This window comes from Streptococcus sp. KHUD_013 (assembly GCF_052588545.1).
Genome location: NZ_CP186264.1, coordinates 1,206,915 through 1,264,585, shown reverse-complemented (window position 1 = coordinate 1,264,585; position 57,671 = coordinate 1,206,915). Strand labels below are relative to the sequence as shown.

General features: G+C 44.0%; 48 protein-coding genes and 1 pseudogene. 41 read left to right on the top strand and 8 right to left on the bottom strand.

All coding sequences use genetic code 11. The features are described from left to right. Positions 1 to 131: 131 nt before the first annotated feature. Positions 132 to 518 carry a lactoylglutathione lyase gene (gloA, locus tag ACOXXR_RS05935; RefSeq protein WP_023022851.1) on the top strand — a complete coding sequence of 129 codons (387 nt, stop codon included), beginning with the start codon at positions 132 to 134 and terminating at the stop codon, positions 516 to 518. A gap of 209 nt (positions 519 to 727) precedes the next feature. Next, a complete protein-coding gene (locus tag ACOXXR_RS05930) occupies positions 728 to 2,098 on the top strand; it encodes a polysaccharide deacetylase family protein (RefSeq protein ID WP_445278273.1) in 1,371 nt (456 codons plus the stop codon). A 472-nt stretch (positions 2,099 to 2,570) separates the two neighbouring features. On the opposite strand, the gene ACOXXR_RS05925 is transcribed toward ACOXXR_RS05930, so the two are convergent. Further along, positions 2,571 to 3,659, bottom strand: coding sequence for a DEAD/DEAH box helicase (locus tag ACOXXR_RS05925; protein ID WP_223355991.1), 1,089 nt, complete (start codon positions 3,657 to 3,659; stop codon positions 2,571 to 2,573). Between the two features lies 1 nt (position 3,660). Then, complete coding sequence (locus ACOXXR_RS05920) at positions 3,661 to 4,638, bottom strand: Gfo/Idh/MocA family protein (RefSeq protein WP_223355990.1); 978 nt, start codon at positions 4,636 to 4,638, stop codon at positions 3,661 to 3,663. A gap of 207 nt (positions 4,639 to 4,845) precedes the next feature. Between ACOXXR_RS05920 and udk the strand changes: the two genes are divergently transcribed. The 5 genes from udk (at position 4,846) to ACOXXR_RS05895 (ending at position 8,794) form a co-directional block, all read left to right on the top strand. Continuing rightward, positions 4,846 to 5,481 carry a uridine kinase gene (udk, locus tag ACOXXR_RS05915; RefSeq protein WP_445278272.1) on the top strand — a complete coding sequence of 212 codons (636 nt, stop codon included), beginning with the start codon at positions 4,846 to 4,848 and terminating at the stop codon, positions 5,479 to 5,481. Between the two features lie 66 nt (positions 5,482 to 5,547). Then, positions 5,548 to 6,219, top strand: a complete 672-nt coding sequence (locus ACOXXR_RS05910; RefSeq protein ID WP_445278271.1) for a YoaK family protein — start codon at positions 5,548 to 5,550, stop codon at positions 6,217 to 6,219. Between the two features lie 150 nt (positions 6,220 to 6,369). Next, positions 6,370 to 6,867 (top strand): GAF domain-containing protein, encoded by a 498-nt coding sequence (locus ACOXXR_RS05905; protein ID WP_445278270.1) that lies wholly within the window; start codon positions 6,370 to 6,372, stop codon positions 6,865 to 6,867. Next, positions 6,867 to 8,543, top strand: a complete 1,677-nt coding sequence (dnaX, locus tag ACOXXR_RS05900; protein WP_445278269.1) for a DNA polymerase III subunit gamma/tau — start codon at positions 6,867 to 6,869, stop codon at positions 8,541 to 8,543. Before ACOXXR_RS05905 ends, dnaX begins: the two co-directional genes overlap by 1 nt. Before the next feature lie 38 nt (positions 8,544 to 8,581). Then, positions 8,582 to 8,794: a DUF3272 family protein gene (locus ACOXXR_RS05895; RefSeq protein WP_048690913.1), complete on the top strand. Its 213-nt coding sequence runs from the start codon at positions 8,582 to 8,584 to the stop codon at positions 8,792 to 8,794. Positions 8,795 to 8,834: 40 nt separating this feature from the next. On the opposite strand, the gene birA is transcribed toward ACOXXR_RS05895, so the two are convergent. The 3 genes from birA to ACOXXR_RS05880 all read right to left on the bottom strand — a co-directional run bounded on the left by birA (position 8,835) and on the right by ACOXXR_RS05880 (position 11,688). Beyond that, positions 8,835 to 9,776 carry a bifunctional biotin--[acetyl-CoA-carboxylase] ligase/biotin operon repressor BirA gene (gene birA, locus ACOXXR_RS05890; protein WP_445278268.1) on the bottom strand — a complete coding sequence of 314 codons (942 nt, stop codon included), beginning with the start codon at positions 9,774 to 9,776 and terminating at the stop codon, positions 8,835 to 8,837. Between the two features lie 6 nt (positions 9,777 to 9,782). After that, complete coding sequence (locus tag ACOXXR_RS05885) at positions 9,783 to 10,787, bottom strand: LacI family DNA-binding transcriptional regulator (protein ID WP_445278267.1); 1,005 nt, start codon at positions 10,785 to 10,787, stop codon at positions 9,783 to 9,785. 67 nt (positions 10,788 to 10,854) lie between these two features. Beyond that, on the bottom strand, positions 10,855 to 11,688 hold the full coding sequence (locus tag ACOXXR_RS05880) for an AraC family transcriptional regulator (RefSeq protein ID WP_445278266.1): 834 nt from the start codon (positions 11,686 to 11,688) through the stop codon (positions 10,855 to 10,857). 163 nt (positions 11,689 to 11,851) lie between these two features. On the opposite strand from ACOXXR_RS05880, the gene ACOXXR_RS05875 reads away from it, so the two are divergent. From ACOXXR_RS05875 to ACOXXR_RS05760, 24 genes and pseudogenes are all read left to right on the top strand, one after another. Further along, the gene (locus ACOXXR_RS05875) at positions 11,852 to 14,014 is read left to right on the top strand and encodes an alpha-galactosidase (protein WP_445278265.1); all 2,163 of its coding nucleotides are present in this window, start codon (positions 11,852 to 11,854) and stop codon (positions 14,012 to 14,014) included. 14 nt (positions 14,015 to 14,028) lie between these two features. Further along, positions 14,029 to 15,288 carry an extracellular solute-binding protein gene (locus ACOXXR_RS05870; RefSeq protein ID WP_445278264.1) on the top strand — a complete coding sequence of 420 codons (1,260 nt, stop codon included), beginning with the start codon at positions 14,029 to 14,031 and terminating at the stop codon, positions 15,286 to 15,288. Positions 15,289 to 15,301: 13 nt separating this feature from the next. Next, positions 15,302 to 16,168, top strand: a complete 867-nt coding sequence (locus ACOXXR_RS05865) for a carbohydrate ABC transporter permease (protein WP_000757161.1) — start codon at positions 15,302 to 15,304, stop codon at positions 16,166 to 16,168. 13 nt (positions 16,169 to 16,181) lie between these two features. After that, the gene (locus ACOXXR_RS05860; protein ID WP_021153463.1) at positions 16,182 to 17,015 is read left to right on the top strand and encodes a carbohydrate ABC transporter permease; all 834 of its coding nucleotides are present in this window, start codon (positions 16,182 to 16,184) and stop codon (positions 17,013 to 17,015) included. A gap of 410 nt (positions 17,016 to 17,425) precedes the next feature. After that, complete coding sequence (gene gtfA, locus ACOXXR_RS05855; protein ID WP_445278263.1) at positions 17,426 to 18,868, top strand: sucrose phosphorylase; 1,443 nt, start codon at positions 17,426 to 17,428, stop codon at positions 18,866 to 18,868. A gap of 242 nt (positions 18,869 to 19,110) precedes the next feature. Beyond that, complete coding sequence (locus ACOXXR_RS05850) at positions 19,111 to 20,289, top strand: galactokinase (RefSeq protein ID WP_445278262.1); 1,179 nt, start codon at positions 19,111 to 19,113, stop codon at positions 20,287 to 20,289. 9 nt (positions 20,290 to 20,298) lie between these two features. Next, entirely contained in the window at positions 20,299 to 20,958 is a 660-nt protein-coding gene (locus ACOXXR_RS05845) for an HAD family hydrolase (RefSeq protein ID WP_445278261.1), read from the top strand. Further along, positions 20,955 to 22,427 (top strand): UDP-glucose--hexose-1-phosphate uridylyltransferase, encoded by a 1,473-nt coding sequence (gene galT / locus ACOXXR_RS05840; RefSeq protein ID WP_445278260.1) that lies wholly within the window; start codon positions 20,955 to 20,957, stop codon positions 22,425 to 22,427. Before ACOXXR_RS05845 ends, galT begins: the two co-directional genes overlap by 4 nt. A 64-nt stretch (positions 22,428 to 22,491) precedes the next feature. Then, complete coding sequence (galE, locus tag ACOXXR_RS05835) at positions 22,492 to 23,490, top strand: UDP-glucose 4-epimerase GalE (RefSeq protein ID WP_445278259.1); 999 nt, start codon at positions 22,492 to 22,494, stop codon at positions 23,488 to 23,490. A gap of 128 nt (positions 23,491 to 23,618) precedes the next feature. Next, positions 23,619 to 24,203 (top strand): DUF1307 domain-containing protein, encoded by a 585-nt coding sequence (locus tag ACOXXR_RS05830; protein ID WP_126404078.1) that lies wholly within the window; start codon positions 23,619 to 23,621, stop codon positions 24,201 to 24,203. A gap of 299 nt (positions 24,204 to 24,502) precedes the next feature. After that, positions 24,503 to 24,883, top strand: a pseudogene (locus ACOXXR_RS05825) (hypothetical protein); the annotation flags it as partial. A 57-nt stretch (positions 24,884 to 24,940) separates the two neighbouring features. Then, a complete protein-coding gene (locus ACOXXR_RS05820; RefSeq protein WP_445278872.1) occupies positions 24,941 to 25,324 on the top strand; it encodes a barstar family protein in 384 nt (127 codons plus the stop codon). 155 nt (positions 25,325 to 25,479) lie between these two features. Then, a complete protein-coding gene (locus ACOXXR_RS05815; RefSeq protein WP_445278258.1) occupies positions 25,480 to 25,974 on the top strand; it encodes a hypothetical protein in 495 nt (164 codons plus the stop codon). Between the two features lie 48 nt (positions 25,975 to 26,022). Then, positions 26,023 to 26,520 (top strand): hypothetical protein, encoded by a 498-nt coding sequence (locus ACOXXR_RS05810; protein ID WP_445278257.1) that lies wholly within the window; start codon positions 26,023 to 26,025, stop codon positions 26,518 to 26,520. A gap of 68 nt (positions 26,521 to 26,588) precedes the next feature. Beyond that, entirely contained in the window at positions 26,589 to 26,966 is a 378-nt protein-coding gene (locus tag ACOXXR_RS05805) for a hypothetical protein (protein WP_445278256.1), read from the top strand. 33 nt (positions 26,967 to 26,999) lie between these two features. Beyond that, complete coding sequence (locus tag ACOXXR_RS05800; RefSeq protein WP_445278255.1) at positions 27,000 to 27,644, top strand: hypothetical protein; 645 nt, start codon at positions 27,000 to 27,002, stop codon at positions 27,642 to 27,644. Continuing rightward, entirely contained in the window at positions 27,631 to 28,077 is a 447-nt protein-coding gene (locus tag ACOXXR_RS05795) for an NADAR family protein (protein WP_445278254.1), read from the top strand. Before ACOXXR_RS05800 ends, ACOXXR_RS05795 begins: the two co-directional genes overlap by 14 nt. 200 nt (positions 28,078 to 28,277) lie before the next feature. Continuing rightward, positions 28,278 to 29,570 carry a PTS transporter subunit EIIC gene (locus tag ACOXXR_RS05790; RefSeq protein ID WP_445278253.1) on the top strand — a complete coding sequence of 431 codons (1,293 nt, stop codon included), beginning with the start codon at positions 28,278 to 28,280 and terminating at the stop codon, positions 29,568 to 29,570. Beyond that, a complete protein-coding gene (locus ACOXXR_RS05785) occupies positions 29,557 to 30,417 on the top strand; it encodes an alpha/beta hydrolase (protein ID WP_445278252.1) in 861 nt (286 codons plus the stop codon). The genes ACOXXR_RS05790 and ACOXXR_RS05785 overlap by 14 nt, the downstream gene beginning before the upstream one ends. A 110-nt stretch (positions 30,418 to 30,527) precedes the next feature. Further along, positions 30,528 to 31,676 carry a DUF4767 domain-containing protein gene (locus tag ACOXXR_RS05780; RefSeq protein ID WP_445278251.1) on the top strand — a complete coding sequence of 383 codons (1,149 nt, stop codon included), beginning with the start codon at positions 30,528 to 30,530 and terminating at the stop codon, positions 31,674 to 31,676. 648 nt (positions 31,677 to 32,324) lie between these two features. Further along, on the top strand, positions 32,325 to 34,556 hold the full coding sequence (locus tag ACOXXR_RS05775) for a TIM-barrel domain-containing protein (RefSeq protein ID WP_445278250.1): 2,232 nt from the start codon (positions 32,325 to 32,327) through the stop codon (positions 34,554 to 34,556). Between the two features lie 68 nt (positions 34,557 to 34,624). Next, positions 34,625 to 36,232 carry an alpha-glucosidase gene (locus ACOXXR_RS05770; protein WP_445278249.1) on the top strand — a complete coding sequence of 536 codons (1,608 nt, stop codon included), beginning with the start codon at positions 34,625 to 34,627 and terminating at the stop codon, positions 36,230 to 36,232. Positions 36,233 to 36,556: 324 nt separating this feature from the next. Beyond that, the gene (locus ACOXXR_RS05765) at positions 36,557 to 37,285 is read left to right on the top strand and encodes an ABC transporter ATP-binding protein (RefSeq protein ID WP_445278248.1); all 729 of its coding nucleotides are present in this window, start codon (positions 36,557 to 36,559) and stop codon (positions 37,283 to 37,285) included. Beyond that, positions 37,278 to 38,798, top strand: coding sequence for an ABC transporter permease/substrate-binding protein (locus ACOXXR_RS05760; RefSeq protein WP_445278247.1), 1,521 nt, complete (start codon positions 37,278 to 37,280; stop codon positions 38,796 to 38,798). The genes ACOXXR_RS05765 and ACOXXR_RS05760 overlap by 8 nt, the downstream gene beginning before the upstream one ends. Before the next feature lie 65 nt (positions 38,799 to 38,863). Here ACOXXR_RS05760 and ACOXXR_RS05755 read toward each other — a convergent pair whose 3' ends face one another. Both ACOXXR_RS05755 and ACOXXR_RS05750 read right to left on the bottom strand, forming a co-directional pair. Continuing rightward, positions 38,864 to 39,196, bottom strand: coding sequence for a hypothetical protein (locus ACOXXR_RS05755; RefSeq protein ID WP_023026688.1), 333 nt, complete (start codon positions 39,194 to 39,196; stop codon positions 38,864 to 38,866). A gap of 35 nt (positions 39,197 to 39,231) precedes the next feature. Beyond that, positions 39,232 to 39,771: a TetR/AcrR family transcriptional regulator gene (locus tag ACOXXR_RS05750; RefSeq protein ID WP_042361396.1), complete on the bottom strand. Its 540-nt coding sequence runs from the start codon at positions 39,769 to 39,771 to the stop codon at positions 39,232 to 39,234. A 137-nt stretch (positions 39,772 to 39,908) separates the two neighbouring features. Here ACOXXR_RS05750 and ACOXXR_RS05745 point away from each other — a divergent pair, with 137 nt between their 5' ends. The 3 genes from ACOXXR_RS05745 to ACOXXR_RS05735 all read left to right on the top strand — a co-directional run bounded on the left by ACOXXR_RS05745 (position 39,909) and on the right by ACOXXR_RS05735 (position 43,151). Further along, positions 39,909 to 40,808 (top strand): cation diffusion facilitator family transporter, encoded by a 900-nt coding sequence (locus ACOXXR_RS05745; protein ID WP_445278246.1) that lies wholly within the window; start codon positions 39,909 to 39,911, stop codon positions 40,806 to 40,808. Positions 40,809 to 40,917: 109 nt separating this feature from the next. Continuing rightward, positions 40,918 to 42,012, top strand: coding sequence for a ferrochelatase (hemH, locus tag ACOXXR_RS05740; protein ID WP_023026691.1), 1,095 nt, complete (start codon positions 40,918 to 40,920; stop codon positions 42,010 to 42,012). Positions 42,013 to 42,113: 101 nt separating this feature from the next. Beyond that, positions 42,114 to 43,151: a zinc-binding dehydrogenase gene (locus tag ACOXXR_RS05735; RefSeq protein WP_023026692.1), complete on the top strand. Its 1,038-nt coding sequence runs from the start codon at positions 42,114 to 42,116 to the stop codon at positions 43,149 to 43,151. Between the two features lie 200 nt (positions 43,152 to 43,351). Here ACOXXR_RS05735 and ACOXXR_RS05730 read toward each other — a convergent pair whose 3' ends face one another. After that, positions 43,352 to 46,066 (bottom strand): DEAD/DEAH box helicase family protein, encoded by a 2,715-nt coding sequence (locus tag ACOXXR_RS05730; RefSeq protein WP_445278245.1) that lies wholly within the window; start codon positions 46,064 to 46,066, stop codon positions 43,352 to 43,354. Between the two features lie 157 nt (positions 46,067 to 46,223). Here ACOXXR_RS05730 and ACOXXR_RS05725 point away from each other — a divergent pair, with 157 nt between their 5' ends. From ACOXXR_RS05725 to ACOXXR_RS05695, 7 genes are all read left to right on the top strand, one after another. After that, positions 46,224 to 46,988: a nucleoside phosphorylase gene (locus ACOXXR_RS05725; protein ID WP_195348026.1), complete on the top strand. Its 765-nt coding sequence runs from the start codon at positions 46,224 to 46,226 to the stop codon at positions 46,986 to 46,988. A 31-nt stretch (positions 46,989 to 47,019) separates the two neighbouring features. Beyond that, a complete protein-coding gene (locus tag ACOXXR_RS05720; protein ID WP_006596532.1) occupies positions 47,020 to 48,402 on the top strand; it encodes a TrkH family potassium uptake protein in 1,383 nt (460 codons plus the stop codon). Between the two features lie 9 nt (positions 48,403 to 48,411). After that, the gene (locus ACOXXR_RS05715; RefSeq protein ID WP_445278244.1) at positions 48,412 to 49,086 is read left to right on the top strand and encodes a potassium channel family protein; all 675 of its coding nucleotides are present in this window, start codon (positions 48,412 to 48,414) and stop codon (positions 49,084 to 49,086) included. A 286-nt stretch (positions 49,087 to 49,372) separates the two neighbouring features. Beyond that, the gene (locus tag ACOXXR_RS05710; RefSeq protein WP_445278871.1) at positions 49,373 to 50,137 is read left to right on the top strand and encodes a CPBP family intramembrane glutamic endopeptidase; all 765 of its coding nucleotides are present in this window, start codon (positions 49,373 to 49,375) and stop codon (positions 50,135 to 50,137) included. A gap of 135 nt (positions 50,138 to 50,272) precedes the next feature. Then, positions 50,273 to 53,551: an ATP-dependent nuclease subunit B gene (gene rexB, locus ACOXXR_RS05705; protein ID WP_445278243.1), complete on the top strand. Its 3,279-nt coding sequence runs from the start codon at positions 50,273 to 50,275 to the stop codon at positions 53,549 to 53,551. After that, on the top strand, positions 53,548 to 57,225 hold the full coding sequence (gene addA / locus ACOXXR_RS05700; RefSeq protein ID WP_445278242.1) for a helicase-exonuclease AddAB subunit AddA: 3,678 nt from the start codon (positions 53,548 to 53,550) through the stop codon (positions 57,223 to 57,225). The genes rexB and addA overlap by 4 nt, the downstream gene beginning before the upstream one ends. 2 nt (positions 57,226 to 57,227) lie before the next feature. Then, the gene (locus ACOXXR_RS05695; protein ID WP_445278241.1) at positions 57,228 to 57,533 is read left to right on the top strand and encodes a DUF4298 domain-containing protein; all 306 of its coding nucleotides are present in this window, start codon (positions 57,228 to 57,230) and stop codon (positions 57,531 to 57,533) included. Positions 57,534 to 57,671: the final 138 nt, after the last annotated feature.

Genomic DNA, 57,671 nt, shown 5'->3' with positions numbered 1-57,671 from the left:
TGCGGAGGTGGGACGACGAAATCGAATTCTAACGAATTACCGATTTCTGTCCCACTCTCTTTTTATCTATTTCAAATAATCGCTATTTTTGCCTGACTAGTGTATAATAGAAAAAAAGAAAGAGGTGTCGTATGGCTTCAAAAATGTTACACACTTGTTTGCGAGTGGAGAATTTAGAAAAATCAATTGCCTTTTATGCAGATGCGTTTGGCTTTAAGGAATTGCGTCGCAAAGATTTTCCTGAATACAAATTTACGATTGTTTATCTTGGTTTAGAAGGGGATGACTATGAGTTGGAATTAACTTACAACTATGATCATGGTCCTTACGTCATTGGAGATGGCTTTGCCCATGTTGCCTTGAGTACGCCAGACCTTGAAGCCCTTCATGCGGAGCATAAGGAAAAAGGTTACCAAGTAACAGATCCTAAAGGCTTGCCAGGAACTCTTCCAAACTATTACTTTATTGTGGACCCAGATGGCTACAAAGTCGAAGTGATTCGTGAAAAGTCCTTATAATCAGCATCATATAACTTGTGATAAAGAGCAGGTGTGACCACATCTGTTCTTTTTTTCTGCTTGAAAGTTGCCGGTTCAAAGTGACAGGAGATAGGACTGAGCTACTTTAATTTCCCTATCATATTTTAGGTTTTATTTTTTAGATTCTAGAGTTTTCTACTGTTTTTTGGTGATAAAATTGCTATAATAAGAGTATGAAGAAATCCTACTTGAAAATACTTATTCTCATCCTCCTCAACCTCCTTTTCATCGGGGGGATTTATCTTGCTTATCAGAAGATTGAGGAAGCACGCGCTATCAAAAATTATAATCAACAGTTTTCCAAAGCAATCCAGGAAGAAGAAGCAGTTGAAAAAGACAAAGATACCATTCTTCAAAAAGGAATGGTCGGTCAATCTTATGTTGCTGCCTACTACCCGAAAAATAACGAAGAACCTATCGCAGTGGTCAAAGAGAGAATTTTGGCTGACGTAGGCTCTCTTCCCCAAGAAAAGAAGAAGAATCAGCAAGCAAAAGAGCTATTGTTCTATCATACCGAACGCTCAGAGGACCCATTTGTCGGGGTTCACCCTTATCAGGTGAAGAAGACCCAGTACAAGTGGAAAAACGGTAAGTTCATCAAAGATGGGATCGACAAACTTCCCCTCCTTTATCTAACGGATGAGGGGACGGTCTTCCAATTCTCCCAATTGTTTACGGATGCTGATCTAGCCAAAGAAACCCTCTTAACAGAGTTGCGCTCTCAGCTGGTCTTCTTACAGTTAGGGGAAGATCGAATTGAAGAGCTGATGCAAGCTGTCTCAGCAAGTGATATGGCAAGCTGGCAGTTCACCTACAATCAAGGGGTTCTTTCTATCACACTTCCAGTTACTATTGAGGGAATGGAAACCTTCGATATGCCCCTTTCGAAGCTCTATGATGTGATTGATTCTGCTCGCCTGAATCCTGGAGATTTTCAAGCTTATGAGGCCTACCAAACCCAACGTCACGCTAAGATGGTTGCCTTGACTTTTGATGATGGTCCAGATCCATCGACGACTCCTCAAGCCCTGGATATCCTCAACAAGTACCATGTTAAAGCGACTTTCTTTATGCTTGGGAAGAATGTCTCTGCCTATCCAGAAGTGGCTAAACGGGTCCGTCAGGAAGGACATGAAATCGGGATCCATACTTGGAACCACCCTGTCTTAACTAAGTTGCCTTTGGAGTCAGCTCAAAAAGAAATCATGGATACCAAAGAAGTGATTCAAAAGGTGACTGGAGTGCAAACGAAGATTACTCGTCCTCCTTATGGTTCGATTAATAGTGCCATTCAATATGCAGTGGATCAAGCCTTTATCATGTGGGATGTGGATACCTTGGATTGGAAGAGTCATAACACCGAAGCGATCTTAGCAGAGGTGAAAAAACAAGTCAAACCAGGATCAATTATCCTGATGCATGATATTCACCAAACTTCGATTAATGCTCTCCCAGCTGTGATCCAATACCTTCAATCGCAAGGCTACACTATCGTCACGGTTGATGAACTCTTAAACCACCAAGTGGAAAGTCATCGCCTCTATTACAATCGGAATTAAAAAAATCGTTCGTAGAAATACGAACGATTCAGATTGAAGATAAAGTAATTTTAAAAACTTTCCTTAGGTGAGTACGGACGTCAGCGAACTTCGTAGAAGTTCCATGACTAATTAAGATACAAAGGGCGTCTGCGGATAAAGTCAAAATAGGAAGTTTGACGCAGAATCTTTCGATTCTAGGAGAACTTATCTTTTTGACACAATCCGTAGCCCGTGTTCAATTAGTTTTGAGCCTCTTCGCTCTTTAATTTCTGGGCTCAGGCTAAAACAGTTCCCCAAACTGTTTTACTCTCAATAATTCCGAGTGTCTGAAACGATTGTGTTTCAGGCACTTTTCTCACGGCGGAAAGTTTTTTTCATATTCTTAAATGACTAAAAATATAAGTTGTTTTTTGAAAATCATCCAGCTGTTTTATGTAAAACAATAGTTTGTCTACATTAAAAATCGTTCGTAATACTACGAACGATTTTCTTATTCTTCCCCTATATAGAGTTGAGCTCCCTTAAGGATTAAAGGACGAACAGGGCTTAATTTTTTCAAACTTTTTAATTCTTCTGGATGGCTAATCAAGGTGATGACATAGCCTTCTTTGCCCATGCGCCCGGTACGCCCGGATCTGTGGATGTAGGTTTCGGCATCTCTTGGGACTTCATAGTTGACGACACATTCTAGTGAGTCGATATCGATTCCCCGCGCTACCAAATCTGTTGCCAGAAGGAGTGTCAGCTGATGATCCTTAAAGCGTTCCAGAATGACTTTCCGGAATTTGACGTTGACGTCACTAGCAAGTGAGACAGCGCTAACTCCTCGGTACTGGAGTTTTTCTTCAGCGCTCCCTAGGTCGGACAAGCTATTGAAGAAAACGAGGCCACGAAAGTCTTCGACATTGGATAGTTTTCTGAGGAGTTCGACCTTTTCTCGCTTGTCCACTTCCATATAGAAGTGCTGGATATTGTCCAAGTTTTGCCCTTCTACCTGAATGGTCAGGGTATTGGGCTCGATTTGCTCTGGATCAAACTTAGTCGTTGCACTCATATAGATAAATTGATGATCTCGTGGCGCGTAGTGGCAAATCTTGTCGACAAAGTGATACTGAGAGTCGCTGAAAAGTTGGTCAAATTCGTCCAGGATGATGGTATCGACATTCATCATCTTGATTTTCTTGAGCTTGATCAACTCAAAAATACGGCCTGGAGTTCCGATGAGAATTTCGGGTCCTTTTTTAAGACGTTCGATTTGCCGTTTTTGACTAGAGCCGGAAAGGAAAAGTTGAGCACTGAGTCCAAGAGGCTCTGCCCATTGTTTAGTGACATCAAAGATTTGTCCGGCCAATTCTGTATTGGGGGAGAGAATCAGCAATTGTTGCGCTTTTTTAGGTTTTAGCTTGAGAAGACTAGGGAAGAGATAGGCCAGAGTCTTCCCAGTTCCTGTCGGGCTGACTCCAAGCACATTCTCCCCTTGGGTGATCGGCTCAAAGAGGCGTTCTTGGATTTCAGTGAGTTGCTCAAAGCCGAGGGTTTTGAGTTGCTCTTGCCAGAGCGGTGGGAATGCTAGTGTCATATTAGTTTTCGTCCTTAAAGTGTATTCCAGCATCTTGGCGCATAGCATAGAGGGCTTGATGGACCATCTGTCCAGTTTGGAGCCAAGTCTGGTAAAGTATCTGGTCGCCTTCTGTCATCATACTAGCAAAGGCCTGGGCTTCTTCTAGCATGTTATGAGGGGCAGGAGTGATTAGAAGCTGGTAGCTGTTTCCAGAATGGTCTTGAAAAACAGCCTCGTTAACGGCTTCAATGCCACTCAGAAAGAGGGTGCCATCTGTTGTGTAGATTTCAGCAGGAAGATTGCTGGTCACATCTTTGCCGGCTTGAATGCCGATGACAAAGTCAGAATAAACCAAGCTACCATGTCCGTTCAAATCGATTGAATTAGGCAATTGTCGCGCTTGATAGGTTACTGATTCAGGTTGACCGAAGAGGCCGATTGCAAAGTAAAGGGGATAGACACCCAGATCCATAAGGGCTCCGCCAGCAAACTGGTCAGAGAAAATATTAGGTGTAGCCCCTTTCAGGAGTTCGGGCATTTTAGAGGAGTATTTGGCATAGGTCATGTGACCACCCAAGATGGTCTTGTCTTTGAGAAAGTCTTGGATGGTCGCAAAGGCTTTTTCATGATAGTTGCGAGCTGCTTCAAAGAGATAGACCTGGTGCTCCTTGGCCAATTTGACCAACTCTTCCCATTCCTTGGGAGTAGTGACGGCTGGTTTTTCAAGGATGACATGTTTCTTAGCTAGAAGGGCTAACTTTGCCTGAGGATAGTGGAGTGAATTGGGACTAGCAATGTAGATGACATCCAGGTCACTATCTAAAAAGGCAATCAGATCATCATAGAGGGCCACTTGTCCATAGGGTTGGGCGAAGCTATTAGCCTTCTCTAAGGTCCGCGAATAGACTGCCCTTAACTCATAGTGGCCTGTTTCTTTTGTTGCGGCCAGGAAGGAATGGGAGATGGCACTGGTGCCGATGATACCGAGTTTTAGCATGGCAGCTCCTTTCAATCAGGTATTTACTGGTTTCATTATATCATGTTTCACCCTAAAAAGATGGAATGGGCCTTTCGAACTGGGACGGAAGGGGAAAGGAGATCCTTCTTTGATTTTGGATGAAAGCCATAGAAAAATGGTTCAAGTCGTGGTCAAGTGACCGCTTTTGTGATAGAATAAATAGGATTATAGAAAATGGAGAAGAAGATGCGAAACAGACCAATTATTATCGGTGTAACAGGTGGTTCTGGTGGAGGAAAAACTAGTGTTTCTCGAGCTATTTTGTCCCACTTTCCAGATGAAAAGATTGCTATGATTGAGCACGATTCTTATTACAAGGATCAAAGCCATTTAACCTTTGAAGAGCGGATTCAGACCAACTATGACCATCCTTTTGCCTTTGATACAGACCTCATGATTGAGCAAATCAATGAGTTGTTGGGTGGACGTCCGGTTGATATTCCAACATATGACTATGCAGCGCATACGCGTAGTGCTAAGACTTATCGCCAGGAGCCTCAGGATGTCTTTATCGTTGAGGGGATTTTGGTCTTGGAGGACAAGCGTCTTCGTGACTTGATGGATATCAAGATTTTCGTTGATACCGATGATGATGTGCGGATCATTCGCCGGATCAAGCGAGATATGGAAGAGCGTGGTCGGAGTTTGGACAGCGTCATCGAGCAATACTTGGGAGTGGTGAAGCCGATGTACCATCAGTTTATCGAGCCAACCAAGCGCTATGCGGATGTCATCATTCCAGAAGGAGTGACCAATACCGTAGCCATTGATTTGATTACGACCAAGATTGAGAAGATTTTGAGCGAATCACGTGAAGGATAAGATAACAAGTGAGAGAGGTTAGGAAGTAATGTCCCAGCCTCTTTTCCATGACAAATAGGGAGAAATATGAAAAAGTTAAGAAGGGAGTTTCACTCCAGAAGTAAGGCCTTTGCCTGCCTGCTGACTATGTGTGCGGGTTTTTCAGATGCCTACACCTTTATTGAAAGAGGAGGGACCTTGGCGGCTGGCCAAACGGGAAACGTGGTCTTTCTATCCGTTGGGTTAATCGGCCATGAAATATCTGATGTGGAGGTCAAACTAGCCACCATGTTGGCCTTTATGATGGGGATTTTTTTGATGACCGTCTTTCAGCGCTTCTTTAGTCATTCGGTTTGGCGGCTTAGTACCTTAGTTCCTTTGGTCCTGACGACCTTGGTGGCAGGCTTTCTGCCAAAAGAAGTGCCCAATGTTCTGATCGTGCCTTTCTTTGGACTGAGCTTGGGGATTGTAGCCATTTCCTTTGGAGAAGTCGATGGCTATGCTTACAACCATTCCTTTATGACAGGGAATCTCAAGAAGACCATGGTCGCTTACGGGAATTTTGTGCGGGATCGCAAGATGGAGTTTTTCTGGGAATCCCTCTTTATGACCTCCTTGATTGGGAGTTTTGTCGGAGGGGCTATCCTATCCACCTTCCTCATCCAATATTATGGACTTCGGACCATTTGGTTTGTTTCCATTGTTCTGACCCTCTTTCTGACATATCGGGCGATCCAATATGTTCGGAGAGACGCTTAGATGAATTTTTACAAAGTCAGGGACCTTGCTCCCTGGCTTTTTTATTGAGAACATTTGCTTGGTACTTCTGATGTCTAGTCGGTTTTTTATCAAGGCTTGCTCCGTGGTAAATACTTAATTTTCTAGCCAAAGTTTGGTATAATAAAGGGTATGAATACGCAAGAAAAAGAATCACATTACAAACTCTTACTAACCCAGTTAGAAGCTCTTTTAGAAGGAGAGAACAATGCTTTGGCCAATTTAGCCAATGCCAGTGCTTTGCTTAATCAAGCTCTACCGCATTCCGTCTTTGCAGGCTTTTACCTCTATGATCAAAAAGAGTTGATTTTAGGCCCCTTTCAAGGACAGGTATCTTGTGTCCATATCGCTCTAGGAAAAGGTGTCTGTGGAGAAGCAGCGGAGAAAAGAGATACGCTGGTCATCGAGGATGTGACCCAGCATGCCAATTATATCTCTTGTGACAGTCGGGCCATGAGTGAGATTGTAGTCCCTATGGTCTTGAAGGACCAGTTGCTGGGTGTGTTGGATTTAGATTCGGATCGGGTGGGAGATTATGACGACCTGGATCGCCTTTATTTGGAACGTTTTGTAGCCATCTTGCTCGAAAAAACAAATTGGAATTTTAGGATGTTTGGAGTAGTAGACTAATGTATCAAGCCCTCTATCGTAAATATCGAAGCCAGACCTTTGGCCAGCTTGTAGGGCAGGAGGTTATTGCGACGACCCTACGACAAGCTGTCGAACAGGGAAAAATTAGCCATGCCTATCTCTTTTCTGGCCCTCGTGGGACGGGGAAGACCAGTGTGGCGAAAATCTTTGCCAAGGCCATGAACTGCCCCAATCAAAAAGGGGGAGAGCCTTGTAACGAATGTTATATCTGTGAAGCCATTACCAATGGTAGTTTAGAGGATGTTATTGAGATTGACGCTGCTTCTAATAATGGGGTGGATGAGATCCGTGATATCCGTGATAAATCGACTTATGCGCCTAGCCTGGCCCCTCATAAGGTCTATATCATTGACGAGGTCCACATGCTCTCGACGGGAGCCTTTAACGCCCTTCTCAAGACCTTGGAAGAACCGACAGAAAATGTGGTCTTTATTTTAGCAACAACGGAATTGCATAAGATTCCAGCAACCATCCTTTCGCGGGTTCAACGTTTTGAATTCAAATCAATCAAGACGCCAGCCATCCAAGACCATCTAAAAGCTGTTTTGGATAAAGAAGGCATTGATTACGAAGAAGAAGCTGTAGCCATTATTGCCCGTCGGGCAGAAGGTGGGATGCGGGATGCCTTGTCCATTTTGGACCAGGCCCTCAGTCTGACAGCTGGTGCCCAATTGACTACTGCGACGGCAGAAGAAATCACAGGCTCCATCAGTCAGGAAGCTTTGGATCTCTACGTGGCAGCCTTGGCAGCACAAGATGCAACAGCTGCCTTGGACCAGTTAAACCTCATCTTTGATAATGGGAAAAATATGGCCCGCTTTGTGACAGATCTCTTGCAGTATTTACGGGATCTCTTGATCGTTCAGACAGGTGGGGAAAATCTCCATGTCAGTGAACGATTTAACCAGAATCTAGCCATTCCGCAAGCCACCCTCTTTGCTTGGATTGATCTTGCGACAAGGAGCTTAGCAGATATCAAAAACAGCCTGCAGCCCAAGATCTATACAGAGATGATGACCATTCGCTTGGCAGAATACAAGGGTGAGGGCTCTTCAGCTAGTCAAACGGCTCTTCCAGCAGATTTCTTTGCACAAATGGACCAACTCAAAAGAGAAGTGGAGTTACTGAAAAGTCAATTAGCTCAAGTAGGGAGTGGGGCTCCTGTAGCCAAGTCGGCTCCAGCCCGTCCACAAAAATCCAGCATGGGCTATCGAGTGGATCGCAATAAGGTTCAAGCCATCTTACAAGAAGCGGTTGAAAATCCAGATTTAGCTCGTAACAATCTCATCCGCCTGCAAAATGCTTGGGGGGAAATTATTGAAAGCTTAGCAGGGGCAGATAAGGCCTTGCTAGCTGGTTCTCAACCAGTTGCGGCCAATGAACGCCATGCAATCCTAGCTTTTGAGTCTGCCTTTAATGCTGAGCAGACCATGAAGCGAGATAACCTCAATACCATGTTTGGCAATATTTTAAGCAATGCTGCCGGATTCTCACCTGAAATTTTGGCTATTTCCATGGAGGAGTGGACCCAGGTCCGGGCGGAATTCTCGAAGAAAGCGCGTGGTCACAAGGAAGAAGTCGAGGTAGCAGAAGAGTCTGTCATTCCGGAAGGTTTCGATTTCCTCTCTGACAAAATTACTGTTCAGGAAGACTAGGATGTGCTTTTTCCAGAAAATCGTGGTAGAATATCAATATGAATAAACGTCAATTTTGGACTATGGCTATCTTTACAGCCTTTGAGACCTATTTTTTCAATGATGCAGTGATGAGAGAAAGCTATCTGGCAGCTATCTTCTGGGCTCTCTTGATACTGAGAAATTTGCAAGTCAGCTATATCTTAGGGAAATTGGTCGAAAGTATCGATCAACAGCTCAATCAGAAAAAACGAGATAAGTATAAAAAATAAGCACCCGACGGTGCTTATTTTTTTGAGCTGTTGGTCTGTTTTACATGTCCCACTGTTTGAGGGAAATTTCGCCACTATTAAGCCAGCGTTCTTGGCCGTCCTCCAGTTGGACTAGTAGTTGTCCACTGTCTGAGATATCCTTGGCTAGGCCTTGGTAGCTGGTCTGATTTTGTTCGAAGCGGACTTCCTTACCTAGGACCAGTGAACGTTGTTTGTAGAGGTAGATCAGCTCCTCTTCTGGAGTGGTGAAAAATTCCTTCCAAATCTCAGCAATCATCTCATTGCGGCTAATGGGAGGCTGGGCACCAAAGAGGGACCCTGCCTTGTCCTTCAGTTCCTTTGGAAAATCGGTGATGGCAAAATTGAGACCCACACCAATGATAACATCTGTGATAAGGCCTGTTTCGATAGAGCTGATGGCTTCAGTCAGAATGCCTCCAACTTTTTTCCCCTTGTAGTAGATGTCATTGACCCACTTGATATCAACGTCCAGTAAGGCTAGATTTTTCAGAGCCTTGTAGATAGCAGCTGCGACCATGAGGGTATAGGCAGGTGCTTGATCGAAAGGGAGGTTGGGCTTGAGGTGGAGGGACATGTAGATCCCCCCTTGAGAAGGACAGAAGTAGTCGCGCCCAAAACGCCCCTTACCAGCTGTTTGAAAAGGAGCCAGATACAGAGTAGCAGATTGGCCACCCGCTTCCATGGCATTCTTAGCGTCTAACTGGGTGGATTGGCACTGGGGATTATAGGAGACAGTCAATGGACAAAGGTCTTCGATGACTTGGGGGATTAGGAGGTCTCCAGAAAGGATCTTGTAGCCTCGATTTTTAACAGACTCAATCTCGATACCTTCTTTTTCTAGACGCTGGATGGCCTTCCAGATAGAGGTGCGAGACAGGCCCATTTCCTGGGCTAGTTGCTCGCCGTTGACATAATCCTGGGATTGGGATAAGGTTTGGTATAAAATTTCGTGTGTTTTCATAAGTTCTTAACGCGTGCTTTCACGGATGGTGAGACGAGTGGCCAAAGTATGCATAGTTGGAATACCTGAATCTCCTCTTTTAAGGTCTTGTAACAGGCTGTGAATGGCTTGTTTCCCCATTTCTTCTGTGTAGACAGTAACGGCAGAAAGCGGAGGATAGACATGCTTAGCAATCGAGGTGTCATTAAAGGAGATGAGACTGACCCGATCTGGGACGGGAATGCTAGCTTCTTGGAGAGAACGAAGAGCACCAACTGCCAAGGCATCGCTGGCCATGAAAAAGGCTGAAGGAAGCCGGTCTCCTAATTCAGCAATCAGTTCTTTCATCATCTCGTAGCCGGATTCACTTGAAAAGTGCCCCACCCGGATAAAGTCTGGTTGATAAAGTTCTTTCTCTTCTAGGTAATGCTTAAAACTTATGTAACGGGGATCTGTTTGAAGAGGGAGATTATCGGCGGTCGTTTCTTGTCCAACAAGGAGACCAATTTGGTTGTGACCTGATTCTATCAGGTAAGCTAGCGCTTGGTAAACAGATGTTTCAAAATCTGTCATTACACAGGTATGTCCATATATTAAAGTATTAGAGTCTACAAAGACAAGTTTTTTCTGATAGCCCTCAAGTTGACTGATAACTTCGGGACTAAATTTACCTAGAGCGATAATTCCATCTGATTTTTCAAGAGGTCCCCAATCCTCTAAGTTAAAGACACGGAAGATTTCGTGTCCAAGTTCTTGGGCTTGTTTTTCAATTCCGACTCGGATGGAGTAGTAATAAAGATCCTCTAACTCTTCCTCTTCAGTCACCCATTCTAAGATAGCAATGCGATAGCGTTTGCTTTGAAGAGGGTTGTTTTTTCGATTTTTCTTTTGGTAATGGAGTTTCTCAGCTGTTTCGAATATTAGTTTCCGAGTTGCATCACTAACGGATAGGTTTTGATCCTGGTTGAGGACGCGAGAGACCGTTGCCTGTGAAACGCCTGCTTTTTCCGCAATGTCTTTAATCGTTGCCATAGTTCATCCTTTATTGCTTACTAGTTCCAGTATACTCTAAATACTAGTAAAAAGAAATAAAATTTTACTAAATTTTATGTTTGTTACGATATTGGCTAGGAGTCAGTTGGCTATAGGCCTTAAAGGCCTTTGAAAAATAGAGGGGGTCTGAAAAGCCAACTGAGTAAGCCACAATCTTGATGCTCTCGTCTGTGTTTGCCAGCAATTGCTGGGCCCGCTGCATGCGGACCGAGTGCAGGAATTCCTTAGGGGAAATCTGGTGAAACTCCTTAAAAACAGTTGTCAGGTAAGACCGATGGACATTGAGGTCATCAGCAATCTCTTGAATACTTAGATGCTCTTTATTGTAATGCGTCTCAATCACATGCCTGCAGGTCAGATAGAGCTGATAGGTGGGAGATGGATGGCTCCGATGGATATCGGGAGCCACTTCACTGATAAGAAATAGCAGTTCATAGATTTGAGAGAGAAGGTGGAGTTGGTAGTGTGAAGTCATCTTTGAAGCCTCTGCCTTATGAACCAGTTGCTCCATAAACAGCCCGATCCGCTCTGTGTCCACCTCATTCTTCTTTAAAAAGCCTTTTTCATGTAAGGTTGAAAAGCGCATGAAATCACTTACCTTGGTGCCACTGATGCCAATCCAGTAGTAGGACCAAGGCTCTTCTGAGTCTGCCTGGTAGTAGGTCACCTTATTTTTTGGAAGAAGAAAGAGATCCCCAGCTTCTAGGTGGATTTCTTTTTTTTCAAAGTGGAAGACCCCCTTTCCCTTGGTAACAAAATGCAATACAAAATTATCTCGGACGCTAGGACCAAATTCATAATTCTTCGGACAATCTTCGTAGCCATAAAAATCAAGGGCTAGATCAATAGTGTCGGTTTGGTATTCAGAAAAGACTGACATGGTTGAACCTCCTACCTAACATTTTACCATATATGTGCAACAAAATTCTATTTTCGGAAGCGTTTACACCAAGTAGAATAAAAACATGTTAAAAAAGAAAGATATTGGAACTAGAAATAAAAATACATAGTAATTGATTTTTAGGATCCAATGGGAGGAAGACATGGCAATTCGTATTGAACAAAATTTGTTCTATGTAGAAAGTAAGGGATTGAGCCTTATCCTTGAAAATCGCGATGGCTACCTGATGCTTAAGCATCTGGGACGTCCGATCCCGTCTTATCATTTTTCCAATACCGTGCATGAGAAGGACCATGCTTTCTCAGGAAATCTCACACCTGACAATCGTATCTTTAGCCTAGATACCCAGAGACAGGTCTTGGGCCAGCACGGACTAGGAGATTTTCGAAAACCGTCGATCCAGATCCAGCACGGCGCCACAGAGGTGACGGATTTCCTCTATGTCGGAGCCAATATCTACTCTGGTAGTGTCGAGGCGACCGGCCTTCCTAATCCTTACTCGGTAGATCAGGCTGAAACCTTGGCCTTGGTCTTTGAAGATGATCAAGCGGCTCTTCGTTTGACCATATACTACACAGCCTACGAGGACCGGGCAACCATCACTAGCTTTTCAAAGATTGAAAACTATAGTGATGAAACGGTTGTGATCCACAAGGCTCTTAGTGTGTTGGCAGATGTCCCAGCAGGTGACTATGATGTCATGACCCTTCAAGGGGCCTATGCGAGAGAAAAAACAGTCCGCCGCAAGCAAGTAGAGCAAGGAATCTTCTCCATCAGCTCCAATCGTGGTGCTTCTGGACACGCTCAGACTCCTGCCCTTATTCTTGCTGACCATGAAGTGACAGAAGATGCCGGTTCTGCTCTTGCTTTCCAACTGCTCTACAGTGGAAATTTTGAAGGATTTGTTCAAAAGAATCAACTCAATGAAGTTCGCGTTGGATTGGGAATCAATCCAGAAAATTTCTCCTGGAAGTTAGCGCCAAATCAGAGCTTTGATACGCCAGTAGCCATGATTAGCTATTCACATGAGGGCTTGACCGGTCTCAGTCAAGAGAGCCAAGCATTTGTCCAAAACCATATCATTCCTAGCCAGTTTGCCCATAAAGAACGCCCGATTCTTATCAACAACTGGGAAGCCACCTACTTTGACTTCAAGAGAGACAAATTATTGGAGCTGGCAGATGAGGCTCAAAAAGTGGGGATTGAACTCTTTGTTCTTGATGATGGCTGGTTTGGCAATCGTTATGATGACAATCGGGGCCTTGGTGACTGGACTGTCAATGAAGAAAAATTAGGAGGAAGTCTAGCAGAATTGATCCAGGGCATCCACGACAAGGGACTTCAATTTGGCCTTTGGGTGGAGCCGGAAATGATTTCTGTTGATAGCGACCTCTACCGGGCTCATCCGGACTGGGCTATTCAAGTCCCAGGCTATGAACACACCTATTCACGGAATCAACTAGTACTTGATTTCTCCAATAAAGAAGTAGTGGCTTATATTAAGCAGGTCTTGGATAACTTACTTGGAAATCATGAGATCGACTATATCAAATGGGACATGAACCGCAATATCACTAAGCTTGGGAATGGGCAAACCTACCTTGAAACCAAGATGCAATCCCATGCGTATATCTTAGGTCTCTATGAAGTGGTTTCTTACTTAACAGAGAAGTACGAGAATATCCTCTTTGAGTCCTGCTCCGGTGGCGGTGGCCGCAATGACCTTGGTATGATGCGGTACTTCCCGCAGGTCTGGGCAAGTGACAATACGGATGCCATTGCCAGACTTCCAATCCAGTATGGATCCAGTTATCTCTATCCAACTATTTCCATGGGGGCTCACGTATCAGCTGTTCCAAATCACCAGATGGGACGGATGACACCACTTGAAACGCGAGGTCATGTAGCCATGATGGGAAATCTAGGCTATGAATTGGATCTAACCAGTCTTCCGCAAGAAGAGTTGGATAGGATCGCAGCTCAAGTCGCTCATTACAAAACGATTCGACCAGTTGTTCAATTCGGAAAACACTACCGCTTGATCAATCCAAGCCAAGGTAGCAATCAAGCAGCCGTCCAGTTCACCTATCAAGACCGTACGGTTGTAACCTATGTACGAGTCTTATCAACGGTTGAAGAGATCGAGCCGACCCTGAAACTCAAGGGTTTGGAAGAAGATGCGCTCTATAGCTTAGAAGGGACAGATCAAGTCTATTCAGGAGCTGAGCTCATGTATGCCGGCTTAACCGTCGTTCTTCCTCAGGGAGATTTCCTCACTAAACAATATGTTTTTGTCAAAAAATAAAAGGAGATAGCCAAATGAAATGGTATAAAAAAATCGGACTTCTTGCGACAACAGGCTTAGCCTTGTTTGGGCTCGGTGCTTGCTCTAACGATGGAAAATCTGCGGATGGTACAGTGACCATCGAGTATTTCAACCAGAAAAAAGAAATGACCAAAACCTTGGAAGAAATCGCGCGTGATTTTGAAAAGGAAAACCCAAAGGTCAAGGTCAAAGTCGTCAATGTACCAAACGCAGGTGAAGTATTGAAAACACGTGTTCTCGCAGGAGATGTACCAGATGTAGTTAATATTTACCCACAGTCCATCGAATTGCAAGAATGGGCGAAAGCGGGTGTTTTCGAAGATTTAAGTAATAAAGACTATTTGAAACGCGTAAAAAACGGCTACGCTGAAAAATATGCTGTAAACGGAAAAGTCTACAACGTTCCTTTCACAGCCAATGCTTACGGAATCTACTACAACAAAGATAAATTTGAAGAGTTGGGCTTGAAGGTTCCTGAAACTTGGGATGAATTTGAACAGTTAGTCAAAGACATCGTTGCAAAAGGACAAACACCATTTGGAATTGCAGGTGCAGATGCTTGGACGCTCAATGGGTATAATCAATTAGCCTTTGCGACAGCAACAGGTGGAGGAAAAGAAGCAAATCAATACCTTCGTTATTCTCAACCAAATGCTATTAAATTGTCTGATCCGATTATGAAAGATGACATCAAGGTCATGGATATCCTTCGCATGGATGGTTCTAAACAAAAGAACTGGGAAGGTGCAGGTTATACAGACGTTATCGGAGCCTTTGCGCGTGGAGATGTCCTCATGACACCAAATGGGTCTTGGGCGATCACAGCGATCAATGAACAAAAACCGACATTCAAGGTTGGGACTTTCATGATTCCAGGGAAAGAAAAAGGACAAAGCTTAACCGTTGGTGCGGGAGACTTGGCATGGTCTATCTCAGCCACTACCAAACATCCAAAAGAAGCCAATGCCTTTGTGGAATACATGACCCGTCCAGAAGTCATGCAAAAGTACTATGATGTGGACGGATCGCCAACAGCGATCGAAGGGGTCAAACAAGCAGGAGAGGATTCACCGCTTGCTGGGATGACCAAATATGCCTTTACGGATCGTCACTTGGTGTGGTTGCAACAATACTGGACCAGTGAAGCAGACTTCCATACCTTGACGATGAACTATGTCTTGACAGGTGATAAACAAGGAATGGTCAATGATTTGAATGCCTTCTTTAACCCGATGAAAGCGGATGTGGATTAGGAGTAGAGAGACGATGAAAAAAGTATTACAAAAATATTGGGCATGGGCTTTTGTGGTCATTCCCCTCTTATTACAAGCAATTTTCTTCTATGTGCCAATGTTCCAAGGAGCCTTTTACAGTTTTACCAACTGGACAGGTTTGACCTATAACTACAAATTTGTTGGCTTAAACAACTTTAAGCTCCTCTTTATGGATCCAAAATTCATGAATGCCATTGGCTTTACTGCGATCATCACGATTGCCATGGTAGTTGGTGAGATTGCCCTTGGGATCTTCATTGCGCGTGTCTTGAACTCTAAAATCAAAGGGCAAACCTTCTTCCGTGCTTGGTTCTTCTTCCCAGCAGTTTTGTCCGGTTTGACAGTGGCTCTGATTTTCAAACAAGTCTTCAACTATGGTCTACCAGCGATTGGGAATGCACTTCATATCGAGTTTCTCCAAACCAGTCTTTTAGGGACTAAGTGGGGAGCAATCTTCGCAGCTGTCTTTGTCCTTCTTTGGCAAGGAGTGGCTATGCCCATCATTATATTCTTAGCTGGTCTGCAATCTATTCCAACTGAAATTACAGAAGCAGCAAGAATCGATGGTGCGACGAGCAAGCAAGTTTTCTGGAATATTGAATTGCCTTACTTGCTACCAAGTGTCTCTATGGTCTTTATCCTAGCCCTAAAAGGTGGGCTTACCGCCTTTGACCAAGTCTTTGCCATGACTGGTGGTGGTCCAAACAATGCCACAACCTCACTTGGGCTCTTGGTTTATAATTATGCCTTTAAAAACAACCAATTCGGTTATGCCAATGCCATTGCCGTAATCTTGTTCTTCTTGATTGTAGTGATTTCAATCATCCAATTGAGAGTATCTAAGAAATTTGAAATTTAAGAGGAGAAGCACGATGAAACAAGATGAAAGAAAAGCCTTGATTGGCAAATATATTCTATTGATTCTAGGATCGGTTCTGATTTTAGTGCCGCTCCTTGCCACCCTCTTTAGTTCCTTCAAACCCACCAAGGATATCGTAGACAATTTCTTTGGATTCCCGACAAATTTCACATGGGACAACTTTAGCCGTCTCTTGGCTGATGGGATCGGAGGCTATTATTGGAACTCTGTCGTCATCACTGTCTTGTCTTTACTTGCAGTAATGATTTTTATCCCCATGGCAGCCTACTCCATTGCACGTAATATGAGTAAGAGAAAAGCCTTTACTATCATGTACACCCTCTTGATCCTTGGGATTTTCGTACCTTTCCAAGTCATCATGATTCCGATAACGGTTATGATGAGTAAACTCGGTTTGGCTAACACCTTTGGTTTGATCTTGCTCTACTTGACCTATGCGATTCCACAGACCCTCTTTCTCTATGTAGGGTATATCAAAATCTCCATTCCAGAAAGTTTGGATGAAGCAGCAGAGATCGATGGGGCTAATAAATTCACAACCTATTTCCGCATCATCTTCCCAATGATGAAACCGATGCATGCGACAACGATGATTATCAATGCCCTTTGGTTCTGGAATGACTTCATGTTGCCACTCCTTGTCTTGAACCGCGATTCAAAAATGTGGACCTTGCCTTTGTTCCAATACAACTATGCAGGTCAATATTTCAACGACTACGGACCAAGCTTTGCCTCTTACGTGGTCGGTATTATCAGTATCACCATTGTCTATCTCTTCTTCCAACGCCATATCATCGCAGGAATGAGCAACGGCGCAGTGAAATAAGAAGATACAAAGCCCGTCAAAAGCTCACAGTGAAAATAGGGAATCTGAATAAGAAGCTTCAGCTTCTTGGAAGATTCATCTTTTTCACACAGAGCTTAGGGCGTGTTCAATTAAGATACAAAGGGACGATTCAGCTTGCTGAAAATTTCTGTAGTACCCTAGGGCATCCACATCCGTAAACTACTGAAGTAGTAACGGCTGAGGAAATATAGGAAATTGACGTAGTGTGCTTGCACACAAGGAGATTTATCTTTTTTCCTAAGAATAAGTCCCGTGTTCAATTAAGATACAAAGGGACGATTCAGCTTGCTGATTTCAATCGTATCCTAGAAAGCAATTCTAAAATAGAAAAACTCAAGAAAGCCAGGTCTCTTCAGACTTGGCTTTCAAATAAAGAAAAGGAAACCATTATGCCAATTCAAAATAAAACCATGTTAATTACTTACTCAGATAGCTTAGGAAATAACCTTAAGGATCTCTATGAAAATCTGGAGAAGCACTTTGGGGATGCAGTAGGTGGAGTACACCTCTTGCCATTTTTCCCATCAACTGGTGACCGAGGCTTTGCGCCTGTAGACTATGACCAAGTGGATCCAGCTTTTGGGGATTGGGAAGATGTCAAACGCTTGGGCGACAAGTACTATCTCATGTTTGACTTTATGATCAATCACATTTCCCGTCAGTCTAAGTATTATAAAGACTACCAAGAAAATCACGACCAAAGTGCCTACAAGGATCTCTTCCTCAACTGGGACAAGTTCTGGCCGGAGAATCGTCCGACTCAAGCAGATGTAGATTTGATTTATAAGCGGAAAGACCGAGCTCCTAAACAAGCTATCACTTTTGCGGATGGGACGACTGAGCATCTCTGGAATACCTTTGGGGAAGAGCAGATTGACCTAGACGTGACCAAGGAAGTGACCATGGACTTTATTCGCAAGACCATCGAACATCTGGCAAGCAATGGCTGTGACCTCATTCGTTTGGACGCCTTTGCCTATGCAGTCAAGAAATTGGACACCAATGATTTCTTCGTGGAGCCAGACATTTGGGACTTGCTGGATAAGGTGCGCGATATGGCAGCAGGCTACGGTGCTGAGCTTCTTCCAGAGATTCATGAGCACTATTCCATCCAATTTAAGATTGCTGATCACGACTATTATGTCTATGACTTCGCGCTACCCATGGTAACCCTCTATAGCCTCTATAGCTCAAAAGTGGAGCGCCTTGCCAAGTGGTTGAAGATGAGCCCCATGAAGCAGTTCACGACGCTGGATACCCATGACGGGATTGGCGTGGTCGATGTCAAGGATATCTTGACAGATGAAGAGATTGACTATGCTTCAAATGAACTCTATAAGGTGGGAGCAAATGTTAAACGCAAATATTCCACAGCAGAATACAACAACTTGGACATCTACCAAATCAATTCGACCTACTATTCAGCGCTCGGAGATGATGATCGCAAGTACTTCCTAGCCCGTTTGATTCAAGCCTTTGCACCAGGTATTCCACAAGTTTATTATGTTGGATTCTTAGCTGGGAAGAATGATTTGGAACTCTTAGAAAACACCAAAGAAGGCCGCAATATTAACCGTCATTATTACAGCAATGAAGAAATTGCTCAAGAAGTAGAGCGACCAGTCGTGCAATCCCTTCTCAAGCTCTTTAGTTTCCGGAACAACTCGCAAGCTTTTGACTTAGAAGGAAGCATTGAGGTGGAAACACCAGATGAACATACCATTGTCATTACGCGCCAAAATAAAGACCAGACTGTCACAGCAGTAGCCCGAATCGATCTTGCTGAGGGCACTTACCAAGTGACAGAAAATGGTCAAGAAATGGTGTTTTAGAACCTTTAAGAATCTCAATTGGGTAATCTCCCAATTGAGATTTTTTGGTAAACTTTTACTAAAATTAGCTCAAAAAAGCAAGATAGAAATAGAAGTTACGATCGGATGAAAAGGCTTTTTTTATAGCCTTTTTGGGCATGAAATGAAAAATGAATAAAATTTTACTAAAAATACTTGAAGTTTTACTTCTAATCAGATATAATACAAGTATAAAAACGTTTACAAAACTAAAGGAGTTTCTCATGACGACAACAATCACATCTCAAGATTTACAAGCAAAATTCCAGGCTGTCTTTGGGGAAAAGGCTGACCACACTTTCTTTTCACCAGGACGGATTAATCTGATCGGTGAACACACTGACTATAATGGTGGCCATGTCTTCCCAGCAGCTATCACACTTGGTACCTACGGAGCAGCAAGAAAGCGTGAGGATAAGGTCTTGCGTTTCTTCTCAGGAAACTTTGAAGACAAGGGAATCATTGAAGTTCCACTTGAAAATCTCCACTTTGAAAAAGAACACAACTGGACCAACTATCCAAAAGGTGTGCTCCATTTCTTGCAAGAAGCGGGTCATGTTATTGATAGCGGTATGGATGTCTATGTCTACGGCAATATTCCAAATGGATCCGGTCTTTCTTCTTCAGCATCGCTTGAGCTCTTGATTGGCGTCATCGCTGAGAAACTATATGATCTTCACTTAGATCGTCTAGATCTGGTCAAGATCGGTAAACAAACCGAAAATCACTTCATCGGAGTCAACTCTGGGATCATGGACCAATTTGCCATCGGTATGGGAGCTGATCAACGGGCTATTTACCTCGATACCAACACCCTAGAGTATGATTTGGTACCGCTGGACCTCAAAGACAATGTCGTGGTCATCATGAACACCAACAAACGCCGGGAATTAGCGGATTCAAAATACAATGAACGCCGTGCGGAATGTGAAACAGCCGTCTCTGAACTCCAAGAAAAACTGGATATCCAAACTTTAGGGGAATTGGATCTCTGGGCTTTTGATGCCTACAGCTACTTGATCAAGGATGAAAATCGCATCAAACGGGCTCGTCATGCTGTACTTGAAAACCAACGGACCCTCCAAGCTCGTAAGGCTCTTGAAGCAGGTGATTTGGAAGGCTTTGGCCGTCTCATGAATGCTTCCCACGTATCCTTGGAGCATGACTACGAAGTGACTGGTCTAGAATTAGATACCTTGGTGCATACAGCCTGGGAACAAGAAGGTGTCTTGGGCGCTCGTATGACAGGAGCAGGCTTTGGTGGTTGCGCCATCGCCCTTGTAAACAAAGATAAAGTTGAAGCATTTGAAGAAGCTGTCGGCAACCGCTATGAAGAAGTCGTTGGCTATGCGCCTAGCTTTTATATTGCAGAAGTTGCGGCAGGGACACGAGTTTTAGACTAGGTGATAATAATGGAAGCTGTAATATTTGATTTAGATGGCTTATTAGCCGATACTGAAATCATTTCTCTAAAAGTTTATCAAGAATTGCTTAGAGATTTTGGAATTCCTTTCACAGAAGAAACTTATTCTAGAGACTACAGTGGACATAGGGAAGAGGAGAATGTTCAACGATTTTTGGATACCTATGATTTACCATGGAACTTTGACCAAACCTTGGCTAAAGTCTATGAACTGGAAGCTAAAATCTTAGCCCAAGGTGTTCATTTAAAAAAAGGTGCTAAGAATTTACTTACTTTTTTGAAAACAGAGGGCATCCCAATCGCCCTAGCAACTTCAAGTGTTGAATCTCGGGCTAGAATGATCTTGGATAGCAATGGGATCCTGTCCTTATTTGACCATTTAGTTTTTGCAAAAGATGTCAAACGAAGTAAACCTTACCCAGATATATTTTTAAAGGCTTGTAGTGATTTGAATGCTTTACCAGAGAATTGCTTAGTGCTAGAGGATAGTGAAGCAGGGATTGAAGCAGCCTATCGGGCTGGAATCCCAGTCATATGTGTTCCAGATTTAAAAGTACCAGCACAGTCTTTCTTAACTAAAGCAGAACAAGTTTTCCAGGATTTAGATTGTGTCAGAGACTATTTAAAACGTAAGAAGGAGAATGAATGAATCAGGGAATTTTGGATGCATTTGTCACAGCCGTCATTAAGGCCAGTGACTACGAAGAGATGGATCGGATTTATCTAAAAAATCGCGTCATGAGTCGCGTTGGAGAAGAGGGGCTAGACGCCCCAGCCCAAAAAGAAGACTTGATTGCGCTCAAAGATCAGCTGGTGGAGATTGCGGTTGCAAATAATATGATTCAAGATAGCATGGCCGCCAAGGACAGCTTGGGTGCAGAGTTGATGGATTGGATTACACCTAGCCCTAGTCAGGTCAACCATCGTTTCTGGGAGACCTACCGTCAGTCTAAAGAAGATGCGATTGCTGATTTCTATGCCCTTTCTAAGCGCAATGATTACATCAAAGTCAAAGCGATTGCACAAAACATTGCCTTTGAGGCAGAAACTCCCTACGGTTCTCTTGAAATCACCATCAATCTGTCAAAACCTGAAAAAGATCCTAAAGACATTGCAGCGGCCAAGCTTGCCAAAGCCAGTCATTATCCAGCCTGCCAATTGTGCTTTGAAAATGAAGGCTATCAAGGTCGCCTAGACCATCCAGCCCGGGCCAATCATCGGATTATCCGTTTTGACATGGACGGTCATGACTGGGGCTTTCAGTATTCCCCTTATGCCTACTTCAATGAACACTGCATTTTCCTCGATAGCCAGCATGTTCCCATGGCCATTAGTCGCAAGACTTTTGAGCGACTCTTGACCATTGTCGAGACTTTTCCAGGCTATTTTGCAGGGTCCAATGCAGACCTGCCCATTGTAGGGGGATCTATCCTGACTCATGATCATTACCAAGGCGGACGCCACACCTTCCCTATGGAGCTAGCTCCTGTTGAGGAAAGTTTTACCATTGAGGGCTTTGAGGCTGTATCGCTAGGGATTGTCAACTGGCCCATGTCGGTTCTACGTTTGCAATCAGACGACAAGGCGCAATTGATTGCCCTGGCAGACCATATCCTAACAGCCTGGCGAGGCTACTCGGATCCAGCCGTTCAAGTTTTAGCGGTATCCGATGGTCAGCCTCACCATACCATTACCCCCATTGCACGGATTCGTGATGGGCATTATGAATTGGACTTGGTGCTCCGTGACAACCAAACCTCACCAGAGCATCCAGATGGCATTTATCATCCACATGCGGATGTGCAACACATCAAAAAAGAAAATATCGGCCTGATCGAAGTCATGGGCCTGGCCATTTTGCCACCTCGCCTCAAGGAAGAGCTCAAGCAGGTTCAAGACTATTTGCTTGGACGTGAGAGCACAGTGGCAACCTACCACCAGGCTTGGGCAGATGATTTGAAAGCTACTCACCCAGCCATCACAGATGGAGCAGAGGCAGAAACCCTTGTCTGTGAATCGGTTGGCCAGATCTTTGCGCGCGTGCTTGAAGATGCTGGTGTCTACAAGCGAACCGCAGAAGGTCAAGCGGCCTTTAGACGCTTTGTTGCGACACTTTAAGTGTGGAGAAGCGGCAGAAATTTGGTACAATAAGAGAGAAGACAAAGAAGCGAAAGGAAAACAAATGGCAATACTCGTACTCGGAGGAGCTGGCTATATCGGTTCCCATATGGTGGACCGCTTGGTCAATGAAGGACAGGAAAAAGTCGTCGTGGTGGATAGTCTGGTCACAGGCCACCGTGCAGCGGTGCATCCAGATGCCGTCTTTTACCAAGGAGACCTGGCGGACCAAGACTTTATGCGCACTGTGTTTAAAGAACACGAAGATATCGATGCGGTCATCCACTTTGCGGCCTACTCACTGGTCGCTGAGTCTATGGCAGATCCATTGAAATATTTTGACAACAATACAGCAGGCATGGTCAAACTCTTGGAAGTCATGCATGAATGTGGGGTGCACTACATCGTCTTTTCTTCGACTGCTGCCACCTACGGCATTCCAGAAGAAATTCCGATTCTTGAAACCACTCCGCAAAAACCAATCAACCCTTATGGCGAAAGCAAGCTCATGATGGAAACCATCATGCGTTGGGCTGATCAAGCCTACGGCATCAAGTATGTGCCCCTTCGTTACTTTAATGTAGCAGGTGCTAAGCCTGACGGATCTATCGGAGAAGACCATGGACCAGAGACCCATCTCTTGCCAATCGTCTTGCAAGTAGCCCAAGGCAAACGCGAGAAAATCTCTATTTTTGGAGATGACTACCAGACACCAGATGGCACCAATGTTCGGGACTATGTCCATCCATTTGACTTGGCGGATGCCCATCTTTTAGCGGTGGAGTATCTTCGAAATGGAAACCCATCGACTGCTTTTAACTTAGGATCTTCAACCGGATTCTCCAATCTTCAAATCGTTGAAGCAGCTCGCAAGGTGACCGGACATCCGATCCCACTTGAGCTGGCTGATCGTAGACCAGGAGATCCTGATACCTTGATCGCATCATCTGAGAAGGCGCGTGCCATCCTCGGCTGGCAACCAAAATTTGACAATATCGAAACCATCATCCAAACAGCCTGGGCTTGGCATTCCAGCCACCCAGATGGCTACAATGATCGATAAGGAGGGACTGCGAACATCATTTTTGAGGCTTTTCTAATAACATCTAAAACGACAGTTGATCTTGCTAAATGACTCGTTTCAGACATCAGTCATTTCCCTAACCATCATAAAAAAGTGAGGTATTCAAAATGAATAAAACCACAAAAATGTTAGCCGTCTTCTTGACAGCGGGTCTTCTTTTAGCTGGTTGCGCACAAAAAGAGAGTACAAAATCTACTAGTCCATCGTCCACTAAGGCGACTAGTAAAGCAACAAGCAAATCATCCGCTAAAGAGAAGACAAAAGAGTCATCAACGGATGAAAGCCAAAAAGAGGATGCACTAGCAGGTGCTCAAAAAACGGTTCTTGAATCGAGTGATGAAGCAGGTAAGTCCACTGTAACCTTGTATTACAAGGGAGATACCTTGTTAGTACAAGAAAAAGTTGATGATTACGACGTCTCAAAAGTTCCTGGTGAAAACCCTCTTGAATCCATGAAAGAAGCCGTTGCTAAGAGCCAAGAAATGTTCAAAGATTTGATGGGACAAGGATTTGAACTGACATCAGAATACAAAGATGGAATCTTTTATATCCGCAATACCATTGATTACACAAAAATCGATTTGAAAAAATTAAAAGAAATCGTACCAGGCTTTAATCCCCTAGATGACAAAACAGTTAGTTATTCAGTAACGAAAGACAGTCTTATCAAAGGCGGTATGGTCGAAAAATAAACTAAATGGAGAGTAGCTCAGTTTGCTGCTCTTTTTGTTTTGGTATGAATTCATGGGCATATTTTGGTAGAATAGGATTTAAGGAAAATAGTGAAATGGATGAACACGTCATTATGATAGCGGGAGTTGACGTAAGGAATGTTGATAAACATTCAGCAATTTCTCATTATGATTGGAAATTAGTTGATAAATTTTATCACGAAAATGGATGGTGAGGGAATATATTATTTCAAACAACTGGGAATAATTCAGTTAATTGTATTTTAAATTGAAAGAATGCAGAAGCCACAGAGGTAAAAATGATGAAAAGAACGTATTCCGTAGTTGTTTTTGGAAATGAGCAAACAGATCAGATGCTGATTTTGAAGTTTACTAATCCAAAATTTCAATCCCTGTCGAATTTTTTAAATTCGGAAGTTCATAATTTTTATCCGGATGTTCGCAAAGCTTTGGAGAATGTCATTTCTGGAAATATGGAAGAGTACGCTTTTGATGGTAATTTATTGGGGATCGAAGTTGGAAAAGAAATAACAGAAGTTTACTTCCAATTTGAGGAAGAACTTTTAGGAAATCCTTGCTTCATTTCAACCGAAGAACTGTATAAATTAGTGATTGAGTGGAAAGAAATGGAAGAAAGAATGAAAAGAGAGGAAGATATTTTTCCAGTGACCATAAATGAATTCGATGTCAATAAAAAACTACCATTCCGAGAAAGAGATGGTGAGAGCTTTGAAAGAATGAAAAATAAAATTCATAATATTACGAAACTTGAAATGCAAGATCGATTGCCTTTTAGTGGCTTTGTAGCAATTTTTGATGGGAAGCAGATCCAAAACAAAGAAGAGCTATTTCATTTTCTTGAAAAAATTGTCGGACTTCCCGATACGAATAATTGGTCGTCTATTACGGATTGGCTATCGGACCTCTCATGGATAAAAGCTGAAGAATACAGCTTTATCTTTGAAAATTATGATAGTTTCTTAAAAGATGACTTATCTTCTAAAGACTTATTTTTAGAAATTTTGGAAGAAGATGTTCTTCCTTGGTGGGAAAGTGATGTTGAAAAACATGTTGTTGGCGGTAAGATCAAGAGTTTTCAAGTTTACATAGTGGAAAATTGAAAAATGGTATAAATTTTTATGGAGCTGCTTTAAGGTAACATAATCTTTATCAAAAAGATAAATCTCGGGGCCCTGAACGAATAGTCATTGGTGATGATGGTTCAATTTGGTTTATTGAGGATCACTATCAAACATTTAATAGAATATGGTGGCCTATGATTAGCAAATATACAGATGGTGTCTTTACAAAAATTGAAGAAATTTATGGGGTGGTTTTGCCTCTTGAATTTAAGAAAGTATATCGTGATCTTGAACAACTCCCAATTGGATGGCATAACTGGGCAGATTTTTCAAGAGAAAATACTGACTATTTAAAGAAACAAATGAAAGAAGTGATGGGGGAGATTATGGATGAAATAGGTGATATTGAATGGAATGATAACTGGGGAGAATGTCCAAATACCATTCATGAGGTTCATCATTTTATAAAAAGTAAAATGAAATCTGCGCCAAACTTAATGCCGATAGTTGGCCATCGATATATTGCTTGTGCACCTACTGCGGTTTCACCAGTATTCTCAATTGTTAGATCAGAAATTATTTATTATTCAGCAAGTTTAACAGATTTTTTAAAAGGGAAAACAATAACACAGGAAACTGCACTAACAGATTTGACGCAGATTTCATTCTGGTCTGAGATAGCTCAGTAATTTTGCAATTCAAAATAAAGGATTCTTTATCCTCAAAAGGAATTTATTATGTTGAAATTAAGTCGCTTGATACAACATCCTTACAATGTCCAAGTAGACTACTATACTCCTCTTTCGATTGAAGTAACCAATATACCTCCTTATTCAGATAAGAATTATTTTCGTTTGGTAAAAAGCGAAAACTTGCTCGAAATTGGATTGGATGCAACCTCTTATCAATTAACCAATATTATTCTAGTTCAAGCATCAAACGTCAGCTTAGTTGAGAAACTATCTCTAAAAAACGTAGAAATGAAACAAGGATGCCCTATTTTTCTTGATGATATTTCGTTTAACAGTGCTCTACATGATCTAGACCAGTCATTTGAAGTATCATTGTCTAAAGATAAGTTAAAGATCCAGTTAATCGATCTAGAAGAAGTATTTTATTTGGTTAACGGGAGAGTCTGTTTAGGATTTTCTCAAGACGAAAGACTAGTAACTATCATGCTGCTGGATTTAAATGATGAGGAATATGAAGATTTGAAAGATAGTTTTAAACTTTAATAATTTAAAAACAGTTGATTCTAACTTTACCTAGCAGTAAATAAATAGAAGAATATAGGACGTAACAAATGTTAAAAAGAGAATATGGAATATTTAAATACCCTGACGGTGATATTAGATTATCAATAAAATTTTTGGATGAAAACTATCAAACTTTAGGTGATTTTATTATCATTGAGGTTCATAATTTTTACCCTCATATTTATAAAGAATTGGAAGCAGTTGTTACTGGTCAAAAAGAAGAATCAGACTTTGGCGGTAATATGCTCAATATTGATATAGGCAAAGAAGAAACAGAAGTATATTATCAAATAGATGATGAAAACCTTGGAGACCCTTGCTTCATTTCAACCGAAGAACTGTATAAATTAATGATTGAATGGAAAGAAATGGAAGAAAGAATGAAAAGAGGGGAAGATATTTTTCAAGTGACTTTAGAGGATTGATGTTGAAATAATTCCCCGAATAATGGAGAAGTGATGAACAATAAAGAAGTAAAAGATTTATTTTATAAAGTCCCTGAAGAGGTTGATTATGCAGATATATTGGAAGATGTTGATCTAGAGGATGTTCCTGAAGAAACGATTCAAAAGTTGACTTCATTATTGGACAGTGATGATGACTATTTACGCTATCAAGCCTCTAGATTATTGACCATTTGGGGAATTAGAGAAGGCTTTGATATCTTGACTCAGATGTTCAGTCGAGGGCAATTAGAGTGGATGATTTCGCATCGTCTGTATGGCTATGATGATACCAATCGGATCATATTGGATGCTCTTATTAGCTATTGGGCTACTCAGTCAGATAGTGGTAATGGCGATCAAGCGAGGAAAGATATATTTCCTTATGTCTGTCATATTATAGATCAGGCAGGTAACAGTTATTATCATATTTCATATTTTTACTATTTAGTTGAGGATAATGGTTTTTCTGAATACATCCCCTACCTGAAACACTTCCTTTCAACTATTATGGACAAACCTGAGGATAATTATTGGCGAATTCATGATACCTTGAAACTATTCCTCAAGGTAGAGCCTGATTATGTGACACAGTTATTAAAAGAAAAGCAAAAATCATTGGGAGTTTTTGGAATCGAGGATAAAGGTGAAAGACATTAAATTTTATAAAGTAAATGATGATTATGGTTTTATGTCCAATTTTGCTCCCTACCCTTTTTCAGATGGTAGCAAAATCTGGCCAACATCAGAGCATTATTTTCAAGCACAAAAGTTTTTAGTACCCCAAATTCAAGAGAAAATTCGTCAGATAGCATCTCCAATGGATGCTGCTTTGGAGGGACGCAATCGTAAAAATCCCTTGAGATCAGATTGGGAAGAGGTCAAAGATGAGGTAATGCTCCAGGCACTTCGGATGAAATTTAGCCAAAATCCAGAAATTGCAAGGGAATTGCTGGCGACAGGAGATGCCATCATCATCGAACATACGCAAAACGACGCTTACTGGGCTGATGGTGGAGATGGCTCTGGGAAGAACAAGCTAGGTCTTCTCTTAATGCAAGTGCGGGAAGAGTTGAAAAACCTCTCCCTATAACCCTCTCTCCTCTAGCTATTCCACTTAATACCCTGTACTTGGCATTGTAGCCATCCAGATGGCTACAATGATCGATAAGGAGGAAACTCAAGTCAGTTGGCTTGAGTTTTTGTGTGGGGGAATATGCTATAATGAAGAAAACAGAAGGGTGTGCACGAGTAATGTCACCTAACGGGTCAATAAGGATAGTAGGAGCAAGAATGATAAAATATTTGGTGCAAAAATTTCTCAGGTTTCGAGAGCGTGGATTTGTACAAATCACCCAGAAGACCTTGGTATCTCTCTTTCCATTTTTACTTTTCTCAGCAATTGTTCGCGTGATTTCCCAGTCCTTCTTTTCAGATAGAGGCTATATAAATATGCTCTTTTCTGTTTCGGACTGGTTCCCAGGGTTTCAGCTCACGGGTCAAGTCTTGTCCAATCTTTCTAATTTTACAAGTGGTTTGGCTGGACCTTTAGCAACCTATTTTGCAGGGAAATATACAGCTGGACATTATGGGAGAAGTACAGGAACGGCTGGTGTGACAGCTCTTATGGTCAGTTTTCTTGTTAGCTCACAGGGATTATTGATGGGGCCTCTTCGCGATGGGCAACTATCTCACATCAATCTACCTGCGACGACCAATATTTTCTTGGCGATTTTTTTAGGTTACCTAGTTGGCCAGATTTTTCGTCTTTCCAAAGCCAGTGACGACCAAATCGTCAATAAAGACTTTATTTATCAACCCAAGACTGTACGTCCGATTTTCTTGTCTCTGCTCTTAGGAGTCAGTTTAAATGGCCTCTTAGTCCTGGGCAATCAGTACCGTGTCTTTCAGACCATCGGTCAGTTTTTCAGTTCACTGACCGTGACCAGTCATCACCTCCTATCCACTTTTGTCATGGGACTCTTGAATGGCTTATCGGGTTGGGTAGGAAACAGTCAGGTTTTTGCCTTGAACTCGATAGCGGATGATAGTTTTGCCTTGGAAAATCTGACTTATGCCGTCACCAATCATACGACGACTGGCATTCCTTATCTCTACACCTTGACCAATTTGTACCGCAGTTATGGCATGGTGGCAGGAGTTGGTGCCGTCCTAGCGCTTTTGGTTGCAATCTTACTGGTTTCACGAAGTCAAAAGGACAAGAAAGTTAGTTTCCTTAGTATCTTTCCAAGCCTCTTTAACAATGGCGCTCCTTTTATGGTAGGAATCCCAGTCCTCCTCAACCTGTTATATGTGATTCCCTTCTTATTGATCCCCTTGGTCAATATGGGAATTGCAGCTCTGGCTTTGTGCTTCAAACTGATGCCAGCAGCTGTCTATCCAGTGCCAGATGGGACACCAAGCATCCTTTATGCTTTTATTGGGACGGGAGGAAGCCTGAGAGCTTTAGCTGTGAGTCTCCTCTGCTTTGCCCTAGACGTAGCCCTTTATATTCCCTTTGTCCGTATGGGCAACCAAGTTCGGAAAGATTTGCTAGAAGAAGGAGGAAGCCATGAAAATCTCTAAAAAAACAGCGCTGGTCTTCACCTTGGTCTGCCTTTTCTTGATTGGCTTGGCCGTGCCTTCTTATAGCTGGACTCGAACCAATGTTTCAAAAATCGAGAAATTTTATAATTCAAAATTGTCTCCCATCATCATGATCCCGGGAAGTTCCGCGACGGAAAATCGCTTTGATGGCTTGGTGACTAAGCTCAACCAAGACCGGCAAGGAACCAAACACAGCCTGCTCAAGGTCAAGGTCTGGAATGATGGTACCATTACTTATAGTGGGAGTATCGATGCCAAGGACAATGAACCGATTATCGTCCTTGGTTTTGAAAACAACAAGGATGGCTACAGCAATATCAAAAAGCAAGCCAAGATGGTTAACCAAGCCTTTGAAGCCTTGCAAGAAAAATATAACTTCAATAACTTTAAGGGACTGGCCCACTCCAATGGAGGCTTGATTTATACAGCCTTTATTGAAAATTATCTAGGGGATTATGACGTGGATCTCAAGACCCTCATGACCATTGGGACCCCTTATAACTTTACCGAGACCAACATCAAAAATAAATCAGAGATGTTGGCAGACTTTATAAAGAACAGAGAAGCTATTCCGACAACCCTTCATATGTATTCGGTAGCTGGTACCATTACCTATGACTCGGATGAGTTGGTTCCGGATGCTAGTGTGTCAGCTGGTAAGTATATCTATCAAAATCAAGCAGCCAGTTATACAGAGATTACGGTGACAGGAGAGGATGCTCAACACTCAGACCTTCCGACCAATGATGAAGTGGTCGCCTTGATCAAGCAACACATTGAAAATCAGGATCATCAAAATCAGCGGGAGCAAAAAAATCCGAATTAAATCAAAGATAATCAGAAGGTTTTACACAAATTATTAGGTGTAGCCTTCTTTTTTGGTATAATATAAAGAGAAAAGTACAGCTATCAAGGATGACACAAAAGGAGAAACTTATGAAACGAAAAGAGAAATTAGGAGCATTCATTCTTCTACTAGCAGGACTTATTACGGTTGGTTGTAGCAAACGGACTCCCCGACATTCTAGTCAGTTGAATAACAGCTTGGAAACATCGTCGATATCATCTTCCGGTAAAAAAGTTACTAAAAAAGAGGTGAAAAAGGATTACAAGAAGTTGTACCAGCCCATATTTGAGGATTATCAAAAGATTTTGACCTCTCCAAAGGATACAGCAAGTATTGCAAGTCTCTATCAAAGTTTACAAGCAACTGAGCGTCCAATCAATAGTTGGGCAATCGAGAATGCAGTTAACCAAGCAGATGAAATGCGCTATGCCTTTGCGGATTTGAATAATGATGGGATAGAGGAACTGTTGATTGCAGATCTAAATGTGAGTGGCAAATATTTCTTAACCGGTCTTTACTATTTGCAAGCTGGGAAACCTGTCCTTTTGGCAGAAGGGTTCGTGGCAGGTCATGGTGGAGCAAGAAATGCTGCGCTTGTCTATAAAGGAGGAGAAGTTCTAGAGCTTAGCTGGTCCTCGGGAACGGGGCAAGGTTATGGGACTCTTTATCGACTTAATGCCAAGCAAGAGCAAGCGACTATCTTCCAAGAAAAAGAGATTCAAATACAAGCAAATGATCTTGGAGCTGATTTTGGAAAAAATGCATCCGATCAAATTGATTTAAGAGGTCTCGATTGGCAGGAATTTGAAGTTTCTGGTCGTACAACTAAATCAGAAACACAATTGAAAGCTCCTTGGAACGCTAACAAATCAGCGAAACTGGAAGCTTTTATAAAAGACTGGGGAGAAAAACTAGGACAACCCAATTATCAGAAGGGAATCGCAGGAGGGGATGTAGGGCCTGACCACCTCTATACACTTAGGGATGATGGACCAAGTGAGAAAATGAATGCCGAGTATACGGATACAGGTCTCGGTAATGCCCAGTACCGAATTGTAGAGCGTTATAGCAATTGGGATAAATACCCGGATGTTCATAGTTACTTCTTTGCGATAACCAATACAGGAGAAACGATTGTCTTTCATTCACCGACGACTAATGGTGGAGTCATGTACTTAAAACCAACAGAAAATACAGAAATTCAAACGGAGTTTAAACGTTTGGTGGAAGAAGAATAGTCAATCATAATAGAGAGAGTGGGACAGAAATCGGTCATTCGTTCGAATTCGATTTCGTCGTCCCACTCAACCACTGCGTCTTGCTCGACAATCCGCTGTGAGAAAAGTGTTTGAAACATGATTGTTTCAAACACTCGGGAGTTTTAAGACTATAAATTAAAAAGCGAAGTGGCTTAAAACTAATTGAACACGGGCTGCGGATCGTGTCAAAAGCGCAAAATACATTAGTACTAAATCCAAGACACAGTAGCTGATTGAATTCTTCTCTCACCTTTTAGCTCGGTAGAATCCTAATTAGCCTTGTGGGGGCAGGACAACGAAGCAATCCTATACAACAGTGCTTCTGTCCAGCTCCCTATTTTGACTTTATCCGCAGACGCCCTTTGTATCTTGATTTAGTCATGGAACTTCCTGGATTGCTGAAATCATCCACTGGATAATTTCACCTAACATCCGTCCTCAAGGTCGTCAAGAATCTCTTGATCAATTGGGGAAGTTGATCTTATAAAATTTTAGGAAAGGCTTTGTCAAGTGTTGACAGGCCTTTTTTTGAATGCTATAGTAAAATCGTAAACGCTTACACAGTAGAACGAAGTAGATGAAAAGAGGGGCAAGTTAGATGCCTTATAAAAAGAGGAGAAAAAACAAATGGCAGGACCAGTGATAGTTGGAGAGCACTACCGAATCTCCGTGTTAACGGAATCTTTGGTGCGCTTGGAATATTCAGAGAATGGTGTTTTTGAGGATGGACAGACGCAAGTTGTGCAAGATAGAGATTTTGGACCAGTTTCTTGTGAGATCACAGAGACCGAAGAGGTCCTCGATCTGCATACGGAGTATCTCCACCTTCATTTTGAAAAGGGACCTTTTGCACCGGATCGGCTTTTTATCGAACTCAAGGGCCAGTATGCAGTCTATGGTAGCCGATGGCACTATGGGGATCGGCCTGAGACCTTAAAGGGGACCAGTCGGACGCTCGATGAGGTCGATGGAGCTATGGAGTTGGAAGATGGGATTTTAAGCAAAGCAGGCTATGCTCTTTTAGACGATTCTGCTTCTTATTTGTATGATGTCGAAAGCGGATATAGAGCACGGCCATGTCCAGAAGTGGATTTGTATTTCTTCGGATATGGGCGCGATTATCTAGGGGCCTTGAAAGATTTTTACCATCTGACGGGACAGCCACCCCTCTTGCCACGATATGCTCTGGGAAACTGGTGGAGCCGGTATTGGCCTTATACCAGTCAGGAATACACAGATTTGATGGATCGTTTCAAGGCTGAAGGGGTACCTCTAGCTGTCAGCGTGATCGATATGGACTGGCACAAGACGGCGATTCCTGCTCGCTTTGGAAGTGGTTGGACGGGCTATAGTTGGAACCGGAACTTGATTCCTGATCCAGCTGCCTTCTTACATGGTTTGCATAAGCGTGGTTTAAAGGTGACCTTAAATGTCCATCCAGCCGATGGCATTCGCGCCTTTGAAGATGCTTACCCCATGGTCGCAAAACGCTTGGGATTAGATGCGGAAAAAGAAGAAGCGGCTAGCTTTGACTTTTACAGTCCAGCCTTTCGCGAAGCTTATTTCGAAGATGTCCACCATCCCTTGGAAAATCAAGGAGTGGACTTTTGGTGGATTGATTGGCAACAGGGAAGTCATGGCAAGATGGATCCCCTTTGGTTGTTAAATCACTATCATTATCTAGACAATTGCCGAACAGGTCAAGCTGGTCTCATCTTATCACGTTATGGGGGACCTGGAAGCCACCGGTATCCAATCGGTTTTTCAGGGGATACCATTGTGACTTGGGAATCCCTAGCCTTTCAACCCTATTTTACCAGCACAGCTTCAAATATCGGCTACACGTGGTGGAGTCACGATATTGGTGGCCATATGCGGGGTTACTATGATGAAGACTTGGCTCTTCGCTGGTTGCAGTTTGGGGTCTTTAGCCCGATCAATCGTCTCCATAGTTCTTGTAATGCCTTTAATAGCAAGGAACCGTGGTTTTACTCACCTGAGACCTGTCGCTTGATGAAGCGGTATTTGCGCCTGCGCCACAGCTTACTACCTTATCTTTACACCATGAATGTGGCGACGCATGAAGAAGGACTGCCTTTGGTTCAACCCCTTTATTACCATTATCCAAACCAAGAAGATGCTTATGAGGCTAAAAATCAATATTTCTTTGGCAGTGAACTCATGGTGGCCCCAATTACAGAGGCTCTGGATCCTGTCTTTCATAGTGCTTCTGTGAGTGTTTGGTTCCCAAACGGAGTTTGGTATGATTTCTTCCATGATTGGAAGTACGAAGGAAAAGGCAAACTCACAGTCTTTAGAGCTAGCCAGGATATTCCGGTCTTTGCGCGTGCAGGAGCCATCATCCCTATGGATGCACAACCGCAGACAGGGGTAGAGCTCCCGGAAATGCTGGACTGGCATCTTTTCCCAGGTGACAATCGTTCCTTCGTACTCGTTGAAGGAGAAGGAGATAACCGGGTTGAAACCCGCCTAACTGTCAATTGGGATGAAAGAAAGATTAGGCTGGATTTAACAGGTGATCTAACGCTGCTTCCTGAAAAGAGACAGCACCGGTTCTTCCTCCATACCTTTGAGACAGCCCCTATCTTAGTGGACAATCACAGTCAGGAGATTGCGATGGGTGTGTTGCAATCGCGTCCTACTGCCAAAGAAGATCGGATGTTTGAGCTCTTGAAATCTGCCAACCTGCCCTACGATAGGAAGAATGAATTGTTTGTGGCTTGTTCAACAGCCAAGGATTGGAAACAGTTGATGAAGATCATTACGCCTTTAGAGGAAGGTTTGCGTCAACGTCTCTTTGAAGTGATTTATTCCAGTGAAGAGAATGAAGACTTGTAAATTCTTGCAATTTCACCCCTATTTTTGTAAAATGAAAGTGATTTCACAATCATAAAGGAGAAGAGAAAATGGAACAAAAATGGTGGCATAATGCCGTAATTTACCAAGTATATCCAAAAAGTTTCAAGGATAGTAATGGCGATGGCATAGGGGATCTCAAGGGGATCACGAGCAAGCTAGACTACTTGGAAAAATTAGGGATTACAGCCATCTGGCTCTCACCAGTTTACAAGAGTCCCATGGATGATAACGGCTATGACATCTCGGATTACGAGGATATTGCCTCCATTTTTGGTAGCATGGAAGATATGGAAGAATTGATCGCAGAAGGCCATAAACGCAAGATCAAAATCATTATGGACTTGGTGGTCAACCATACCTCTGATGAGCATGCTTGGTTTATCGAAGCGCGTGAAAATCCAGACAGCCCTAAGCGGGATTTCTATATTTGGCGGGATGAGCCAAATGGTATTATTTCTGCTTTTAGTGGTTCTGCTTGGGAATTTGATGAGGCCTCTGGTCAATATTATCTGCATAACTTTAGCAAGAAGCAACCAGACCTCAACTGGGAAAACGAGGAGCTTCGTCATCAGATTTATGACATGATGAATTTCTGGATTGACAAGGGCATTGGTGGCTTCCGTATGGATGTCATCGATATGATCGGCAAGATCCCAGATCAGGAAATCATCAGCAATGGTCCCATGCTCCATCCTTACTTGAAAGAGATGAATCGCGCTACCTTTGGAGACAAGGATTTGCTTACGGTAGGGGAAACGTGGGGGGCGACACCTGAGATTGCCAAGCAATATTCCAATCCAAAAAATCAAGAATTGTCCATGGTCTTCCAATTTGAACACATCGGTCTTCAATACCAACCAGGGCAACCAAAATGGCACTACGCCAAGGAATTGGATGTGCCTAAATTAAAGGAAATTTTCACTAAGTGGCAGACAGAATTGGGGACAGAAGAAGGCTGGAATTCGCTCTTTTGGAACAACCATGATCTCCCACGGATTGTGTCCACTTGGGGGGATGATGGCGACTATCGGGTCAAATCCGCCAAGGCTTTGGCTATTCTGCTTCACTTGATGAAGGGAACTCCTTATATCTATCAAGGCGAAGAAATTGGAATGACCAATTATCCATTTGAGACCCTTGAGGACGTAGAAGATATCGAGTCAATCAACTATGCCCATGAAGCCTTAGAAAAAGGAGTGCCACTTGAAGTAATCATGGATCAGATCCGCCATATTGGTCGGGACAATGCGCGGACACCGATGCAGTGGAATGATGAAGCAGAAGCTGGCTTTACGACAGGCCGTCCATGGCTTGCAGTCAACCCAAACTATAAAGAGATCAATGTAGAGGCTGCCCTGGCAGATCCAGACTCTATATTCTATACCTACCAAGCTCTCATTGCCTTACGAAAAGAGCAGCCTTGGCTTGTAACGGCTCATTATGAATTGGTGGACGCAGCAGACAAGGTCTTTGCCTATAAGCGGGTAGAAGGAGAGCAAGCCTATTTGGTTGTGGTCAATCTTTCAAGCCAAGAGCAAGAGTTACCGCTGGTTAATGGAGTTGAGAAGGTCATCATTTCCAATACCAAGGTAGAGCAAGTACTTGAATCCGGAAAATTAGCCCCTTGGGATGCCTTCTGTGTCAAGTTGGCCTAATGAAGGTAAGAAAAGAGAGTGGGACAGAAATCGGTCATTCGTTAGAATTCGATTTCGTCGTCCCACCTCCGCACAGTTGAGTAGGGCTGTAAAAGCTGATGAAATCAGCGTAGTAGAGCCCACTCAACAACTGCGTCTTGCTCGACAATCCAAAGACAATTGAGAGGCTGGGACTTTTGTCCCAGCCTCTTTTTCTTATATATAATTTCAAATCAAAATCGTTGACAGATGTAATATCTAGTATTACAATGTTATGATAATGATTACACTCTTATAAAAAGTGGGATAAGAATCTTAGCTTTTAAGAAGATGGTGAGGAAGAACATGATTGAATACAAAAATGTAGTCCTGCGCTACACGGATACTGACATTTTAAAAGATGTCAATCTCCGTATTGAGCAAGGAGAATTTATGGTCTTGGTGGGACCTTCAGGATCTGGGAAAACCACCATGCTCAAAATGATAAATCGTCTTTTGGAGCCGACAGATGGCAATATCTATATGGATGAAAAACGCATCAAGGACTATGATGAACGAGAGTTGCGTCTTTCTACTGGTTATGTTTTGCAGGCCATTGCCCTCTTTCCAAATTTAACTGTCGCTGAGAATATTGCTCTCATTCCTGAGATGAAGGGCTGGAGCAAGGAACAAATTGCCTCTAAAACAGAAGGACTCTTGGACAAGGTGGGTCTGCCCGCTACAGATTATGCTCATCGGTTACCAAGCGAGTTATCGGGTGGGGAGCAACAGCGAATCGGCATTGTGCGGGCCATCATTGCAGAGCCAAAGATTCTATTGATGGACGAGCCTTTTTCAGCCTTGGATGCTATTTCACGCAAGCAGTTGCAGGCTCTCACCAAAGACTTGCACAAAGAATTTGGTATGACGACTATCTTCGTAACACATGATACAGATGAAGCCTTGAAATTAGGTGATCGGATTGCGGTGCTACAAGAAGGAGAGATTGTGCAGGTGGCGGATTCTGATACCATTCTAGCCCAACCAGCCAACGACTTTGTTGCGGATTTATTTGGAGGTGCTCACCATGTCTAAACTAGTTGCAACCTTTCAAGAACGCTTTGGAGACTGGCTCACTGCACTGGGGCAACATTTGCAACTGTCATTACTGACCTTGCTCCTTGCGATTTTTCTAGCTGTTCCACTGGCTATTTATTTAAGTAGTCGCAAGAGAGCCAGCAACTGGGTTTTACAGCTAGCTGGGATCTTCCAGACCATTCCTTCCATGGCCCTTTTGGGGCTCTTCATTCCCATCATGGGGATTGGGACACTTCCGGCCTTGACAGCTCTCGTCATCTATGCCATTTTTCCAATTCTTCAAAATACCATCACCGGTTTACAGGGGATTGACCCAAGTCTAGAAGAAGCAGGGGTGGCCTTTGGGATGACCAAGTGGGAACGACTCAAGAAGTTTGAGATTCCCTTGGCCATGCCCGTCATCATGTCTGGGATTCGGACAGCAGCTGTGATGATTATCGGGACGGCTACCCTAGCTGCCTTGATTGGAGCAGGGGGACTTGGTTCCTTTATCCTTCTGGGGATTGACCGCAATAATGCGAGTCTGATTTTGATCGGCGCCCTATCTTCTGCCTTCTTAGCCATTGCTTTTAACCTTCTTCTCAAATGGATGGAAAAGGCCAAATTGCGGACCATCTTTGCGGCCTTTGCGGTCATGATCCTGGGATTGGGAGCTAGCTATACACCAAGTCTTCTTCCCAAACCGGAAAAAGAAAACCTGGTCATTGCTGGGAAGTTAGGGCCTGAACCGGAAATTCTAGCCAATATGTACAAGATTTTGATCGAAGAAAACACGGACATGACAGTGACCGTCAAGCCAAATTTTGGCAAGACCACCTTCCTATATGAAGCTCTGAAAAAAGGGGATATCGCGATCTATCCAGAGTTTACAGGGACCGTGACCGAAAGTCTCCTCAAGCAGGCGCCGCAAGTCAGTCATGATCCAGAAGCAGTCTATCAAGCGGCCCGAGATGGGATCAAGAAACAAGACGATCTGGTCTTGCTCAAACCCATGGCTTATCAGAATACCTATGCTGTCGCAGTGCCTAAGAAAATTGCCCAAGAGTATGGCCTCAAGACCATTTCCGATTTGAAAAAGGTGGAAGGACAACTCAAGGCAGGATTTACGCTAGAGTTTAATGATCGAGAGGATGGGAACAAGGGCTTGAAAAAGGTCTATGGTCTTAATCTACAAGTCTCCACCATGGAGCCAGCCCTTCGCTACCAGGCTATCCAGTCCGGTGATATCCAGATAACAGATGCCTACTCAACGGATGCCGAGCTTGCTCGCTATGACCTCGTGGTCCTCGAAGATGACAAGCAACTCTTCCCTCCATATCAAGGGGCCCCACTCATGAAATCTGAATTACTCGAAAAGCATCCAGAATTGGAAGCTGTTCTTAATAAACTAGCTGGAAAAATTTCAGCAGACCAAATGAGCCAGCTCAACTACCAAGTTGGTGTGGAAGGAAAGTCAGCTAATCAAGTAGCGCGTGAATTTTTGATTCAGGAAGGTATTATCAAGAAATAATTTTTAAAGAATGATTATCTTAGGTTAGGTGTATATAAAAAAAGGATCATTTGATCCTTTTTTTGTTAGAGAAAGGTTAACAAAATCGTAATCACCAGAGCGATTCCAATCCGAATAACATGGTGGACGGGATGGAAGCTTTCTTTGTGCTTGCCATTCCAATAGGCTCCGTAGCAAATCAACCCGCAACCAATCACCCAAAGAGATAGTGCGACAATTGGCAAAAGGAAGTAGAGGATGAGAGAGAAGGTCGCAAGGCCACTTCCGATGAGGAGAAATGTATTTCCTAGAGTGTGATTCCCTTTTTTAACTTCAGTAAGAGAAGCCAATAAGTGAAGAAGAGCAAAAGCAAGGGCTAAGAAGGCTGTAAAAAAGCCGAGAAGAATGGGGAGGAGCATAAGATTCCCTTTCTAACTAGAATAATAATATATTTTTATTTAGTTGTCATTTCCATGACGTCTAAATAAAAGCTAACAACTTCTTGCTCGTTATAAGATTTCCCTTTTTTCAACCACCAAGTCAGAGTTTCGATGAAGTTAGTAACGACAAAGTGCTTGAGGTAAGAAGTGGGAATCCTAGGATGGGCTGTTTTTAAATCATCCGCCACCATCGGAAAGACATGGGCTTCTAATTCCTTATGGAGTTGACGGAGAAAATAGTCATTTTTGGAGAGAAGGAGGCTGGTCACGTGATCTTGGTTTTCTCGGAAATGAAGAAAGATGTGAGCCAAGTAATCTTCTGCCGAGACATGAGCTTCTCGTTCAAATAAATGATGGAAGAGGTAGTGGCAGAGTTCGTCTAGCAAGAGCTCCTTGCTCTCATAGTGACTGTAGAAGGTAGAGCGTCCCACATCTGCCAGATCAATAATATCTTGAACAGTCGTCGCTTGGTAGCCTTTGCTATTTAACAGTTGTAAGAAGGCTGTATAGATCGCTTTTTTTGTTTTAGCAATTCGTCGATCAGTTTGGCTCATATAGACAATTTGAACAAACTGTTCAATAACGTACACAGAGAACGGTTTGCTTCTATCCTTTCTAAATAGAGTGGGGGATAATACTAGTGAGAGAATCATCTATTCCCATTATACCATATACCAAAGGAGGTCAAAAATTGAGTTCAAAATTTGCCGTTTGGCTAGCCTTTCTCTTAAATTTTAGCTTTGCCATTATCGAATTTATCTTTGGTGGTCTCTTTGCCTCCAGTGCGATCTTAGCGGATGCCGTCCATGACTTGGGAGATGCCTTGGCTATTGGCATTTCTGCTTTTCTAGAAAGTATCTCTAACCGAGAGGAGGACAGTCGCTATACCTTGGGCTACAAGCGTTTTAGTCTCTTAGGTGCCATCCTGACGGCAGTCATCCTCATTACCGGTTCCACTCTCGTTATTTTAGAAAATATCAGCAAATTCATTGAGCCCCAAGTAGTGGATCATGAGGGCATGCTCTGGTTGGGCGTCATCGCCATTGCTATCAATTTAATGGCTAGCCTCATTGTCCGGAAGGGGCAGACCAAGAATGAATCCATCCTGAGTCTCCATTTCCTTGAGGATACACTAGGGTGGCTAGCTGTGATTGTCGTCGCCATTATTTTGCGTTATACGGACTGGTATTTCCTTGATCCTCTCTTGTCGCTTGTCATTTCCTTCTTTATCTTGTCAAAAGCTCTTCCACGTTTTTGGAGCACCCTTAAGATTTTCTTGGATGCTGTGCCAGAAGGGGTAGATATCAAGCAAGTTAAGAATGACTTAGAGCAGTTGGACAATGTCGCTAGTATCAATCAGCTTAATCTATGGACCATGGATGGTTTGGAAAAAAATGCCATTGTTCATGTTTGTCTCAAGCAGATAGAAGACATGGAAGCGAGTAAAACAGCTATCCGTCATCATCTAAAGGACATTGGCTTTCATAATATTACCATTGAAGTGGATAGCGATCAAGATAGTCATGCCTGCCATAAACGGGATATCCATGCCATAGAGAGTCAGAGCGGACATGATCATCACCAGCATTAAGGTTTGTTTTTAAACTCTTAGAGGCTTCTCTAGGAGTTTTTTTACACTAAACTCTCTAAAGTATGCCTTTTCGTGCTAAAATAGAACAAACGTGGAACAAGGAGTAATTATGAGTAAAAGAGCTGTGTTGATGATGACCTTTGGTTCACCAGAAGAGATTACCTATGAAGGAGTAGCGGAATTTTTCACAAACATACGCCGTGGGGTTCGTCCTGAACCACATGAAATTCAGACTTTATATGACAATTACGTACGAATTGGCGGAACTCCACTCCAAAGGATAACTAGAGAAGAAGTGGATTTGGTTGCTTCTGCTCTTGGAGAACACGCATCCGTATACTTTGCTAATAAATTTTCCCGCCCTTTTATTACTGATGTAATCAAAGAGATGGAGAATGACGGAATTGAAGAATGTTTGTGCTTGATTTTAGAGCCCCATTATTCTTACTATTCTGTCATGGGATATGAGAAATTTTTAGAAAGTGAGCAGATTAGGTTCCAAATTATCAAGGAGTGGTACCAAGAACCTTCACTTCTCCACTATTGGGCTGATGAGATTCGAAATATTTTAGATCAAATTAGAGATGACAGATATAAGGTGATTTTTTCAGCTCATAGTGTCCCAGTTTTGGCACTTGATTTTGGCGATCCTTATATCGATCAGATTTATGACAATACTCGCTTGATTGTGGAAATTTTAGGCCTTGAAGAAGACCAGTATACCAATACATGGCAGAGTGAAAGTGATATTGGTATTCCTTGGATTAAGCCGGATGTCTTAGAATACCTTCGTGATGAGAAGGAACACCCTGACCACTATATTTTTGTCCCGATAGCTTTTATTAGTGAGCATATTGAGGTTCTTTTTGATAATGATGTGGAGTGTAAGGAGCTTTGTCATGAGCTTGGTGTGACCTATCACCGTCCTCCTATGCCAAATAGTGATTCTCGATTGATTAAAGCCCTTCTTTCAACCATTCAGTCACATATAGACGGTGACTATCGTTACTATCAACCTCAACTAGAGACTTTTGATGAGTTGGAAGCCCCTTCAACCACAGGAAAGATTTTAGAAGAGTCAGAAGATATTCAGATGCCTGATTTCGTCAAAAAATTGATTGCTAAAAAAGGTCGAGAGAATGTCAAGATGCCATATCTAGTTAAGAAAATGCTTGAAAAGAAGTATGGAAAAAAATATGATTAAGTAACTAAATATGACCGTAATTGGGAGTGTTTGATGTGAGCGATTTCTTGTTAAAAAGTGTATACTACAGTTAAGTAAGCAATAGAAAGTAGGTTGTGCCTATGAAGAAAACAGTCTATACAAAAGCTGGACAAGTTGGTCTAGTAGAAGTGGAGCGTCCGCAGATCGAAGCACCAGATGATGTCATTCTCCGTATTGTGCGTACCTGTGTCTGTGGCTCTGATCTCTGGAGCTACCGCAATCCAGATATTGAAGCAGGCCACCAAAATAGTGGTCACGAAGCCATCGGAATCGTCGAAGAAATTGGTGAGGCCATTACAACGGTCAAACCGGGTGACTTTGTGATCGCCCCTTTCACCCATGGCTGTGGGGAGTGTGATGCTTGTCGTGCGGGCTATGACGGGACTTGTGACCGCCATATTGGGACCAACTGGTCTGACGGGGTGCAAGCGGAGTACATGCGCTTCGACTATGCCAACTGGGCTCTCGTCAAAATCCCGGGGCAACCGTCTGATTATACTGAAGCCATGCTCAAATCCTTCTTGACGCTAGCAGATGTTATGCCGACGGGTTACCATGCGGCGCGTGTCGCAGATGTGAAACCGGGTGACAAAGTCGTGGTCATCGGGGATGGAGCTGTGGGGCAATGCGCTGTGATTGCTGCTAAGATGCGAGGAGCATCGCAAATTGTCCTCATGAGCCGTCACGAAGACCGCCAACAAATGGCTTTGCAATTTGGTGCAACAGCAGTCGTAGCTGAGCGGGGAGAGGAAGGGATTGCCAAGGTCCGTGAAATCCTTGGAGGAGGAGCAGATGCGGCTCTTGAATGTGTTGGTACTGCTGCAGCTGTCGACCAAGCCCTTGGGGTCCTTCACAATGGGGGACGCTTAGGTTTTGTCGGTGTGCCTCACTACAATAATCGTGCGCTTGGCTCGACCTTTGCCCAAAACATTTCCGTGGCAGGTGGAGCAGCCTCTGTCACTACCTATGACAAGCAGTTCTTGCTCAAGGCTGTCCTTGATGGCGACATCAATCCAGGACGCGTCTTCACCCATAGCTATAGCTTGGACGAAATTGATCAAGCCTATAAAGATATGGATGAGCGCAAGACAATTAAGGCTATGATTGTGATTGAATAACGAAAAGAGAGTGGGACAGAAATCGGTAATTCGTTAGAATTCGATTTCGTCGTCCCACCTCCGCACAGTTGAGTAGGGCTGTAAAAGCTGATGAAATCAGCGTAGTAGAGCCCACTCAACCACTGCGTCTTGCTCGACAATCCAAAGACAATTGAGAGGCTAGGACTTTTGTCCCAGCCTCTTTTTAGTTACATAAACGATTATTTCAAATCTGACATCACTTGCTTCTTGGTGAAGGTGCGCTCTTGTTTGTTGGCGAGTGCCTTGATGCGTGCATCTAAAAGAATAGCACGGCCTTCAGCGCTCCGGGTATAGACGAGGTCATACTTGCCTAGGCTCTTTCGGATCTGCTCAAGAAAGGCTTGCGCATCCTCTTTCCGTTTGTCAAAGAGGCTTGGGACAGCGAAATATTCTGTCTGATCGGACACTTTTTCCTGTGCTTTCAGGATGTAACGTTGATTTTCAATTGGTGCGAAAAATTCGATCATGGTTTGCGAAAAGAGTTCCTTCTCCCGCATGGTTCCGCCCTTCAAATAAATCAGCGTGTTGATAGCATCCTTTCTGTCTCGTACTACTTGGATGCGGGTTTCCTGTGTTTGAATCTGTCCCGAAAGAAGCAGGACTTTGTGAATAGCTTGGCCAAAGACTTCTAAGCGTTTGTAAGGACTCTTATAGAGATAGTAGCGAAGCCAAGCAAGGAGTGAGAGAACAGCTAAGAAGAAGAGAAGAATCAGAGAAGCTGAATTCCTTCCTCCTCTATGTGAATAGTAAATAAGGTTGGCGAAAGCATCGGTCAAAGCGCCGGCCGTAAGCCACCGTGCCAGCTTTCTAGCATCGAAAAATAGAGCCAGAGGTAGGAAGTGTTTGTCCACTTGGACCTCATTTGCAATCTCCATATTCTCTAAAATAGGGAGGGCTTTTTGCCAGCCATCTCTGAGTTCTTGACGATGGGTGGAGCGCTCTAAGGTCTCTGCATTCAGTTTTTCTAAGTGTTTTTTAGTATAGCGAATCTGATCAAAGGCCAGACGCTCGATGCCGGATTCGATGAAGGGTTCCTTGTAGTGGAGACCTAAAAATTGTTTCATCCGTCTCTCTAAAAGCTCCAGGTCAGGACTGTATTGTTTCAGCTGATCTGTGATGGCTTCGATTTCTTCCTTTTCAAGATCTGACTTTTCATACCATTTCTTTAGGGAAAGGTTGATAGAGACTAAATGCCAGATATTACTGGTCTTATTTGGCTCTTCGGGCCACACTCGGATGGCACGACCTCGCATTTGGTTACTAAGCATAAAACTCCCGACAAAGCTAGCTAGAATCAGGGAGTTGACACAAGGAGCATCCCAGCCTTCTCCTAGAAGAGACTTGGTTCCAATCACGACTTGGATGAGCCCCTCTTGGAAGAGTTGGGTTACAGCTGTCACCAAGTCATGCTGAGAGCCAACCAAGCGAACCTTGAGAAAATCACCAGGGGATAATTGGCCGACACTTTGGTAAGTCAGTCGGTTCGCTCCTAGAAGCTCTTCTAGTCTTGCCTTAGCAACTGTCGGGATGATGACGATACTACCTGTTAGGACAGCGATAGCAGGTGGACTAGCTTGCTCTATGCTTTCCCTGCGAATGGATTCAAAATACGAGAGAACTCCCAATTGAGTAAATTGGGCGTCCTTGTCCCCTAGATGAACTTCAAAGTCTTGACGAATGTAGTCTGTTAAGACCAGTTGGCGCAGTTGGCTTCCAAGAGCCTGATATTCTGCCTTGAAAATCTCTCGAACCGCATTGAGTTTTCCCAGGGATTGGTTCAGCAGGAGGTCTTGTTTTTTATTGCGGACCAGTTTGACTTGTTTTCGATCGATCAAGCTGGCTGCTTTTAATTCATGGAGGAGTTGCTTTTCGTATTCTTCTGGTAGATTGTACCAGTGAGGCACCTGAAAGAGCAGACCTTGCAGGAGAATTTCAAGCCAGTCTAGGGTGAAAGCAGGAAGTTTTTTTGCTCCAAGAAGGTCCTGGAAACGTTGGGGAAAGTCGATTCCGTTGCTCCGAAGAAAGATCAGGGTAGCAGAGAGATACTTGGGTTCATTGAGCAACTCATCATCACTAATCTGACCTGATAAGGCCTGACAGGATTGTAGGTATTGGCAAAAGAGGAGGTCTGAAGTCAGTTGTTGCAAGAGGGCATTCTTTTGTTGGCTAAAGGCATCCAACTGAGCCTGCTCTTCCTTGGTTGGAAAGGCAAAGTAGACATAGTCTTGGTGGGGACAAAGGGTCTCTTCCTTGACCAATTCGGGAACCGTAATTTCCTCATCAATCTCACCACACATGCGGATATAGCGTTCCCAAAGGGCGGGGTCCCCTTCATAAGGAGGGGTAGCGGTGAGGGAAATCATCTTTAAGTCAGGGAAGGCTTGACGAAAGGCTTCCAAGCTCTTCCACCATTCATTGCGAAGGTGGTGACATTCATCTAAACAGAGGGTTCCCAGTGAGATTTCTTTGAAAGTAGAAAAGATGTCAAAGCCTTTGAAATCAAATGTTTCAATCTCTGCCTGGTCATCGGTATCCTCGATTTGTGATTGGCCGACGACTTGATTCATGGCACTGTGGAGGGCCTGATAAGTAGCCACTGTAATCAGCTTAGGATGTTTGAGGTCCTGAGAAATCAGTTGCTCCGCTTGGCTTTCATCTTTTAAGAATGCTTGGACAATCCGGTCGACCCATTGTTGACGAATCGTGACCGTAGGTGCCAGAATCAGAGTTGGCTGGCCAAAGCGCCGGATAAATTCGATACCCAAGGTTGTTTTTCCAGAGCCAGGAGCTGCTACCAAATGCAGGTGGCCATCCGCCATAAAAGCGTCACTCTTATCGAGAAAGCGTTTTTGATAGTGTCTCCATTGGCCTGTAAAGGCTAGTTCTTGTAACATTGGTTTCCTCCCTTGTACTGTCCCCATTATATCATAGTTGAAAGTATCCAGTTATATGGGGAGTTGCTGTGGAAGGAAAATAGTCCTTTTCGCTATCTCTCCTTGACACAGACTAGATGGACTTATATAATGTTACAAACAAGTTTGGAGGCAATAGATGATTCATAAACATGAAATTCCTATTTTAGAGTTTGACGACAATCCACAGGCAGTTATTATGCCGACCCATGAGGGGCTTGATCTACACCTGCCTGAAAAATGCATCTATGCTTTCTTAGAGGATGAGATTGACCGCTTTGCCAAAGTTGCTGGAGCCAAACAAGTAGCTAGCTTTGTCTCAGCTACCAAGACCTATCCGGTTTATGTCATGGAGCACCAAGGAGAGGAAATCTGCTTGGCTCAAGCGCCAGTTGGATCTGCAGCAGCAGCCCAATTCATGGATTGGTTGATCGGCTATGGGGTGAAGAAGATCATTTCGGCAGGAAGCTGTGGCGTCTTGGTGGACATGGAAGAAAATGCCTTTTTAATCCCGACCAAGGCTTTGCGAGATGAGGGAGCCAGTTACCATTATGTAGCACCTTCTCGTTATATAGAAGTAGATCGTCGAGCACTGACTGCCATTGAAAGGGTCCTAAAACAAGAGTCCATTCCCTACCAAGAAGTGATGACCTGGTCGACAGACGGCTTTTATCGAGAAACGCCTGACAAGGTGGCCTATCGCATTGAAGAAGGGTGTAGTGTGGTGGAGATGGAGTGCGCCTCACTGGCAGCAGTAGCCCAGCTTCGTGATGCGGTTTGGGGCTTGCTCCTATTTACCGCAGATTCTCTTGCAGACCTGGAAAATTATGACCAGCGTGACTGGGGATCTGAAGCATTCGATAAAGCCTTAGAATTGTGCCTAGAAATGGTTCTTCACTTGTAGGTCTATTCTCTTTTTATGGTACAATGAAGCTATGTTAGTCAAATTATTTTTAAAACAATGGCAGTCCAAGATGAAAAGTCTATCTCCAGCAAGGAGGCTCTTTTTCAGCTTTTTCTTGGTTATCTTAATTGGCTCCCTCTTATTGAGTCTGCCTTTTGTCCAGCAAGCAAGCTCAAAAGCAGGTTATGTCGACCACCTTTTTACAGCAGTCTCCATGGTCTGTGTGACGGGCCTCTTTACCCAGTCAGTAGCCTCGACCTACAATGCCTGGGGGCAGTTGATCTGTATGCTCTTGATTCAGATTGGTGGCCTGGGGATCTTGACCTTTATCGGTCTCTTCTTTATGGAAAGTCGTCAAAAGCTCAGCTACAAGGACCGACAGACCATTCGGGACAGCTTTAGCTTTAGCAATAACCAGAGCTTGGCCCGTTTTGTCCGTTCTATTTTCATAACCACCTTTACCATCGAAGGACTGGGGGCCTTGCTCCTCATGATTCGCTTCATTCCTCGCTTCGGCTGGGGGCATGGAGTCTTTAACTCCATCTTTGTCGCGATTTCAGCTTTTTGTAATGCGGGCTTCGATAATTTTGGGGGCGATAGTATGATGAGTTTCCAGACCGATTGGCTGGTGAACCTGACCTTGTCTGCCCTTATTATTACTGGGGGCTTGGGCTTTATGGTTTGGTTTGACCTCGCTACCAAGACCTGTAACCAATCAGGACGGCGGACTCTTCGCTTCCATACTAAGGTGGTTCTCTGGTTAACAGCTGCGATCCTTCTCTTTGGGACAGTAACCAGTCTCTTGACCGAGTTTGATAATCCGGCAACCATTGGGGCCCTCCCCTTGGGAGAGAAAATTTTAGTCAGCTTTTTCCAAACCGTCAGCATGCGGACAGCTGGTTTTGCTTCCTTAGATTATACAGCAGTCCGACCAGTGACGCTCTTCGTCTATCTCTTGCAGATGTTTTTAGGTGGAGCACCAGGCGGGACAGCAGGGGGCATGAAGATCACCACCTTCCTGGTCCTCTTGCTCCTGGCTCGGAAGGAACTATTGGGGCTACCACATACCAATTTAGGAAAACGTACGATTTCACCAGACATTGTTCAACGTTCCTTTGGGACGGCGGTGATTTTCCAGTTGACCTTCTTAGTGGGTCTATTAGGAATCTGTTTAGTGACGCCGGATGGCCAACGCTTTATTTATTTGGTCTTTGAGGTGGTATCCGCTCTAGCGACAGTGGGAGTGACAGCTAATGTAACCTCGACCTTAAATGGAGCGGGACTAGCCATTATTATGGTCCTCATGTTTATCGGACGGATTGGTCCTTTGACCCTCATGGTTAGCTTAAACAATTACCAAGCTAAGAAAGCAGATACCTTGCAGTATGCCAAGGCAGACATCATTATCGGATAGGAGAAACTCATGGCGAATCGAACCATTGGAATTTTAGGATTAGGAATTTTTGGACAGAGTGTCCTCAAAACCCTACAGGACCAGGATGTGGATATTATTGCAATTGATGATCACGCAGATGTGATTAATCAGTATGAATCCATGATTTCGACTGGAATTGTTGGAGACATTACGGAGTTGGACCTCTTGGATGCAGCAGATATTGGGAACTGTGACACAGTCGTGATCGCGACGGGTGAAAACCTGGAGTCCAGTGTGCTGGCTGTTATGCACTGTAAGTCACTTGGCGTCGAGCATGTCATTGCCAAGGTCAAGAATGAAGTGACCAAGGAAGTCCTTGAGAAAATTGGGGCTGATTTGGTCATCCTACCAGAGGTGGAAGCGGGAATGTCCCTAGCTAAGATGATTCTCTTCCAACATGGGATTGAAGTTTTCCAGTTGGATGAAGAAGTGGTGGTGGTCGAGTTTACGGTTCCAGCTAGCTGGGTAGGAAAAAGCATCCGAGACTTGGAAATCAGAGACCAATATCAACTCAATATTATTGGCTATCGAGATGCGGAAGACCAGCCTTTGCGAAGTCAGATTGGTCCCGACTTTATCTGGCCAGAAGGGGTGCGCGTGATGGCGGTGACTGATAATCAGTATCTGGATAGAATCCAAGACCTTTTAGAGGAATCGAACTAAAAGAGAGTGGGACAGAAATCGGTCATTCGTTAGAATTCGATTTCGTCGTCCCACCTCCGCACAGTTGAGTAGGGTTATAAAAGCTGCTGTAATCAGCGTAGTAGAGCCCACTCAACCACTGCGTCTTGCTCGACAATCCAAAGACAATTGAGAGGCTAGGACTTTTGTCCCAGCCTCTTTATCGATACCATTTTATTACTAATTAAGAATTAAAGTTATTTTAAGCTATTTCTTATATAGTAGAATCATTAGAAATACTTCCCTTGTGGGAATAGAAGGATAAATGATGAACATTCGTAAGTTTATACGACCAGAGAAGCCCTTAAAAGAGCTCAAGTGGTATGATATCGCCATTGTAACTGCGATCATGTTTGGGCAGTTTATTGTATGGTCTACAGAACTCTTCCTTGCCAGTCTTCAACCAGTTGCTCAAACCGTTACCGCAACTACTGAAACGACTGCCAATACAGCTACGGATGGCGCAGCATACTCTAGCAACTTCACCTTGCAAATCATCTTATTAGCCCTTGCTTTGACCTACTTGCTTCTACGGAATTTTGATTTTAAACAGCTTCCGATTCGTTTTAAATGGTCCGTCCTCTTTTGGGTACCCTTTATTTTTGCCATCGTTGGTCTGTTTGGGGATATCGTGACAACGGTGAGTGGAGAGTATGATTACTTCAATATCAATCTCCTCGCTTATATCGATCCCATGCAGATTATCCACAAGTTCTTAGCTCTTAGTCCCATGGCGATTGCTTATGCCTTGCTCAATGGTTTCTACGAAGAGTTCTTCTTCTTAGGAGTCATGACATCTGTTAATCAGAAATACAAGTGGTGGGCACTGGCTTATTCGACCTTGATTCGGATTTCCTTCCATACCTACCAAGGTTTGCTTTGGGCAGTGGTCATCGGAGTGATCTATGGACTCTTCTACTATGTTCTTTACAAGAAGGTGATCAAAAACCTTTTACCATTCTTCCTCATGCATGCATTGGCCGATATGTTTGGCTCTAGCATACTCTATCTTTTAATCAACTGGGGAAGTTAATAAAAGAGTTGAAAAACTGGACGTTTTGTCCGGTTTTTTTATCTGTTTTGAATCTCCTGAATGATGGGAAAATCCCTGTAGAAAAGGCGCAAAGATGGTATAATAGAACTATCATTTTACAGGAATCAGTACATTATGAAATTAGTCTATACAGATATTCGAACGCCTTTAACCCAGGTCTTGGTGGATGAAGCCAATCGCTTGGTTGAAGAAGGGAAGCGGGTCTTTTATATCGCGCCCAACTCCCTATCTTTTGAGAAGGAGCGCAAAGTCTTGCAACTTCTAGACCAGAAGGCTTCTTTTGCCATCACCATTACGCGCTTTGCCCAGATGGCACGCTACTTTACACTCAATGAAAGCCATCAGCAACAAGCACTTGATGATATCGGTCTCGGTATGCTCTTTTTTAAGGTGCTTTCTCAGATGCCAGATGAAGAGCTCAAGGTCTATGCCCGTCTCAAAAAAGATCCCCAGTTTATCCAACAATTGATCCAGCTCTTTCATGAGTTGCAGACGGCCCAGATGACTCCGTCAGACTTGGATGCCTTGCCAGATCAGGAGAAGAGAGAAGATCTGGTCCATATCTTGAAAGCTGTTCAAGATCAGTTAGTCGCAGGTTCCTTTGAGTCTGAGTCTAAGTTGGCTAGTTTTGCCTCTCACCTTATCAAGGGAGATTTGGATAAGGAGTTAAAAGACTTGGCTCTAGTGATTGACGGCTTTACCCGTTTCTCAGCCGAGGAGGACTACCTGGTTCATTTACTACATGACAAGGGGGTCGAGATCATTATTGGGGCTTACGCCAGTGAGAAAGCCTATCGCTCGACCTTTCGTGAGGGAAACCTCTACCAGGCCAGTGTGGACTTCCTGCTAGACTTGGCCAGAACTTACCAGGTCACGCCAAGCTACGTCGGTCAAGGAAAAGAAGATGCCTTTAGCCGGATGACGCGGATCTTGGAAGCGCGCTATGACTTTACGGAGGTAGAGGGGAAGCTGTCTGACCAAGACCGAGAAGCAGTAGAGATTTGGACCTGCAACCATCAAAAGGAAGAACTAGAGGCTGTAGCCCGCTCCATTCGCCAATGCCTGTATGAGGGAGCACGTTACAAGGATATTCGCGTCCTCTTGGGGGATGTGGATGCTTATCAACTCCAGCTCAAGACCATCTTTGACCAGTATCAGATTCCTTTCTATCTTGGAAAGAGTGAATCCATGGCCCAGCATCCCCTGGTCCAATGGGTAGAATCCTTGGATCGCCTTCGTCGTTATCGGTTTTTGGCCGAGGATGTAGTCAACCTCTTGAAGACGGGACTCTATGGGACGCTGACAAGAGAGGACATTGACCATTTCGAACAATATGTTCGCTTTGCAGAAATCAAGGGTCTGGCTGCCTTTTCTCGTGACTTTACAGCCAACCACCAGGACAAATTTGACCTAGAGCGTCTCAATCAGATTCGCCAGCAAGTCATCGGTCCTCTGCAGGACTTTTACAAGACCAAGAGTCAGACCAGCCAGGGACTTCTGAAGAAGTTTGCCCAGTTTTGTCAAGATGCCCAGTTGGCGCAAAATATGCAAACCTTAGCTAGTCGTGGCTCTGAGCAGGAGATGGAACGTTATGACCAGGTCTGGAAGTCCTTTAGCCATGTGCTAGAACAATTTGCCCAAGTCTTTGATCAACTCAAAGTGACCTTGGATGATTTCCTGAGCATCCTCTTGTCAGGGATCTTGTTGGCAAGCTATCGGACGGTCCCAGCGACTGTAGATGTGGTGACGGTCCAGTCCTATGATTTGATTGAGCCCTTATCAGCTCCCTATGTCTATGCTATTGGTTTGACCCAGGAGCGCTTCCCTAAGATTGCCAAGGACCAATCCTTGCTGACAGATGAGGAGCGTCAGGTCTTGAACCAAGCTTCAGGGGAACAGGCTAATCTCCAAATTGCTAGTCAGGACAACTTACGGAAGAATCGTTTCGTCGCCCTGTCTCTCTTCAATGCGGCCACCAAACAGTTAGTCTTGTCCAGTCCTATCTTAGTCAATGAAGTGGATGACAAGATGTCGCCTTACTTGCTTGAGCTGACCAAGGAACCGCTTGCTCTACCCGTCATTCAGAAGAAGGCAAGGGCCTCTAGTGAAGATATGGGGTCTTACCAGGCTCTCTTAGCTCGACTGATTGAATTGCACCAGGGAGAAATAGACCAGGAGTTGAGCAAGGAAGAAGCGACTTTCTGGGCAGTTGCTATTCGCGTCCTTCGGAAAAAATTAGCGTCAGAAGGCTTGCACATTCCGCAAATTAGCCAAAGCTTGACGACCAAGGTCTTAGAGGATGAGACGCTGGAAGTCCTTTATCCAAAAGGGCAGGCCCTGTCTTTATCTGCTTCAGCTCTCAACACCTACTACCAAAACCAATACAGCTATTATCTTCACTATGTCCTAGGCTTACAGGAGGAGTGGCACTTGCGTCCAGATGCTAGAAGCCATGGGAATTTCTTGCACCGAATTTTTGAACGTGTGCTGAAAGATCCTTCAGAAGGGGATTTTGATGAGCGCTTGAACAAGGCCATTCGCGAAACCAGCCAGGAGACAGAGTTTGCCCTCCTATATCAGGAGAATGCCATGGCTGCTTTTTCAAAAGAATTGCTCCTGGATACAGCTCGGGCGACTGGTCGTGTCCTCGCTCACAATGACAGCATCGAAACCATTGGGGAAGAAGCTCTCTTTGGCCGAGAAGATCGTCCCTTCTTAACCCTTGAGGATGGCCGTCCGCTCTTGGTCAAGGGCAAGGTCGATCGGATTGACCGTCTCTCTAATACAGGAGCCTTGGGAGTGGTGGACTACAAGTCTGGAGAGACTAAGTTTAATTTTGAGAAGTTCTTTAATGGACTCAACTCCCAGTTGCCAACCTATCTGTCTGCTATCAAAGACTTTAAGGTTTTTGATCCTGACAAGGGGATTTTTGGAGCCATGTACTTGCAGATGACAGATCCTTTGGTGCCTCTCAAGGATACCAAGGCGGTTGATGATGCTGTCCAAGCGGTTCTAAAATCCCAACAATACAAGGGGCTCTTCTTGGCAGACCAAGCTAACCAACTAGGGGAGAGCTATGAGAAAAACAAGGCTATGTTGCTGAGTCAAGAGGAGCTAGACCTGCTCTTGCTCTACAATGCCCATCTCTATCAACAAGCAGCCGAGGGCATCTTGTCGGGTGACTTTGCTATCAACCCTTATACTGAAAATGGTCGAAGCATTGCTCCGTATGTAGAACAATATAAATCGATTACGGGATTTGAAGCCAATCTCCACCTAGGACAAGCTCGCTTCTTGGAGAAATTGGACCCAAGTCGCTATGATAAACGCCCAGTCGGTGACAAGCTCCGTCAGGCCTGGATAGAAAAAATGAAGGAGGAATTGAATCAATGAAACCAATTGAATTTCTAAGTCCCAGTCAGATTCAAGACCTCCAAGTCCAGGAGGCCCAGTCTGATAAGGAACCAAAGCGGACACCTGAGCAGATAGAAGCTATCTATTCGTCAGGAACCAATATCCTAGTCTCAGCTTCGGCCGGTTCTGGGAAGACTTTTGTCATGGTCCAACGGATCCTGGATCAATTGCACCGAGGGATTTCCATACAGCAATTGTTTATCTCAACCTTTACGGTCAAGGCAGCGACTGAGCTCAAGGAACGCTTGGAAAAGGAGTTGGAGAAGAGCCTAAAGGCTACCAAGGACGAGGAGCTCAAGCACCACCTGGCCCAACAAATTGCAGAATTACCAACTAGTGATATCGGGACCATGGATGCCTTCACGCAGCGACTGGTCTCCAAATATAGCTATTTATTAGGCCTCTCGCCGACCTTTCGTATCCTCCAAAGTGCTAGTGAGCAGTCCTTACTCAAGAATGACTGCTTCGAGCAAGTCTTTGAGCAGTTTTATGAGGAGCAAGGGCCTGAACGCCTCTTTAGTCGCTTGGTTAAGAACTTCACAGGAAAGGGTAAGTCGCTAGCAGGTTTTAAGGACCAGGTATACGCCCTAGTAGACTTCTTGCAATCCACTGCGGATCCTCTCGCCTGGTTGGAGGAGTCCTTCCTCAAAGGCTATCAGGATTTGGACTATGATGAAGCCTTGGATCAGTTAGCCCAAGAGGTAAAAGAGCAACTCTTTGAATTGGAATCTTTCTTTACCTTCCATCTGGCTAATGAAGGACAAGCATTTTCAGGGGCCAAGTACCAAGAAAATGTCACCGCTATTCAAGACTTGATTGCTCGTCTCAATGAGAAATCCAGCCAGGAAGCGATTTTTGAGGTCTTGGAGCGGGTGGTCTTGATCTCCCGTGCCAGTGGCGGACGAAGTCTGACCATCACGACTCGAAAAGAAGACCTGAAAGAGTTAGCGACTGCCTTTAATGACGAACGCAAAGAACGTATCGAAGCCTTGCGGGCAGCAGCCTCCCAGCACTACCAACTAACCTATCAGATTCGCTTCAAGGATGAACCCTTGCCTTTGCTAGTCTTGCTCAGGGATTTTGTCCAAGCTTTCTCGATTGCATATTTGGAACGCAAGAAGCAGGAAAATACCTTTGAATTTGGCGACATCAGCCATTTTGCCATCCAGATTCTTGAAGAATTTCCTCATATCCGCAGTCTCTATCAGGAGCGCTACCACGAGGTCATGGTCGATGAGTACCAAGATACCAACCACACTCAAGAGCGGATGTTGGAGCTCTTGTCTAATGGCCACAACCGCTTCATGGTGGGAGATATCAAGCAGTCTATCTACCGCTTCCGTCAGGCTGATCCTCAGATTTTTAATGACAAGTTTAAGGCCTACCAAGAAGAAGGGGCAGATGGCAAATTGATCCTGCTCAAAGAGAATTTCCGGAGCCATGTAGAAGTCTTAGAAGCGACCAACCATGTCTTTGAACGCCTCATGGATGAGGAAGTTGGAGAGATTCTCTATGACCAGAGCCATCGCTTGATTGCGGGAAATCCGGAGAAGAAAGAGCCGACACCAGCTTATGAGACGGAGTTCCTGCTCTATGATGGGAGTCAGGACGCAGCTGAAACAGGTGAAGAAGAGGAGCAAGAAGGGGATAGCCTATCCTCAGGTGAAGTCCTTTTGGTCATCAAGGAGATCATCCGCCTCCACAATGAAGAAGGGGTACCTTTCAAAGATATCACGCTTTTGACGGCTTCACGGACCCGTAACGACAAGGTGCTTTCAGCCTTTGAAGCCTATCAAATTCCTATCGTTGCGGACGGGGGAGAGGAAAACTACCTCCAGTCTGTTGAGGTCATGGTCCTCTTGGATACCCTCCGGACCATTAACAATCCCTTACAGGACTATCCCTTGGTGGCCCTCATGAAATCAGCCATGTTTGAATTTGACGAGGACCAGTTAGCTCGCTTAGCTTTACAGGGAGTTGAAGGCAAGAAAGCAGAAAATCTCTATGAGAAACTGCAGCATGCTTTAGACCAGACTGGAAGTGCTCCTCAGTTGATCGATTCAAGCTTAAGAGAGAAACTCACTCGCTTTATGGAGACACTGGATGGCTGGCGTGACTATGCCCAGACGCATTCTCTCTATGACCTGCTTTGGAAGATTTACCAGGATCGCCACTACTATGATTATGTGGGTGCCCTGCCAAATGGTGCCCAACGGCAGGCCAATCTCTATGCCTTGACTCTTCGGGCAAATGACTTCGAAAGTTCTAGTTTCAAGGGATTGCCTCGCTTTATCTCCATGATTGATAAGATCTTGGAAAACCAGCATGACTTGGCCAATGTTGCCCAGGCAGTTCCTAAGGATGCTGTCCAACTCATGACCATCCATAAGAGCAAGGGACTTGAGTTCCCCTATGTCTTTATCCTCAACACCGATAAAAAGTTTGTCGGCAAAGAACTGTCTACCAATGCCGTTATCAGTCGGAAAAATGGGGTGGGCATCAAGTATATTGCGAATCTTCCTGTCGAGTCTGATCAAGAGGGACTTCCTGAGGCGGTTCGATTGGTCATTGAGACCCTGCCTTACCAGCGAAATGTCGAGGAAATTCGTCTGGCAGCCTTGTCGGAGCAGATGCGTCTCCTCTATGTCGCTATGACCCGGGCAGAGCGTAAGCTTTATCTTGTCGGTAAGGGCCGGCAGGATAAGCTAGAAGAGAGAAAATGGGGAGCCAGTGTCAATGGACGCTTGAGCCCAGCTCTTCGGAAGGAGATCAATTGTTTCCAAGACTGGCTCTATGCCATTCAGGCAGTCTTTGCCCAGCAACACTTAGCCTATCAGACTCATTTTGTGTCCGACCAAGACTTGACGCCGGAGCAAATCGGTCACTTGGAGTTGAAGTCTTCTCTTCCAGTTGATGACCTCAAGGACAACCGTCAATCAGATGAGATCCGCCGGGCTTTAGACGTCTTAGAATCAGTGGACCGGCTCAACACCCAATACCAAGCAGCCATCCAACTTCCGAGTGTGCGGACTCCGAGCCAAATTAAGAAATTCTATGAACCTATCCAAGATATCGACGGAGTGGACCTCATGGAAAAAGCAGATCTTGCCTTAGCAAGCTTTGAGTTTCCAACCTTTGGCAAGGAAGAAGCTGTGACAGGGGCGGCAGTCGGTAGTGCCCTGCACGAACTGATGCAACGGATCCCATTGACGACGATTCCAACCATGGAGAGCCTAGCAATGGTTCTCCAAGAGGTCAATGCCAGTCCGGCTGTCAAGAAGCGGATCGACCTCAAGAAGGTTTTGGCTTTCTTCCAGACCGACTTGGGACAACTCTTGCTCAAGGAGTCAGGCAAAGTCCATCGTGAAGCCCCATTTGCCATGCTCAAGACGGATCCAGCTAGTGGTCAGGACTTTGTAGTTCGGGGGATCTTGGACGGCTACTTGCTTCTAGAAGATCGGATTCTTCTCTTTGACTACAAGACAGACCGTTACCGCAACCCTCAGGACTTGCTAGATCGTTACCAGGCCCAACTGGAACTCTACGCAGAAGCCCTCCGTCGCTCGTATGGTATAGACTGCATCGAATCGTATTTAATCTTACTAGGAGGCGAGCAATTGCAAGTCGTTTCTCTAGCAGATAGAAAGGATTAATCATGACTCCTATCGAACGAATCCAAGAGATGGAAGGCCATCTCAACGCCTACCAAGGTTTAATCGAAGAGCTTGAAGCATGTTTGCAACGAGTAGAAGCAGGCCAGTATAGCTATATCGCCCTTCGCGATTACTACACTAGCCAGGTCTATATGGAGGATGTCGAACTGTCCAATCAACCAGACTTTCCTGAAGAGGTCTATTGTGGTGTTCTGTCGGAAGATGCCGTCTACGATTTGTTGGACGAGCACTACCAAAAGGCAGTGGAAATGCTAGACCTTGCGACCAAGATGTTAAAAGAACGATAAGAACACAAAAAGAGAGTGGGACAGAAATCGGTAATTAGTTAGAATTCGATTTCGTCGTCCCACCTCCGCACAGTTGAGTAGGGCTGTAAAAGCTGATGAAATCAGCGTAGTAGAGCCCACTCAACCACTGCGTCTTGC

Coding starts and splice junctions, on each gene's coding strand:
- gloA (WP_023022851.1), top strand. CDS start 132: ATGGCTTCAAAAATGTTACACACTTGTTTGCGAGTGGAGAATTTAGAA.
- ACOXXR_RS05925 (WP_223355991.1), bottom strand. CDS start 3,659: ATGACACTAGCATTCCCACCGCTCTGGCAAGAGCAACTCAAAACCCTC.
- ACOXXR_RS05920 (WP_223355990.1), bottom strand. CDS start 4,638: ATGCTAAAACTCGGTATCATCGGCACCAGTGCCATCTCCCATTCCTTC.
- udk (WP_445278272.1), top strand. CDS start 4,846: ATGCGAAACAGACCAATTATTATCGGTGTAACAGGTGGTTCTGGTGGA.
- ACOXXR_RS05910 (WP_445278271.1), top strand. CDS start 5,548: ATGAAAAAGTTAAGAAGGGAGTTTCACTCCAGAAGTAAGGCCTTTGCC.
- ACOXXR_RS05905 (WP_445278270.1), top strand. CDS start 6,370: ATGAATACGCAAGAAAAAGAATCACATTACAAACTCTTACTAACCCAG.
- dnaX (WP_445278269.1), top strand. CDS start 6,867: ATGTATCAAGCCCTCTATCGTAAATATCGAAGCCAGACCTTTGGCCAG.
- ACOXXR_RS05895 (WP_048690913.1), top strand. CDS start 8,582: ATGAATAAACGTCAATTTTGGACTATGGCTATCTTTACAGCCTTTGAG.
- birA (WP_445278268.1), bottom strand. CDS start 9,776: ATGAAAACACACGAAATTTTATACCAAACCTTATCCCAATCCCAGGAT.
- ACOXXR_RS05885 (WP_445278267.1), bottom strand. CDS start 10,787: ATGGCAACGATTAAAGACATTGCGGAAAAAGCAGGCGTTTCACAGGCA.
- ACOXXR_RS05880 (WP_445278266.1), bottom strand. CDS start 11,688: ATGTCAGTCTTTTCTGAATACCAAACCGACACTATTGATCTAGCCCTT.
- ACOXXR_RS05875 (WP_445278265.1), top strand. CDS start 11,852: ATGGCAATTCGTATTGAACAAAATTTGTTCTATGTAGAAAGTAAGGGA.
- ACOXXR_RS05870 (WP_445278264.1), top strand. CDS start 14,029: ATGAAATGGTATAAAAAAATCGGACTTCTTGCGACAACAGGCTTAGCC.
- ACOXXR_RS05865 (WP_000757161.1), top strand. CDS start 15,302: ATGAAAAAAGTATTACAAAAATATTGGGCATGGGCTTTTGTGGTCATT.
- ACOXXR_RS05860 (WP_021153463.1), top strand. CDS start 16,182: ATGAAACAAGATGAAAGAAAAGCCTTGATTGGCAAATATATTCTATTG.
- gtfA (WP_445278263.1), top strand. CDS start 17,426: ATGCCAATTCAAAATAAAACCATGTTAATTACTTACTCAGATAGCTTA.
- ACOXXR_RS05850 (WP_445278262.1), top strand. CDS start 19,111: ATGACGACAACAATCACATCTCAAGATTTACAAGCAAAATTCCAGGCT.
- ACOXXR_RS05845 (WP_445278261.1), top strand. CDS start 20,299: ATGGAAGCTGTAATATTTGATTTAGATGGCTTATTAGCCGATACTGAA.
- galT (WP_445278260.1), top strand. CDS start 20,955: ATGAATCAGGGAATTTTGGATGCATTTGTCACAGCCGTCATTAAGGCC.
- galE (WP_445278259.1), top strand. CDS start 22,492: ATGGCAATACTCGTACTCGGAGGAGCTGGCTATATCGGTTCCCATATG.
- ACOXXR_RS05830 (WP_126404078.1), top strand. CDS start 23,619: ATGAATAAAACCACAAAAATGTTAGCCGTCTTCTTGACAGCGGGTCTT.
- ACOXXR_RS05820 (WP_445278872.1), top strand. CDS start 24,941: ATGAAAAATAAAATTCATAATATTACGAAACTTGAAATGCAAGATCGA.
- ACOXXR_RS05815 (WP_445278258.1), top strand. CDS start 25,480: ATGATTAGCAAATATACAGATGGTGTCTTTACAAAAATTGAAGAAATT.
- ACOXXR_RS05810 (WP_445278257.1), top strand. CDS start 26,023: ATGTTGAAATTAAGTCGCTTGATACAACATCCTTACAATGTCCAAGTA.
- ACOXXR_RS05805 (WP_445278256.1), top strand. CDS start 26,589: ATGTTAAAAAGAGAATATGGAATATTTAAATACCCTGACGGTGATATT.
- ACOXXR_RS05800 (WP_445278255.1), top strand. CDS start 27,000: ATGAACAATAAAGAAGTAAAAGATTTATTTTATAAAGTCCCTGAAGAG.
- ACOXXR_RS05790 (WP_445278253.1), top strand. CDS start 28,278: ATGATAAAATATTTGGTGCAAAAATTTCTCAGGTTTCGAGAGCGTGGA.
- ACOXXR_RS05785 (WP_445278252.1), top strand. CDS start 29,557: ATGAAAATCTCTAAAAAAACAGCGCTGGTCTTCACCTTGGTCTGCCTT.
- ACOXXR_RS05780 (WP_445278251.1), top strand. CDS start 30,528: ATGAAACGAAAAGAGAAATTAGGAGCATTCATTCTTCTACTAGCAGGA.
- ACOXXR_RS05775 (WP_445278250.1), top strand. CDS start 32,325: ATGGCAGGACCAGTGATAGTTGGAGAGCACTACCGAATCTCCGTGTTA.
- ACOXXR_RS05770 (WP_445278249.1), top strand. CDS start 34,625: ATGGAACAAAAATGGTGGCATAATGCCGTAATTTACCAAGTATATCCA.
- ACOXXR_RS05765 (WP_445278248.1), top strand. CDS start 36,557: ATGATTGAATACAAAAATGTAGTCCTGCGCTACACGGATACTGACATT.
- ACOXXR_RS05760 (WP_445278247.1), top strand. CDS start 37,278: ATGTCTAAACTAGTTGCAACCTTTCAAGAACGCTTTGGAGACTGGCTC.
- ACOXXR_RS05755 (WP_023026688.1), bottom strand. CDS start 39,196: ATGCTCCTCCCCATTCTTCTCGGCTTTTTTACAGCCTTCTTAGCCCTT.
- ACOXXR_RS05750 (WP_042361396.1), bottom strand. CDS start 39,771: ATGAGCCAAACTGATCGACGAATTGCTAAAACAAAAAAAGCGATCTAT.
- hemH (WP_023026691.1), top strand. CDS start 40,918: ATGAGTAAAAGAGCTGTGTTGATGATGACCTTTGGTTCACCAGAAGAG.
- ACOXXR_RS05735 (WP_023026692.1), top strand. CDS start 42,114: ATGAAGAAAACAGTCTATACAAAAGCTGGACAAGTTGGTCTAGTAGAA.
- ACOXXR_RS05730 (WP_445278245.1), bottom strand. CDS start 46,066: ATGTTACAAGAACTAGCCTTTACAGGCCAATGGAGACACTATCAAAAA.
- ACOXXR_RS05725 (WP_195348026.1), top strand. CDS start 46,224: ATGATTCATAAACATGAAATTCCTATTTTAGAGTTTGACGACAATCCA.
- ACOXXR_RS05720 (WP_006596532.1), top strand. CDS start 47,020: ATGTTAGTCAAATTATTTTTAAAACAATGGCAGTCCAAGATGAAAAGT.
- ACOXXR_RS05715 (WP_445278244.1), top strand. CDS start 48,412: ATGGCGAATCGAACCATTGGAATTTTAGGATTAGGAATTTTTGGACAG.
- ACOXXR_RS05710 (WP_445278871.1), top strand. CDS start 49,373: ATGAACATTCGTAAGTTTATACGACCAGAGAAGCCCTTAAAAGAGCTC.
- rexB (WP_445278243.1), top strand. CDS start 50,273: ATGAAATTAGTCTATACAGATATTCGAACGCCTTTAACCCAGGTCTTG.
- addA (WP_445278242.1), top strand. CDS start 53,548: ATGAAACCAATTGAATTTCTAAGTCCCAGTCAGATTCAAGACCTCCAA.
- ACOXXR_RS05695 (WP_445278241.1), top strand. CDS start 57,228: ATGACTCCTATCGAACGAATCCAAGAGATGGAAGGCCATCTCAACGCC.